The sequence below is a fragment of the Mycobacterium sp. Soil_C_30 genome (assembly GCF_057656995.1).
This window is the reverse complement of the sequence record NZ_JBDGJH010000013.1, coordinates 115,343-173,013: the sequence shown is the minus strand read 5'-3', so window position 1 is coordinate 173,013 and position 57,671 is coordinate 115,343. Positions and strand designations below refer to the sequence as shown.

52 protein-coding genes (1 of these 52 cut by a window edge) are annotated in these 57,671 nt (G+C 67.3%); 19 read left to right on the top strand and 33 right to left on the bottom strand.

The window, feature by feature from the left end; translation table 11 throughout:
* The 6 genes from AC3A6P_RS23100 to AC3A6P_RS23075 form a co-directional block, all read left to right on the top strand.
* Positions 1 to 130: the 3' end of an aminobutyraldehyde dehydrogenase gene (locus tag AC3A6P_RS23100; protein ID WP_487694162.1), read on the top strand. 1,307 nt of this gene lie to the left of the window's left edge; only the last 130 of its 1,437 coding nucleotides appear in the window; its start codon lies beyond the left edge, outside the window; its stop codon occupies positions 128 to 130.
* Complete coding sequence (locus AC3A6P_RS23095) at positions 117 to 443, top strand: hypothetical protein (protein WP_487694161.1); 327 nt, start codon at positions 117 to 119, stop codon at positions 441 to 443. The genes AC3A6P_RS23100 and AC3A6P_RS23095 overlap by 14 nt, the downstream gene beginning before the upstream one ends.
* Positions 443 to 2,158, top strand: a complete 1,716-nt coding sequence (locus AC3A6P_RS23090) for a phytoene desaturase family protein (RefSeq protein ID WP_487694159.1) — start codon at positions 443 to 445, stop codon at positions 2,156 to 2,158. The genes AC3A6P_RS23095 and AC3A6P_RS23090 overlap by 1 nt, the downstream gene beginning before the upstream one ends.
* Positions 2,155 to 3,888, top strand: coding sequence for a dihydroxy-acid dehydratase (locus tag AC3A6P_RS23085; protein WP_487694158.1), 1,734 nt, complete (start codon positions 2,155 to 2,157; stop codon positions 3,886 to 3,888). The genes AC3A6P_RS23090 and AC3A6P_RS23085 overlap by 4 nt, the downstream gene beginning before the upstream one ends.
* A 68-nt stretch (positions 3,889 to 3,956) precedes the next feature.
* A complete protein-coding gene (locus AC3A6P_RS23080; protein WP_487694157.1) occupies positions 3,957 to 5,165 on the top strand; it encodes a cytochrome P450 in 1,209 nt (402 codons plus the stop codon).
* A complete protein-coding gene (locus AC3A6P_RS23075) occupies positions 5,162 to 5,353 on the top strand; it encodes a ferredoxin (RefSeq protein WP_487694156.1) in 192 nt (63 codons plus the stop codon). Before AC3A6P_RS23080 ends, AC3A6P_RS23075 begins: the two co-directional genes overlap by 4 nt.
* Here AC3A6P_RS23075 and AC3A6P_RS23070 read toward each other — a convergent pair.
* Genes AC3A6P_RS23070 through AC3A6P_RS23060 form a run of 3 tightly spaced genes read right to left on the bottom strand, consistent with a single transcriptional unit; the run spans position 5,350 to position 7,991 of the window.
* Complete coding sequence (locus AC3A6P_RS23070; protein ID WP_487694155.1) at positions 5,350 to 6,015, bottom strand: hypothetical protein; 666 nt, start codon at positions 6,013 to 6,015, stop codon at positions 5,350 to 5,352. The two genes, AC3A6P_RS23075 and AC3A6P_RS23070, sit on opposite strands and share 4 nt — an antisense overlap.
* Positions 6,016 to 6,072: 57 nt before the next feature.
* The gene (locus AC3A6P_RS23065) at positions 6,073 to 6,696 is read right to left on the bottom strand and encodes a PaaI family thioesterase (RefSeq protein ID WP_487694154.1); all 624 of its coding nucleotides are present in this window, start codon (positions 6,694 to 6,696) and stop codon (positions 6,073 to 6,075) included.
* Positions 6,693 to 7,991, bottom strand: a complete 1,299-nt coding sequence (locus tag AC3A6P_RS23060; protein WP_487694153.1) for an adenylosuccinate synthase — start codon at positions 7,989 to 7,991, stop codon at positions 6,693 to 6,695. The genes AC3A6P_RS23065 and AC3A6P_RS23060 overlap by 4 nt, the downstream gene beginning before the upstream one ends.
* A 93-nt stretch (positions 7,992 to 8,084) precedes the next feature.
* On the opposite strand from AC3A6P_RS23060, the gene AC3A6P_RS23055 reads away from it, so the two are divergent.
* Both AC3A6P_RS23055 and AC3A6P_RS23050 read left to right on the top strand, forming a co-directional pair.
* Entirely contained in the window at positions 8,085 to 8,690 is a 606-nt protein-coding gene (locus AC3A6P_RS23055) for a peptidase M50 (RefSeq protein ID WP_487694151.1), read from the top strand.
* 15 nt (positions 8,691 to 8,705) lie between these two features.
* Complete coding sequence (locus AC3A6P_RS23050) at positions 8,706 to 9,485, top strand: site-2 protease family protein (RefSeq protein WP_487694150.1); 780 nt, start codon at positions 8,706 to 8,708, stop codon at positions 9,483 to 9,485.
* A gap of 163 nt (positions 9,486 to 9,648) precedes the next feature.
* On the opposite strand, the gene AC3A6P_RS23045 is transcribed toward AC3A6P_RS23050, so the two are convergent.
* On the bottom strand, positions 9,649 to 10,293 hold the full coding sequence (locus AC3A6P_RS23045; RefSeq protein ID WP_487694149.1) for a TetR/AcrR family transcriptional regulator: 645 nt from the start codon (positions 10,291 to 10,293) through the stop codon (positions 9,649 to 9,651).
* 99 nt (positions 10,294 to 10,392) lie between these two features.
* Here AC3A6P_RS23045 and AC3A6P_RS23040 point away from each other — a divergent pair, with 99 nt between their 5' ends.
* Positions 10,393 to 11,313 (top strand): cation diffusion facilitator family transporter, encoded by a 921-nt coding sequence (locus AC3A6P_RS23040; protein ID WP_487694148.1) that lies wholly within the window; start codon positions 10,393 to 10,395, stop codon positions 11,311 to 11,313.
* A gap of 6 nt (positions 11,314 to 11,319) precedes the next feature.
* On the opposite strand, the gene AC3A6P_RS23035 is transcribed toward AC3A6P_RS23040, so the two are convergent.
* Positions 11,320 to 11,736, bottom strand: a complete 417-nt coding sequence (locus AC3A6P_RS23035) for a DUF3151 domain-containing protein (RefSeq protein ID WP_487694147.1) — start codon at positions 11,734 to 11,736, stop codon at positions 11,320 to 11,322.
* 110 nt (positions 11,737 to 11,846) lie between these two features.
* On the opposite strand from AC3A6P_RS23035, the gene AC3A6P_RS23030 reads away from it, so the two are divergent.
* The gene (locus AC3A6P_RS23030) at positions 11,847 to 12,680 is read left to right on the top strand and encodes an Rv0361 family membrane protein (protein ID WP_487694146.1); all 834 of its coding nucleotides are present in this window, start codon (positions 11,847 to 11,849) and stop codon (positions 12,678 to 12,680) included.
* 59 nt (positions 12,681 to 12,739) lie between these two features.
* On the opposite strand, the gene fbaA is transcribed toward AC3A6P_RS23030, so the two are convergent.
* Entirely contained in the window at positions 12,740 to 13,774 is a 1,035-nt protein-coding gene (gene fbaA / locus AC3A6P_RS23025; RefSeq protein WP_487694145.1) for a class II fructose-bisphosphate aldolase, read from the bottom strand.
* A 131-nt stretch (positions 13,775 to 13,905) separates the two neighbouring features.
* Here fbaA and AC3A6P_RS23020 point away from each other — a divergent pair, with 131 nt between their 5' ends.
* Entirely contained in the window at positions 13,906 to 14,604 is a 699-nt protein-coding gene (locus AC3A6P_RS23020) for a VTT domain-containing protein (protein ID WP_487694144.1), read from the top strand.
* Here AC3A6P_RS23020 and AC3A6P_RS23015 read toward each other — a convergent pair.
* The 7 genes from AC3A6P_RS23015 to AC3A6P_RS22985 all read right to left on the bottom strand — a co-directional run bounded on the left by AC3A6P_RS23015 (position 14,601) and on the right by AC3A6P_RS22985 (position 23,305).
* Positions 14,601 to 15,515 carry an LLM class F420-dependent oxidoreductase gene (locus tag AC3A6P_RS23015; protein ID WP_487694143.1) on the bottom strand — a complete coding sequence of 305 codons (915 nt, stop codon included), beginning with the start codon at positions 15,513 to 15,515 and terminating at the stop codon, positions 14,601 to 14,603. The two genes, AC3A6P_RS23020 and AC3A6P_RS23015, sit on opposite strands and share 4 nt — an antisense overlap.
* 111 nt (positions 15,516 to 15,626) lie before the next feature.
* Positions 15,627 to 16,787, bottom strand: coding sequence for an XdhC family protein (locus tag AC3A6P_RS23010; RefSeq protein ID WP_487694141.1), 1,161 nt, complete (start codon positions 16,785 to 16,787; stop codon positions 15,627 to 15,629).
* Between the two features lie 50 nt (positions 16,788 to 16,837).
* A complete protein-coding gene (nhaA, locus tag AC3A6P_RS23005; RefSeq protein ID WP_487694192.1) occupies positions 16,838 to 18,655 on the bottom strand; it encodes a Na+/H+ antiporter NhaA in 1,818 nt (605 codons plus the stop codon).
* Between the two features lie 41 nt (positions 18,656 to 18,696).
* Complete coding sequence (locus AC3A6P_RS23000; protein ID WP_487694140.1) at positions 18,697 to 20,637, bottom strand: acetoacetate--CoA ligase; 1,941 nt, start codon at positions 20,635 to 20,637, stop codon at positions 18,697 to 18,699.
* The gene (locus tag AC3A6P_RS22995; RefSeq protein ID WP_487694139.1) at positions 20,630 to 21,760 is read right to left on the bottom strand and encodes a glycoside hydrolase family 76 protein; all 1,131 of its coding nucleotides are present in this window, start codon (positions 21,758 to 21,760) and stop codon (positions 20,630 to 20,632) included. The genes AC3A6P_RS23000 and AC3A6P_RS22995 overlap by 8 nt, the downstream gene beginning before the upstream one ends.
* 16 nt (positions 21,761 to 21,776) lie before the next feature.
* The gene (locus AC3A6P_RS22990; RefSeq protein ID WP_487694138.1) at positions 21,777 to 22,421 is read right to left on the bottom strand and encodes a TrmH family RNA methyltransferase; all 645 of its coding nucleotides are present in this window, start codon (positions 22,419 to 22,421) and stop codon (positions 21,777 to 21,779) included.
* On the bottom strand, positions 22,418 to 23,305 hold the full coding sequence (locus tag AC3A6P_RS22985) for a hypothetical protein (protein ID WP_487694191.1): 888 nt from the start codon (positions 23,303 to 23,305) through the stop codon (positions 22,418 to 22,420). The genes AC3A6P_RS22990 and AC3A6P_RS22985 overlap by 4 nt, the downstream gene beginning before the upstream one ends.
* Before the next feature lie 721 nt (positions 23,306 to 24,026).
* On the opposite strand from AC3A6P_RS22985, the gene AC3A6P_RS22980 reads away from it, so the two are divergent.
* From AC3A6P_RS22980 to AC3A6P_RS22970, 3 genes are read left to right on the top strand one after another with little or no spacing between them, the layout of a single operon-like run.
* Positions 24,027 to 24,737 (top strand): hypothetical protein, encoded by a 711-nt coding sequence (locus tag AC3A6P_RS22980; RefSeq protein ID WP_487694137.1) that lies wholly within the window; start codon positions 24,027 to 24,029, stop codon positions 24,735 to 24,737.
* Complete coding sequence (locus AC3A6P_RS22975; RefSeq protein ID WP_487694135.1) at positions 24,734 to 26,884, top strand: Rv1355c family protein; 2,151 nt, start codon at positions 24,734 to 24,736, stop codon at positions 26,882 to 26,884. The genes AC3A6P_RS22980 and AC3A6P_RS22975 overlap by 4 nt, the downstream gene beginning before the upstream one ends.
* 4 nt (positions 26,885 to 26,888) lie before the next feature.
* Positions 26,889 to 28,742, top strand: a complete 1,854-nt coding sequence (locus AC3A6P_RS22970; protein ID WP_487694134.1) for a bifunctional diguanylate cyclase/phosphodiesterase — start codon at positions 26,889 to 26,891, stop codon at positions 28,740 to 28,742.
* Here the strand turns inward: AC3A6P_RS22970 and AC3A6P_RS22965 are convergent, their stop codons facing one another.
* The 5 genes from AC3A6P_RS22965 to clpB all read right to left on the bottom strand — a co-directional run bounded on the left by AC3A6P_RS22965 (position 28,743) and on the right by clpB (position 34,523).
* Positions 28,743 to 29,612 (bottom strand): hypothetical protein, encoded by an 870-nt coding sequence (locus AC3A6P_RS22965; RefSeq protein WP_487694132.1) that lies wholly within the window; start codon positions 29,610 to 29,612, stop codon positions 28,743 to 28,745.
* Positions 29,613 to 29,642: 30 nt separating this feature from the next.
* Positions 29,643 to 30,182, bottom strand: a complete 540-nt coding sequence (pyrE, locus tag AC3A6P_RS22960) for an orotate phosphoribosyltransferase (RefSeq protein WP_487694189.1) — start codon at positions 30,180 to 30,182, stop codon at positions 29,643 to 29,645.
* A 32-nt stretch (positions 30,183 to 30,214) separates the two neighbouring features.
* Positions 30,215 to 31,009: an SDR family NAD(P)-dependent oxidoreductase gene (locus tag AC3A6P_RS22955; RefSeq protein ID WP_487694130.1), complete on the bottom strand. Its 795-nt coding sequence runs from the start codon at positions 31,007 to 31,009 to the stop codon at positions 30,215 to 30,217.
* Positions 31,010 to 31,022: 13 nt separating this feature from the next.
* Positions 31,023 to 31,838: a trehalose monomycolate transport factor TtfA gene (ttfA, locus tag AC3A6P_RS22950; RefSeq protein ID WP_487694129.1), complete on the bottom strand. Its 816-nt coding sequence runs from the start codon at positions 31,836 to 31,838 to the stop codon at positions 31,023 to 31,025.
* 138 nt (positions 31,839 to 31,976) lie between these two features.
* On the bottom strand, positions 31,977 to 34,523 hold the full coding sequence (gene clpB / locus AC3A6P_RS22945; RefSeq protein WP_487694128.1) for an ATP-dependent chaperone ClpB: 2,547 nt from the start codon (positions 34,521 to 34,523) through the stop codon (positions 31,977 to 31,979).
* Positions 34,524 to 34,706: 183 nt separating this feature from the next.
* Between clpB and AC3A6P_RS22940 the strand changes: the two genes are divergently transcribed.
* Positions 34,707 to 35,333, top strand: a complete 627-nt coding sequence (locus tag AC3A6P_RS22940) for a CYTH domain-containing protein (RefSeq protein ID WP_487694127.1) — start codon at positions 34,707 to 34,709, stop codon at positions 35,331 to 35,333.
* Positions 35,334 to 35,466: 133 nt separating this feature from the next.
* Positions 35,467 to 35,790: a hypothetical protein gene (locus AC3A6P_RS22935; protein WP_487694125.1), complete on the top strand. Its 324-nt coding sequence runs from the start codon at positions 35,467 to 35,469 to the stop codon at positions 35,788 to 35,790.
* A gap of 12 nt (positions 35,791 to 35,802) precedes the next feature.
* On the opposite strand, the gene AC3A6P_RS22930 is transcribed toward AC3A6P_RS22935, so the two are convergent.
* Together AC3A6P_RS22930 and AC3A6P_RS22925 are read right to left on the bottom strand one after the other, a co-directional pair.
* A complete protein-coding gene (locus AC3A6P_RS22930; protein ID WP_487694187.1) occupies positions 35,803 to 36,960 on the bottom strand; it encodes an MFS transporter in 1,158 nt (385 codons plus the stop codon).
* 83 nt (positions 36,961 to 37,043) lie between these two features.
* On the bottom strand, positions 37,044 to 39,890 hold the full coding sequence (locus AC3A6P_RS22925) for an FAD-binding and (Fe-S)-binding domain-containing protein (protein WP_487694124.1): 2,847 nt from the start codon (positions 39,888 to 39,890) through the stop codon (positions 37,044 to 37,046).
* Between the two features lie 53 nt (positions 39,891 to 39,943).
* Between AC3A6P_RS22925 and AC3A6P_RS22920 the strand changes: the two genes are divergently transcribed.
* Positions 39,944 to 40,681, top strand: a complete 738-nt coding sequence (locus AC3A6P_RS22920; RefSeq protein WP_487694123.1) for a GntR family transcriptional regulator — start codon at positions 39,944 to 39,946, stop codon at positions 40,679 to 40,681.
* A gap of 3 nt (positions 40,682 to 40,684) precedes the next feature.
* On the opposite strand, the gene AC3A6P_RS22915 is transcribed toward AC3A6P_RS22920, so the two are convergent.
* The gene (locus AC3A6P_RS22915) at positions 40,685 to 41,989 is read right to left on the bottom strand and encodes an oxidoreductase (RefSeq protein ID WP_487694122.1); all 1,305 of its coding nucleotides are present in this window, start codon (positions 41,987 to 41,989) and stop codon (positions 40,685 to 40,687) included.
* A gap of 299 nt (positions 41,990 to 42,288) precedes the next feature.
* Here AC3A6P_RS22915 and AC3A6P_RS22910 point away from each other — a divergent pair, with 299 nt between their 5' ends.
* Both AC3A6P_RS22910 and AC3A6P_RS22905 read left to right on the top strand, forming a co-directional pair.
* Positions 42,289 to 43,686, top strand: a complete 1,398-nt coding sequence (locus AC3A6P_RS22910; RefSeq protein WP_487694121.1) for a uracil-xanthine permease family protein — start codon at positions 42,289 to 42,291, stop codon at positions 43,684 to 43,686.
* Complete coding sequence (locus AC3A6P_RS22905) at positions 43,683 to 44,390, top strand: cysteine hydrolase family protein (protein WP_487694120.1); 708 nt, start codon at positions 43,683 to 43,685, stop codon at positions 44,388 to 44,390. The genes AC3A6P_RS22910 and AC3A6P_RS22905 overlap by 4 nt, the downstream gene beginning before the upstream one ends.
* Before the next feature lie 15 nt (positions 44,391 to 44,405).
* Here the strand turns inward: AC3A6P_RS22905 and AC3A6P_RS22900 are convergent, their stop codons facing one another.
* The 12 genes from AC3A6P_RS22900 to AC3A6P_RS22845 form a co-directional block, all read right to left on the bottom strand.
* Positions 44,406 to 45,362, bottom strand: coding sequence for a zinc-binding dehydrogenase (locus tag AC3A6P_RS22900; protein WP_487694119.1), 957 nt, complete (start codon positions 45,360 to 45,362; stop codon positions 44,406 to 44,408).
* Positions 45,363 to 45,390: 28 nt separating this feature from the next.
* Positions 45,391 to 45,942, bottom strand: coding sequence for a carboxymuconolactone decarboxylase family protein (locus AC3A6P_RS22895; RefSeq protein WP_487694118.1), 552 nt, complete (start codon positions 45,940 to 45,942; stop codon positions 45,391 to 45,393).
* Between the two features lie 5 nt (positions 45,943 to 45,947).
* Positions 45,948 to 46,685, bottom strand: coding sequence for an SRPBCC family protein (locus AC3A6P_RS22890; RefSeq protein ID WP_487694117.1), 738 nt, complete (start codon positions 46,683 to 46,685; stop codon positions 45,948 to 45,950).
* 31 nt (positions 46,686 to 46,716) lie between these two features.
* Positions 46,717 to 47,544 carry a cyclase family protein gene (locus tag AC3A6P_RS22885; protein ID WP_487694116.1) on the bottom strand — a complete coding sequence of 276 codons (828 nt, stop codon included), beginning with the start codon at positions 47,542 to 47,544 and terminating at the stop codon, positions 46,717 to 46,719.
* A gap of 36 nt (positions 47,545 to 47,580) precedes the next feature.
* A complete protein-coding gene (locus AC3A6P_RS22880; protein ID WP_487694114.1) occupies positions 47,581 to 49,944 on the bottom strand; it encodes a xanthine dehydrogenase family protein molybdopterin-binding subunit in 2,364 nt (787 codons plus the stop codon).
* The gene (locus AC3A6P_RS22875; protein ID WP_487694113.1) at positions 49,941 to 50,441 is read right to left on the bottom strand and encodes a (2Fe-2S)-binding protein; all 501 of its coding nucleotides are present in this window, start codon (positions 50,439 to 50,441) and stop codon (positions 49,941 to 49,943) included. Before AC3A6P_RS22875 ends, AC3A6P_RS22880 begins: the two co-directional genes overlap by 4 nt.
* Positions 50,438 to 52,873: a xanthine dehydrogenase family protein molybdopterin-binding subunit gene (locus tag AC3A6P_RS22870; RefSeq protein ID WP_487694111.1), complete on the bottom strand. Its 2,436-nt coding sequence runs from the start codon at positions 52,871 to 52,873 to the stop codon at positions 50,438 to 50,440. The genes AC3A6P_RS22875 and AC3A6P_RS22870 overlap by 4 nt, the downstream gene beginning before the upstream one ends.
* Positions 52,873 to 53,739 (bottom strand): FAD binding domain-containing protein, encoded by an 867-nt coding sequence (locus AC3A6P_RS22865; RefSeq protein ID WP_487694110.1) that lies wholly within the window; start codon positions 53,737 to 53,739, stop codon positions 52,873 to 52,875. Before AC3A6P_RS22865 ends, AC3A6P_RS22870 begins: the two co-directional genes overlap by 1 nt.
* Positions 53,736 to 54,602 carry a nitrilase-related carbon-nitrogen hydrolase gene (locus AC3A6P_RS22860; protein WP_487694109.1) on the bottom strand — a complete coding sequence of 289 codons (867 nt, stop codon included), beginning with the start codon at positions 54,600 to 54,602 and terminating at the stop codon, positions 53,736 to 53,738. The genes AC3A6P_RS22865 and AC3A6P_RS22860 overlap by 4 nt, the downstream gene beginning before the upstream one ends.
* 229 nt (positions 54,603 to 54,831) lie before the next feature.
* Positions 54,832 to 55,563 (bottom strand): cupin domain-containing protein, encoded by a 732-nt coding sequence (locus AC3A6P_RS22855; RefSeq protein WP_487694108.1) that lies wholly within the window; start codon positions 55,561 to 55,563, stop codon positions 54,832 to 54,834.
* Positions 55,564 to 55,665: 102 nt separating this feature from the next.
* Complete coding sequence (locus AC3A6P_RS22850; protein WP_487694107.1) at positions 55,666 to 56,553, bottom strand: PDR/VanB family oxidoreductase; 888 nt, start codon at positions 56,551 to 56,553, stop codon at positions 55,666 to 55,668.
* Between the two features lie 89 nt (positions 56,554 to 56,642).
* The gene (locus AC3A6P_RS22845) at positions 56,643 to 57,635 is read right to left on the bottom strand and encodes an aromatic ring-hydroxylating dioxygenase subunit alpha (RefSeq protein ID WP_487694106.1); all 993 of its coding nucleotides are present in this window, start codon (positions 57,633 to 57,635) and stop codon (positions 56,643 to 56,645) included.
* Between the last annotated feature and the right edge of the window lie 36 nt (positions 57,636 to 57,671).

The window sequence follows — 57,671 nt, the reverse complement described above, 5'->3', positions numbered from 1 at the left end:
CCTGCCCGTCACCCCCGAGATGCCGCACGGCGGATTCAAACAGTCCGGCAACGGCAAGGACATGTCGGTGTACGCGCTCGAGGAGTACACCGAGATCAAGCACGTGATGATCAACCGTGAGAGCGCCTGACATGACGGTCAGCGCCATCAACACGTTCCGGCTGCGCCCCGGGGTGCCGGTTTCGGATTTCGAGCAGTTCTCCGCCGAACTCGACCGACCCGTCTGTCTGAGCTTCGACGAGGTCCTCGGATTCGAGGTCTATCTCTCCGACGACGGCACCGTTGTGGAAATCATGACCGTGGCGTCCTGGCCCGAATGGGAGACGGTCCGCGACAACGCCCCCCAGTTGAAGCCCGTCGTCGCACGCTTCGACGAACTGGTGGAACCCGGCAGTGTCACCACCGTCTTCACCCGTCATTCCCCGCTGCCTCAGGAGATCTGATGACAACCGACTATGACGCCGTCATCATCGGCGCCGGCCACAACGGCCTCGTCACCGCCAACTACCTCGCCCGCGCCGGCAAGAAAGTGCTGGTGCTCGAGGCCCGCAACGTCGTCGGCGGCGCCTGCGTCACCGAGGAACTGATCCCTGGCTCGAAATGGTCGTCGTGCGCGTTCATCGCCGGCCTGCTGCGCCCGGAGATCATCACCGAACTCGAGCTGGCCAAGTACGGCCTGGATCTCTACCAGGGTGATGCGTTGTCGTTCAGCCTGTTCCGCGACGGTACGCACTTCACCATGTGGAAGGAGACCGACCGGACCCTGCGCGAACTCGAGAAGCTGAACAAGAAGGACGCGCAGGCGTTCCTCGATTTCGGGATCCGGTTGCAGCGCTTCGCCGGGCTGGTGACGCCCTACCTGCTCAAGCCTCCCCCGGAGCGCTCCGAGGTTCTCGCGGCGTTCGAGGCCGCAGGTGAGCAGACGCTGTTCGACGAGTTCACCCTGCTGTCGGTGCGCGATCTGCTGGACCGGTATTTCGACGACGAACGGCTCAAGAGCATGCTCACGTTCTTCGGCATGGTCTCGATCTTCGGCGGCCCGTCCACCCCGGGCACCGCCTACACCTACGGGCACCATTCCTGGGGCGAGTTCAACGGCAACTTCGGCCAATTCGGGATGGCTCGCGGCGGGATGGGGGCGATCAGTGAGGCGCTCGCGGCGGGCGCCCGAGCACACGGGGCCACCATCCGCACATCGGCTCCGGTGGACACGGTGATCGTCGAACGTGGAGTGGCCACCGGTGTCCGGCTCCGGGACGGCTCGGTGGTCACCGCCGCCCAGGTGTTCTCCAACGCCGACCCCAAGCGCTCACTGCTGGGGCTCCTCGATCCTGGTGTCCTTCCGCCGAAGTTGGTGCGCGACGCCGCGAACATCGACACCCGCGGCTCGATGGCCAGGATCCACCTGCTGATCGACGAACTGCCGCAGTACCTTCCGTTCGCCGATGCCTCGGAAGGCCCGCAGCACCACGGACACCAGCTGCTGGGTCCCAGCCGCGAGGCCTTCGAAGAGGCCTACGAAGCGCAACGCCGCGGCACCTTCCCCAGCACCTTCGTCATCGAAGCCGTCACCCAGTCCGTCACCGACGACTCGCTGGCACCCGCGGGCCTGCACACCATGACCCTCGGTATCCAGCAGCTGCCGTCCGAACTCACCGGCACCACCTGGGCCGCCGAGAAGGAGAAGTGGGCGGACCTGGTGCTCGAAGAGCTCTACACCTACGCGCCGAACCTCCGGGAACACATCCTGGACCGGGTGATCATCACCCCCGACGATCTGCACAACGAGTACCTGATCACCGACGGCAACATCTTCCACGGCAGCATGATGCTCGATCAGCTGTTCGGTGCCCGCCCCATCCCCGAGCTCGCGAATTACCGCACCCCCGTGAAGAATTACTACCTCTGCGGATCCGGCACCCACCCCGGCGGCGGCGTGATGGGAGCCAACGGCCACAACGCCGCCAAGGTCGCTCTCGCCGATGCCGACGGGGTGGCTCCTGCACCCAGGGCCCTGTCAACTGCGGCCAAGGCACCGTGGCAGCAGCGGATGGTCGGGACGCTGATGGGTACCCGGCCGGGCCGCTGGTTCGGGTACCAGGCCGCGCGGCAGCCCGCGCTGCGCAAGATCACCGCCTACGCGGCGCGTGTCCGGTGAGCGAGTTACGCAGCGCCAAATGGTTCGCCGGGCAGAACGTGCCGGGGTTCGTGCATCGGTCGGCCATGCGGGCATCCGGGTTCTCACGGATGGCTTTCGAGGGCAGACCCATCGTCGGGATCTGCAACTCGTGGTCCGAGGTCGTGAACTGCAACATGCACTTTCGCGGTCTCGCCGATTCGGTGCGGCGTGGTGTGCTGGCAGCGGGCGGATTTCCGCTGGAGTTCCCCACCATGTCATTGGGCGAGCAGCTGATGAAGCCGACGACCATGCTGTTCCGCAACCTGATGGCGATGGACGTGGAGGAATCCATCCGCGCGTATCCGTTCGACGCGGTGGTACTGCTGGGCGGCTGCGACAAGACCGTGCCCGCGCAACTGATGGGTGCGGCCAGTGCGGATGTGCCGGCCATCGTCCTCACCGGCGGGCCCGCCGCCCCAGCGGTGTTCGACGGCAAGCAGATCGGGGTGGGCACCGACCTGTGGCAGTACATCGACGACGTTCGTGCCGGCCGCATGTCGATGGCCGACTACGAGCGGTTGGAGGCGGCCGCCGGCCCGTCGCGCGGGCACTGTCCGGAGATGGGCACGGCCTCCACCATGGCCACGCTCGTCGAGGGGCTCGGGATGACGCTGCCCGGCACCGCCGCGGTGCCGGCCATGGATTCCCGGCGGCTCCAGGTGGCCGAAGAGGTGGGCGCACGGGCAGTGGGGTTGGCCACCGAGGGACTGCGGCCCTCGCAGGTGCTCACGGCCGAAGCCTTCGACAACGCCATCACTCTGATGCTGGCCGTCGGCGGGTCCACCAACGCGATCGTGCACCTGCTGGCCATCGCGGGCCGGGTGGGCATTCCGTTGACGCTGGACCGCTTCCACGAACTGTCGGCCCGCACGCCGCTGGTGGTCAATGTCCGCCCCGCCGGTGAGCACCTCGTCGAGCAGGTCTTTCACGCCGGCGGCATCCCGGCGGTCATGAAATCCGTCGAAGCGCTGCTGCACACCGACGCCCTGACCGTCACCGGCAAGACCGTCGCCGACAACCTGCCAGCCACCTTGTCCACCGCCGCAGAGGTCATCGCGACGCTGGACGCACCGTTTCAGCCGCCGCAGGGGCTCGCGGTGGTGCGCGGCAACCTGGCGCCCAACGGCGCGGTGATCAAATGCAGTGCGGCCACCCCGTCGCTGCTGGTGCATCAGGGCCCGGCAGTGGTGTTCGACAACATGCGAGACATGATGGCCCGCTTCGACGATCCCGACCTGGACGTCACCGCGGATTCCGTTCTGGTGCTGCGTAATGCGGGGCCACGCGGTGCGCCCGGGATGCCGGAGTGGGGACAACTACCCATTCCCGGCAAGCTGCTTCGCCAGGGCGTCACCGACATGGTGCGAATCTCCGATGCCCGGATGAGCGGAACCGCCTACGGTACCTGTGTTCTGCACGTCAGCCCGGAGTCGGCGGCCGGTGGCCCGCTGGGCTTGGTGCGCGACGGTGACATCATTTCCCTGAACGCACCCGCCGGGACTCTCGAGGTACTCGTCTCGGATGACGAACTCGCGGGCCGGCAGGCCGCTGTGCCGCCGTCCTCCCACACCCGCGGATACGCCTCGATGTACGTCGACCGGGTGCTGCAGGCCGACCGGGGGTGCGATTTCGACTTCCTGGTCGGGCGCTCCCAACATCCGGAGAACGAGCCCGACGCCATCTTCGACGGCTGGGTCGGGGGCTGGTGAACTCGGTGATCGACGATTTCCTCGCTGAGCGAAATCTCGATCAGCCGCACCGCGCGTAACGTCGTGGCATGACGCCGCAAGCCACGTCACTACCGCCGCTGCACATGCGCCGCACCGATTTCAACCCCATTCCCGAGCTGGGTGAGATCCGCGAGAACGAGGGTGTGCGCACCGTCGTCAACGCTTTCGGTATGCCGGTGTACCTGGTGACCCGCCACGAGGACGTCAAAGCCGTGCTGGCCGATCCCGAGCGCTTCTCCAACGAGCGGCCAACCGGGTTCGTCGTGCCCGGCGCTCCTGCCGTCGACGCAGAGGAACAGAGGGCAGCGCAATCCGGCAACCTGCTGGGCCTCGACCCACCGCGGCACACCCGGCTGCGCCGCATGCTGACCGGGGAATTCACCGCCCGCCGGATGAAACGCCTGGAACCACGCATCGTCGAACTGGTCGAAAGGCAGCTCGATGCCATGGAGAAGGCCGGGCCGCCAAGCGATCTCGTGGCCGACTTCGCGTTGCCCATCCCGTCGCTGGTGATCTGCGAACTGCTCGGGGTGCCCTATGACGACCGCGAGGACTTCCAGCACCGCTCGGCCCGCCAGCTCGATCTGTCGATCCCGTTCGAGGAGCGGATCGAGTTGCAACGCACGGGCCGCGCCTACATGCACACACTGGTCACCGGCGCCCGTCGCGCCCCCGGAGACGACATGCTGGGCATGCTGGTGCGCGAGCACGGCGACGAGCTCACCGATGACGAACTGGTGGGCATCTGCAGTCTGCTTCTCCTCGCCGGACACGAGACCACCTCCAACATGCTCAGCCTGGGCACACTGGCGCTGCTGCGGCATCCGGACCAGCTGGCCGCTGTGCGTGACGATCCCGCCGCGGTGGGCCCGGCCGTCGAAGAACTGCTGCGCTGGTTGTCGATCGTGCACTCCGGCATTCCACGCATCACCACCACTGAGGTCGAGCTCGCCGGTGTGCAGATCCCCAAACACCAGCTGGTGTTCGTATCGCTGCCCTCGGGCAATCGCGACCCAGGCTTCATCGACAGACCCGAAACCCTCGACATCAGCCGAGGAGCCATGGGCCACTTGGCTTTCGGCCACGGCGTGCACCATTGCCTGGGTGCACCGCTGGCCCGGATGGAGATGCGTTTCGCCTTCCCGGCGCTGCTGCGACGGTTTCCCACACTGCGGCTGGCCGAGCCGTTCGACGAGGTGGCCTTCCGGTCATTCCACTTCATCTACGGCTTGCAGTCACTGGAGGTGGCGTGGTGAGAGTCCTGGCTGACCGTGAGGTGTGCATCGGCGCCGGAGTGTGCGTGATGAGCACCGAGGCGGTGTTCGATCAAGACGACGACGGCCTGGTGGTGGTGCTGACCGCCGACGTCCCCGCCGGCGAAGAGGACAACGCGCGCAAGGCCGTGCAGCTGTGCCCGTCGGGAGCACTGGCCATCGCGGACTAGGCGCCCGGCTCCTCGCGATGCAGATCGATCAGTCCGGCCCGCTTCAGCGCCATCACGCTGACGATCAGCACCCAGACGGGGAACGTCAGCGTCATCCACATCGACAGCTCGCTGGCCACCAACAACGTCAGCGCCAACACGTAGGTGAGCGCCACCAGCCACCGTGACACCAATCCGGTCTTGAGCCAGATGGTGGCCAGCGAGATCATGAACACGCCGGCCATCCGCAGCGCATACGTCTTGGACAAGGTCATCAGCAGCGTCTGCCCGAACGTACCCACCTCGTCCAGGTTCGCAGTCCGGCTGGCCACCAGGGCCACACCCACCGCCGACGCCACGAAGATCATCGCCAGGAACAGCAGACCGCTGCCCAGGAACACCGAGGCGAAGAACTTGTCCTCGAACTTGCCCAGCCCGTCGCGCACCACCCCGATGAACCACAGGAAGCAGATACCGGCGAACGGCATCAGCAGCGCCGCCAGCCGCAGCCTGTCTTCGGATCCTTCCACCCATTGCGAGCCGGGTCGGGCGCCCTCGGGCAGCGCGGTGTGTATCAGCGTGATGGCCGCACCGAACAACACCGCGAACAGTACGCCGGCCAGGCCGGCGGCCTTCGGGGTCGACAGCCGCCGCAGAGTGCGCTCAGAACGTGGGGTGCTCACCGGCTCATGGTGCCGCTGAAACCGCGCCCCGTGCGGGATTGGCGCGAAATTCCCGCGTCAGGGTTGACCGGCCAGCAACCGGATCATCAGGCCGTTGGCTTCGGCGAGCAGATTGCCCTCGGGGTCGCGTAGTTCGGCGTTGGTGAACGCCTTGCGGCCCTCGGCCTGGCGAATCCAGCCCGTGGCCGTCAAGGTGGTGTCGATCGGGGTGACCTTGCGGTACTCGACATGCAGGAACGCGGTGCGGCTGATCGGCCGGCCCGCAGCGTGGATCACCATGCCGAACACCGAATCGAACAGCAGCGGCAGCACACCGCCGTGCACGGCATAGTTGCCGCCCACGTGGTAGCGGCTGAACTCGACCGCCAGTTCCACACCGTCGGGCTCGAAGCGGGTGACCCGGTACGGCGGCATCAGCAGGCTGCCCGCGCCGGGCAGTTCGACCACGCGGTTGGCCGGGCCCACCCCTTCGCCGGCCTCGAACGGTTCCAGCAGCTCGACCAGGGCTTCCACCCGGTCAGCGGCGTCGTCCCAGGTGTCCGGACCGGGGTCGGCGGACACGGCCAGGTCCTGCAACCGTCGCATCGACGTCAGGAACCTGCCGAACCCGGGGCCCGGCTTGGCAGGTTCGAAGACCGGGAACCCGCCGTGATGCTCGTACTCAGGATCTTGATCCGTCACGGACGCGGAGCCAGGATGTCGCGCCGCACGATGGTCTGATCGCGGCCGGGTCCCACGCCGATGCACGAAACGTGCGCTCCGGCAAGCTCTTCGAGCCGCAGCACGTAGTCACGCGCCTTCGCCGGCAGGTCGTCGAACGACCGCGCGCCGGAGATGTCTTCCCACCAGCCGGGCAGTTCCTCGTAGATCGGCTCGGCCTTGGCGATGTCGCTCTGTGTCATCGGCATCTCGTCGGTGCGCTTGCCGTTGACGGTGTACCCGACGCAGATCGGCACGGTCTCGAGGCTGGAGAGCACGTCGAGCTTGGTCAGGAAGTAGTCGGTGATGCCGTTGACGCGGGTGGCGTAGCGCGCGATCACGGCGTCGAACCAGCCGCAGCGACGCGCGCGTCCGGTGGTCACACCCACTTCGCCGCCGGTCTTGGACAGGTAGGCGCCGTACTCGTCGAACAGCTCCGTCGGGAACGGGCCCGAGCCGACCCGGGTGGTGTAGGCCTTCAGGATGCCCAGCACCGTGGTGATACGGGTGGGTCCGATGCCGGAGCCGACGGCGGCGCCGCCCGAGGTCGGGTTGGAGGAGGTGACGAACGGATAGGTGCCGTGGTCGACGTCGAGCAGCGTGCCCTGCGAACCTTCCAGCAACACCGTCTCGCCCTGCTCCAGCGCCTGGTTCAGCAGCAGGCGCGAATCAGCGATGCGGTGCTTGAAGCCTTCGGCCTGCTCCAACAGTTGTTGCACCACCTCGTCGGCGTTCAGTGCCTTGCGGTTGTAGATCTTGACCAGGATCTGGTTCTTCAGCTCCAGCGAGGCCTCGATCTTCTGCGCCAGCAGCGCCGGATCGAGCACGTCGGCCACCCGGATACCGATGCGGGCGATCTTGTCCTGGTAACAGGGGCCGATACCGCGGCCGGTGGTGCCGATCTTCTTGCTGCCCATGTAGCGCTCGGTCACCTTGTCGATGGCCACGTGGTACGGCATCAGCAGGTGTGCGTCGGCGGAGATCAGCAGCCGCGAGGTGTCGACGTTGCGCTCCTCGAGGCCGGACAGCTCCGTGAGCAGCACACCGGGGTCGACGACCACGCCGTTGCCGATCACGTTGGTGACCCCCGGCGTGAGGATCCCCGAGGGGATCAGATGGAGTGCGAAGTTCTCGCCGGTGGGCAACACCACGGTGTGCCCGGCGTTGTTCCCACCTTGATAGCGCACAACCCACTGCACGCGACCACCGAGAAGATCGGTGGCTTTACCTTTGCCCTCGTCGCCCCACTGGGCGCCGATCAGGACGATTGCCGGCATGAAAAGATCTCCCGCTTGGCTCGCAGCTTATTGTGTTCCAGCCGGTGAGCTACCTTATCCGAACTTCGGCCCGCCCATCTCCGAGGAGCGACTTTGCCCGCCTCACCGACCGTCGTGCTGCGCTTCGGAAGCCGGACAGTGCCCCGGGCAGTGGCAGCTCTCCCCCGGGTGGACGTGACCGAGCCGACCGACGTGGACACTGCTGTCGACGGCGTATCGCGGGTGGTGGTGCTGGGTTCGAACGCTGATCTGGCAACCGTTCTGACCCGGTTGCTGCGCCGGGAACAGCTGGGAGTCGAAGTGGCTCACCTGACTGGACGGCGCGGCGCACGACGAGCGACAACGGCTGCAGCACAACGCGTTCCGCTGATCCGGGATGAGACCGGACAGGTGATCGTGGGCCGCGCGGTTTGGCAGCCGGCCAACGCGGACGGGCTCCTCGAAGGTGAGGGCATCGTCGATGACACCGTGCTGTTCGACGGCGCGGTCGCCGGCGTCGAGGTGGAGCCGACGGCCGTCATGCCCGGGCTGCGGGCACGAGTGCTGGGTACCGGCTGGCGATCGGGGCCATGGGTCAGCGGACGCGCCGCCCAGTTGGGCACGCCGGGGGTGATCGTGGTGCGCGACGGCGTGCCCGCCTCCCGTCCCGCTCGCCGGTCGACGTTCTACCGGCACATCGAGGGCTGGTTGCGCGTCTAGGTAACGTCAATTCACGTGAGCATTCGCCCCGTGGGCCAGTCGGTGCGCCCCAGCCCGGTCTTCCTGGCGATCGTCGCCGCCACCGTCGTGGGCGGTGTGCTGGCGTGGCTGGCCGCGGAATCGGTGACCCTACTGGCCTACGCCGGGGTGTTCCTGTTCGTCATCGCAGGATGGGTGGTGTCGCTGTGCCTGCACGAGTTCGGGCACGCCTTCACCGCGTGGCGATACGGCGATCACGACGTGGCGGTACGCGGCTACCTGACGCTGAATCCGTTGAAGTACTCCAGTCCCCTGCTGTCACTGGGGCTGCCGCTGCTGTTCATCGCGCTGGGCGGGATCGGCCTGCCCGGAGGCGCGGTGTACGTCCGGACGTCGAACATGTCACCGCGTCAGCGCACCATGGTGAGCCTGGCGGGGCCGCTGGCCAACGTGGTGCTGGCGGTGGTGCTGCTGACGCTGACGCGGCTGTTCTACGACTCGGCGCACGGAGTGTTCTGGTCGGGCGTGGCATTCCTGGGCTTCCTGCAGGTCACGGCCGTGCTGCTGAATCTGCTGCCGATCCCGGGTCTGGACGGCTACGGGGCGCTGGAGCCGCATCTGAGCTACGACACCCAGCGGGCCCTGGACCGCTTCAAGCCGTGGGGCTTCCTGATCCTGCTGCTGTTGCTGATCGCACCGGAACTCAACCAGTGGTTCTTCGGCGGGGTGTACTGGCTCTACGAATTGTCCGGGGTGCCGGGCCACCTGTCGTCGATCGGCGGTCAGCTCACCCGGTTCTGGTCAGCCTGGCTCTGAAGTGCGGGTCCGACGGCACGCCGGGGCGGAATCAGACCCCTCGGCGGGCTCACACGACCCCCTCTACCGTGCCGCCCGTTCTTGCAGATACCACCCTGGCGCGCCGTCAGACCAAACAAACATACAGGCGTGTATGTAAGTGCGCCAGTCAACCGGGCTTTTGTCAGCGGGCACTCTGGGCCAGCGCCCAGTCGGCGACATCGGGATCGACGATGCGACGCAGGTTGGCGCTGGCACGCTCCCAGCGTCGCCGCGCTCGGCTGGGATCACTGTCCACGAAACTCGAGATGAGGATTCCGCGCAACGCGTCCATCGCCGTGTAGACGAAATCGGCCATCGATCGATGTATCCCCTCGGGGGCGAACTCCGCGATGACCGACAGCAACGTGGTGGTGGCTACGGATTCGAACTTTGCCACCTCACGGCCCAACTCGGTGTCGGTGCGACCGGCCACCCACAGTTCGACGATGGGAATGAAGATGGGAGCGCTGTGGATATCCCAGAGCAACTCCAGAATCGCGTCGATCACGTCGTCGGCCGAGGCGAAATCCAGTGAGAAGCGCGCCACCTCGGTGGAGATCCGCTTGGCCGTCAGGTGCTGCAACGCGGCCAGCATCAGATCATCTTTGGAGCCGAAATGGTGGACCTGCGCACCGCGGGTCACGCCGGCCAGCTCAGCGACGCGCGGCGTGGTGGTGCCGCTGTAGCCATAGCGCAGCAGGCATTCGATGGTGGCGTCGAGCAGGCGGGTCCGGGTTTCGGCGCTGCGCTCTTCCTGGCTGCGCCGCCGTGCCGGCTGCCTGATCACGGCTCCACAATACATTTGTCTGTGTATGTAAGTAGGGCTCCATAATCCGGGCTGCACCCATGGTTGCAACACATGCATGGATGCGCATATATTGCTGGCATGGGTGCCGGACACGACCACAGTCATGGCGGTGACACACGAGTCAGTCGCATGCTGATCGCCGCCGCGATCTTGAGCGTGTTCTTCATCGTCGAGTTGGTCACCGCGCTGCTGATCAACTCGATCGCCCTGCTGGCCGACGCCGGACACATGCTGACCGACCTGGTGGCGATGTTCATGGGCCTGACCGCGGTGCTGCTGGCGCGGCGCGGGTCCACCTCACCGGCCCGCACCTACGGCTGGCACCGCGCCGAGGTGTTCACCGCGGTCGCCAACGCCGTGCTCCTGCTGGGTGTCGCGGCCTTCATCCTCTACGAAGCGTTCGAGCGCCTGGACTCGGCGCCGGCAGTGCCCGGCGTCCCCCTGATCGTGGTCGCGCTGGCCGGACTGATCGCCAACGCGGTGGTGGTGTTCCTGCTGCGCGGCGATTCCGAGAAGAGCCTTGCCGTCAAAGGCGCCTACATGGAAGTGGTCGCCGATACGGTCGGCAGCATCGGCGTCCTGATCGCCGGCGTCGTCACCGTCACCACCGGCTGGCCGTACGCCGACGTCGTCGTCGCCGTCCTGGTGGCCCTGTGGGTGCTGCCGCGGGCTTTCTCGCTCGCCCGGTCCGCGCTGCGGATCCTCTCGGAGAGCTCCCCCCACCACATCGACGTCGACGAACTCCGCCGGGCGCTCGGCGCGGTGCCGGGTGTCACCGAAGTCCACGACCTGCACGTGTGGACGCTGGTCCCCGGCAGGGACATGGCCACCGCGCACCTGACCAGCACCGCCGACTCCGCGCGGGTACTCGGCGACGCCAAGGCCGTCCTCGCCGCCCGTGGGCTGGCCCATGCCACCGTCCAGGTGGAACCGCCCGGGTGCACCGACGACTGCCAGAGCCCGGCCGAGCCCGAATCCGAGCACGGCCACACCCACTAGAGGCGCTCAGCCGAGGCCGAGTTCCTTTCGGGCCTGCGGATCGCAGTCGTCGAGCAGATCCAGGCAGCGCGCGTACTCGGGTGTCTCACCGATGGCGTCGGCGGCGCGCGCCAGTGCCGCGACACACCGCAGGAAGCCCTGGTTCGGCTCGTGCGAGAACGGCACCGGGCCGAAACCCTTCCAACCGTTGCGGCGCAACTGGTCGAGTCCGCGGTGATAACCGGTACGCGCATAGGCGTAAGCCGTGATCGCCTTGTCCTCGTCGAGCGCCTGCTCGGCCAACGCCGCCCAGGCCACCGAGGCCGACGGATGCGCCGCCGCCACGATCGCCGGGTTCTCGCCGGCCGCCAGATCCCCCTCCGCCTCGATATCACCGGGCAGAAGCACCGGTTCCGGTCCCAGAAGATCACCCATCCGCGTCATGGCGACTATTGTGCCGTGCTGGGCGGGAGTGGGGATGCGGCGGCTGGCGCTGCCCGTGGGCACTAGTCTCGAACACGCACAGCCACGCCACACGGGAGGACCTCAGATCCATGTCAGACCCCTCAGGGCCGGACCAGGACGCCGAATCGAAGGTCCCCGCCGACGATCACCCGCACGACGCCGACACCGAGAGTTCGCAGGCTCATGACGAGCCGGCCACCGAGGTGTTCGCCGTTCCGGATCAGCATCCGGAGACCGACAAGACCGAACCGGCCATCACCCCGGGCGAGCGCCGCTTCACCGCGCCCTCGGGAATGGACGCCGGCTCCACGCAGATCATCGGCCGCGCCCCCGAACCGGCCACGGAGATCATGTCCGTCCCGGGTGGGGCTACCGATCCCGCGTTCGCGCCGCCGATGATGCCGCCGCCCGGGTCGCCCCCACGGCCGGCGGCCCCGCAGGCCATTCCGCCGCGCTCCGACCAGCCCAAGATTCCCGGCCGCAAGCGCAGCTGGGGGTGGGTGGTCGCGGTGATCCTGGTGATCGCCGCCCTGGCGGCAGTGGCCATCCTGGGCACCGTGCTGCTCACCCGTGGCGAGGATGCGTCCGCCACTCAGGAAGACAAGGTCCGCGAAACCATCCAGAGCTTCGACACCGCCATCCAGAACGGCGATCTGTCCACACTGCGCAACGTCACCTGCGGCGAAACCGCCGACAGCTACACCAGGTACGACGATCAGCAGTGGTCGGACACCCACGCCCGGGTGGCCGCAGCCAAGCAGTATCCCGTGGTGGCCAGCATCGACCAGGTGGTCGTCAACGGGGACCACGCCGAGGCCAACGTCACCAGCTTCATGGCCTATGACCCCTCCACGCGGTCGACGCGCAGCTTCGACCTGGAGTTCCGCGACGAGCAGTGGAAGATCTGCCAGTCCCCGCAGTAATTCCTGTGATTTCGGCGCGCTGGTAACCGCTCAGCGGTTACCAGCGCGCCGAAATCCCTCTAAGCCGTGACGCTCTTGCCTGCGCTGTGCAGGTCGTTGCAGGCCTCGACGACGCGCTCGGACATCGACGCCTCAGCCTTCTTGAGGTAGCTGCGCGGATCGTAGACCTTCTTGTTGCCGACCTCGCCGTCGATCTTCAGCACACCGTCGTAGTTGGAGAACATGTGACCGGCGAGCGGGCGGGTGAAGGCGTACTGGGTGTCGGTGTCGACGTTCATCTTCACCACGCCGTACCGCAGCGAGTCCTCGATCTCCGATTTCAGCGAGCCCGAGCCGCCGTGGAACACGAAGTCGAAAGGCTTGGATCCCTCGGCCAGCCCGAGCTTGGCGACGGCCACCTTCTGGCCCTGGTCGAGCACCTCGGGACGCAGTTTGACGTTGCCCGGCTTGTAGACGCCGTGCACGTTGCCGAATGTCGCGGCCAGCAGGTACTTGCCGTGCTCGCCGACACCGAGTGCGTCGATGGTCTTCTCGAAGTCCTCGGCGGTGGTGTAGAGCTTGTCGTTGATCTCGGCTTCGACGCCGTCCTCCTCGCCGCCGACCACGCCGATCTCGATTTCGAGGATGATCTTGGCCTCGGCCGACAGCTTCAGCAGTTCCTTGGCGATCTCGAGGTTCTCGTCGATCGGCACGGCCGAGCCGTCCCACATGTGCGACTGGAACAGCGGGTTGGCGCCCTTGGAGACCCGCTCGGCCGAGATGGCCAGCAGCGGACGGACGTAGGTGTCCAGCTTGTCCTTGGGGCAGTGGTCGGTGTGCAGCGCGACGGTGATCGGGTACTTGTCAGCGACGACATGGGCGAACTCGGCAAGTGCCACCGCGCCGGTCACCATGTCCTTGACACCGAGGCCGGAGCCGAATTCGGCGCCACCGGTGGAGAACTGGATGATGCCGTCGCTACCCGCGTCGGCGAAGCCCTTCAAAGCGGCATTGATGGTTTCCGAGGACGTGCAGTTGATGGCCGGGAACGCGTACGAGTTCTCCTTGGCGCGGCCCAGCATCTCGGCGTAGACCTCGGGCGTGGCGATCGGCATGTGCGGACTCCTCCTGGCGTGCTGGCATGGCTTCTCGGCGTGTTACGTGCGTCCTAAGCAGTATCTCAATAGGCGCCACCCCACAGCAGCGCGGACCGGGTCAACCAGGTCCCGCCGGTACTCTGGTCGCCGTGACCGTGCTGGCCTCGACCGAAACCGTGACCCATCTGGCCCTGTTACCAGGGTTTCTGGAGCCGGTGACCCTGCTCAACTCCTTCGGCAACTGGACGCTGGCGGGGCTGCTGTTGGTGGTCTTCATCGAGTCGGGTCTGCTGTTCCCGCTGCTGCCGGGTGACTCCCTGCTGTTCACCGCGGGCCTGGTGGCCGCCGGCGGTTCCGAGGAGGTCCCGGCGTTCGCCCCGCTGTGGGTGCTGATGCTGACCATCCCCGTGGCGGCCGTCCTGGGTGATCAGGTGGGGTACTGGATCGGCAAGAGCGGCGGAGAACGGCTGTTCAAGGAAGACGCCAAGCTGTTCAAGAGGAGCTACATCGACGAAGCCCACGACTTCTTCGACAGGCACGGCCCGGCGATGATCTTCCTGGCCCGGTTCGTGCCGATCGTGCGCACCTACGCGCCGCTGGTGGCGGGCGCGGCGAACATGAAGTACTCCACGTTCATCAAGTGGAACGTCCTCGGCGGCATCATCTGGGGCGCCGGCTTGACGCTGCTCGGCTACCTGCTGGGGCAGATCAGCATCATCCGGGACAACGTCGACTTCATCTTCATCGCGATCGTGCTGGTGTCGATCATCCCGATCGTGATGGAAGTCGTGAAGCGCTCCCGCGGCCGGTCCGCCGGAACCAAGGAACCGGCCCCGGAGCAGCCTTAGGCACTCGCCGGTTGCAGCACCTCGGCCAGCTGCCGCAACGACTCACGCGGGTCGGCCACCGGACTGTCGCCGAGCACCTGCACCACCACGTGGTCGGCTCCCGCATCCAAGTGCGCGGTGATCTTCGCGGCCGCATCCTCCACTGAACCCAATCCCACGACGGCGCGGGCCAGCCGTTCAGACCCACCTCGAACCAGATCGGATTCGTCGAACCCCTGACGCAGCCAGGAGTTCCGGTAGTTCGGCAGCCCGCTGTACACGTTGAGATGCTGGTGGGCGTACTGCAGTTGCTGCTCATCGCTGCCACCGACGACGACGGCCTGCTCGGAGACGATCCACTTGTCCGGACCCAGGATCGAGCGGGTGGTCGCGGTCTGCTCCGGGGTCACCAGGTAGGGATGAGCGCCGTCGGCGAGCTCACCGGACAACTCGATCATCTTCGGGCCCAGCGCGGCCAGCAGCCGGACAGGGCGGCCGGAGCCCGGCTCGATCTGCTCGGGCAGGGCAGCCATCCGCTCCAGATAACCGCGCATGGTGGCAAGCGGCTTGCTGTAGGAACCGCCCATACCGTGTTCGACCAGCGGCCCGTGGCTGACCCCCAGTCCGAGCACAAAACGGCCCGGGTACAGCCCGGTGATGGTGCGTGCCCCCGCTTCGGCGGCGGACGCCAGCCGGATGTGGATGTTGGCGATCCCGGTGCCGATCACCAGACGCTTGGTGGCGGCCAGGAAGGCCATCGACTGGGTGAGGCATTCCTTGCCCACCGTCTCGGGCAGGAACAGCGAGCCGTAGCCCAGGTCCTCGATCTCGCGGGCCACGTCCTGGGCGTCGCTCATCGCCCAGGTGTCGCTGGCCCACCAGACCCCGACCCGGGAGGGGAAATCGATCCGTGCGCGCTCGCTGCTGGTCATGCGTCTCCCTGATTCCTGACAGGTGTCAACGGTTCGTCCCGACCCTACTGGCGTTGTCCCAGAGGACAACACCCGGGCCACATCGCATCCCACCCGGCATCGGTTGTCGCGTCACCTGCGAGGCGAGGAATGAGTCAACTCGCTCGGCGAGACCTGCTCGTGGTGAATCCGCCCGGCGGTTTCGGTGAGCGGACGGCCGGCCCCACCCCACCGCTTGGCGACGATCTCGGCCGCGATGGAGACCGCCGTCTCCTCGGGGGTGCGGCCCCCGAGGTCGAGTCCGATGGGGCTGGACATCAGCGCCATCTCGGCGTCGGTGACGCCGGCTTCACGCAGCCTGTCGAGACGATCGAGGTGGGTGCGCCGCGAACCCATGGCGCCGATATAGGCCACCTCGGGCAGTCGAAGCGCCACCTCGAGCAGGGGAACGTCGAATTTAGGGTCGTGGGTGAGCACGCAGATCACCGTGCGCGCATCGATGGCGCCGGCGTCGGCCTGTGCGGCGAGGTACCGGTGCGGCCAGTCGACCACCACCTCGTCGGCGGTCGGGAAGCGCGCGACGGTGGCGAACACCGGCCGGGCGTCGCACACCGTCACCCGGTAGCCGAGGAACGAACCCTGCTGCGCGACGGCCGCGGCGAAGTCGATGGCACCGAAGACCAGCATCCGCGGCTGCGGCGCGTAGCTGGCGACGAAGACCTCCATCCCCTCGCCACGGCGTTGACCGTCGGGACCGAAAGTCAGGATTTCGCTACGGCCGGCGGCCAACAGGCCTCGCGCGTCGTCGGTCACCGCGGCGTCCGCACGGACCGAGCCCAAACTGCCCGACACCTCCCCGGGGCGCACGATCAGGCGTCGGCCGAGCCACAGCGGGTCGGTGTGGGCGATCACCGTGGCGACCGCCACCGGCTGGTGCGTGGCGATATCGTCTGCCACGGCATCGAATTCAGGGAAAGTGGTGTGCGAGATGGCTTCGACGAACACGTCGAGCACACCGCCACAGGTCAATCCGACCTCGAATGCGTCGTCATCGCTGACCCCGTAGCGCTGCAGTACGGGCTCACCGGAGGCGGCGATCTCGGTGGCCAGCTCGTAGAGCGCGCCTTCCACGCAGCCACCCGACACCGAGCCGCTCACGGTGCCGTCCGGCGCGACGACCATCGAGGCTCCGGCGGGCCGCGGCGCGGACCGGAAGGTGCGCACCACCGTCCCCACTCCGGCGGTGCCACCGGCGCGCCATACCGCCAACAGGTCGTTCAGTACTTCTCGCACCAAACCAATCTAAGCCCGCCGGCCCGTTCGCCACCCCGTGGAGGGCAAGCTCACGACCTCCCGGCTTCCAGCGCACGGATCAGACTGGCCGCATCCCACGGTCCCTTGTGGCGTTTGCCGTTGACGAAGAACGTCGGCACCGACTGCAGGTCCATCAGCTCGGCGTCCTGAACGTCGTCTTCGACCCGGTGCAGCACCTTGGAGGACTGCAGGTCCTCGTCGAACTGCCGGATGTCACAGCCCACGCTGTCGGCGTAGCGGTACAGGTGCTCCCACTCGAGGTAGTCCTGGAACTGGAACATGATCTTGCCCATGTCGAAGTACTTGCCCTGCAGACCCGCGGCTTCGGCGGCCAGCGCCGCGTCCATGGCGCGGGGGTGCACTTTCTCCAGCGGCAGGTGCCGCCACACGTAGCACAGTTGGTCACCGAAGTACTCGCGGACCTCGTCGATGGCGCCGGTGGCCCGGCTGCAGAACGGGCATTCGTAGTCGCCGTACTCGACCAGTGTCAGCGGTGCGTTCGGGTTGCCGCGGATGTGGTCGCGGGACGGGTCGATATCGCGGATCAGCTTGGCGCCCACCGGTTCCGGAGGGCTTATCCGGTCGGTGACCCGGAAGATGGCCCAGCCCAGGGCGAATGCGGCCAGCGACGCCACCAGGACGCCGACGCGGGCTTCGTCCTGTTTCACCGGATCCTCGATCGCCAGGTCGATGATGAACAGGGAGATGGTGAACCCGATACCCGAGAGCGCGGCACCGCCGGCGATGCGGCGCAACGTGAGTCCGGGCGCCAACTGACCGAGGCCCAGTCTGCGCACCAGAGCCGTGGCGCCGGTGATACCGATCAGCTTGCCCAGCACCAGACCGGCGATGATGCCCCAGGTCAGCGACGAAGCCAGCGCCGCCGACACCGTGGCACCGTCGAGCCGCACCCCGGCGTTGGCCAACGCGAACAGCGGAAGCACCAGGAAGGAGACGTAGGGCCCGAACCCGGTCTGCAGGCGTTCGTTGATCGAGATCGATTCGCGCAGACTGCGGCTGGCTTCCCGCGCGTACTCCGAGTTCGGCGACTGCCGGAAGGCGCGGATCACCTCGACGGCCGCCTCGACACGCTGTCGCTGCGGAGTGAACACCGGAATCAGCAGCGCCACACCGACACCCGCGAGAGTGGGGTGCACTCCCCCGTTGTACAGCGCCACCCACAGGGCGAAGGCCAGTACCGCATACACCGGACCCCGCCAGGCGGGCAGGTGCCGGACCAGTGCGATGGCACCCAGCAGCACCACCGCGGCCACCAGGGGCATCACCTCGACGTGCTCGGAGTAGAAGAACGCGATGACCAGCAGGGCGCCCACATCGTCGACGACGGCCAGCGTCAGCAGGAAGGTGCGAAGGCGGGCAGGGAATTTGGGCCCGATGATGGCCAGCGCACCCACCAGGAACGCGGTGTCGGTGGAGATGACGACACCCCAAGCGGCGGCATTCTCGCCGCTGGGGTTGAACAACAGGAACACCACGGCGGGCAGGATCAATCCGGCCAGCGCGGCGACCACCGGGACCACCGCCCTGGCCCGGTCGGTGAGCTCACCGATCTTGAACTGGCTGGTCACCTCGAGTCCGACGATGAAGAAGAAGAACGCCATCAATCCGTCGTTGACCAGATGCTTCATCGTCAGCTCGACGTGGGCGTCGCCGAAGCTCAGGCCGACGTGGGTGCCCCAGAAGGTGGTGTAGGTGTCGGCCCACGGCGAGTTGGCCCAGACGATGGCCGCGACGGTGAACACCAACAGCATTGCCGCCGCGGTGTTCTCACCGCTGCGCGGCGCGGTGGGATCCTGCCCGAACCGGCGGGGCAGCAACCTGCCCAACCCGGAGCTACCGGCCGTGCTGGATTGATCCGTCGTCTCGGTCACGTCTGGGCGTATTCAGCGAAGGCGGACAAGAAGTCGGGGTGATCGATGGCGGTGGGCGCGACGACCTTCTCCGGGTCGGCTCCCTGCAGGATGCGTTTGATGGGGATCTCCAAACGTTTACCGGTCATGGTGCGGGGGATTCCGGGCACCTCGATGATGTCATCGGGGACGTGGCGAGGTGAGGCGTGGGTGCGGATCGCCGAGGTGATGCGGGCACGGAGATCGTCGTCGAGATCGGTGCCGTCGGCCAGCGCGACGAACAGCGGCATCCAGTAGCCGCCGTCGCTCTTGTCGACCCCCACCACCAGGCAGTCACGAATCTCGGGCATGTGCTCCACCGCGTTGTAGATCTCGGCGCTGCCCATTCGGATTCCGTGGCGGTTGAGGGTGGCATCCGAGCGGCCGTGCACGATAACCGAGCCGCGTTCGGTGATGGTCAGCCAGTCGCCGTGGCACCAGATTCCGGGGAACTTGTCGAAGTACGCGTCACGGTAACGCTCCCCGTCCGGGTCGTTCCAGAAGAACACCGGCATCGACGGCATCGGTTTGGTGACCACCAACTCACCCGGGGAGCCGATCGTGGATGTCCCCTCCTCGGTCCAGGCCTCCACCGCAGCGCCCAGGGCCAGACAGGACAGCTCACCGGCGACCACGGGCACGGTGGGCGCCGAGCCGATGAACGCTGTCACGACATCGGTTCCCCCCGAACATGATTGAACCGGGATCGCGCGTCCCACCCCGTCCTGCACCCAGCGGAAACCGGACGCGGGCAAGGGCGATCCCGTGGAGCCCACGCTGCGGAGCGCGGACAAGTCGTACTCGTCGCCCGGGCGGAGATCCTCTTTGGCGCACGCGAGCAGGTAACCCGCGCCCGCCCCGAAGACGGTGACGTGGTGGTCGGCGACCACCTGCCAGAGACGGTCGGTGTGTGGATGCGTCGGGCTGCCGTCGTAGACCACGGTCGTCGCCCCCACCAGCAGCCCGCCCACCAGGAAGTTCCACATCATCCAACTGGTCGTCGAGTACCAGAGGAAGCGGTCCCCGGGATGCAGATCCACATGCAGCGAAAGGTATTTCACGTGTTCGAGCAGCACGCCGCCGTGGCCGTGGACGATACCTTTCGGGGTGCCGGTGGTGCCTGACGAGAAGAGCACCCACAACGGGTGGTCGAAAGCCACGTCGGTGATCTCCAACGGCACGTCCGCCGACACCGCCTCCGACCACGGCACCGCGCCTTCCGGGACCTCCAGTCCCAGTCGGGGTATCACGACGGTGGCGACCAGAGTGGGTAGTCGGCTCTGGATCTCGGCCAGATCGGAGCGCTTGTCATGCTGCCTGCCGCCGTACACCGTGCCGTCGGTCGCCACCAGAACCGTGGGTTCGAGTTGACCCAGCCGGGCGATCACCCCTCCGACAGCCAGGTCGGGGTTGCACACTGCCCACGTCGCGCCCACCGACGCGGCGGCCAGGAATGCCACGACGGTTTCGGCGACATTGGGCAGATATCCCACCACCCGGTCCCCGGGCCGCACCCCGGCGCGGCGCAGATAGTGTGCGAAAGCGGCTGTCTCGGTGCGCAATCGGTCCCACGACCACTCCGTTGCGCCGTCCTCCCCGACGGCCACCACGGCGGCCCGGGTGTCATCTGCGTGCCGGAACACCTGCGACACGTAGTTCAGCCTGGCGCCCGGGAACCACACCGCCCCCGGCATCCTCGCCTCCGCCAGCACGGTCGAGGCGTGCACGCCGGCCTTGATGCCGAAGAAGTCCCAGATCGCTGACCAGAACCACGTGACGTCGCTGACCGAGGCCTCCCACAACGACGGGTAATCCGGGAAGTCGCCGCGGCCCGAGTCCCGCAACCAGTCGGTGAACCGGGTGATGTTCGCGTCCGCCACCGTGTGGACGTCCGGATCCCAACCGCCGGGCTCAGCCATCGTCATCACCGCCGGTGGCCGACACGGCGTAGGCGGCCTCCATCAGCATCCAACCGGACAGCTGCACCGACAGATCCCGCTCGGGCACCTCGGAGGCATTCACCGCGCCCTCGACGAACTCGGCCTCTTTGCCTCCCGCGGTCGGAATGGTGGCGGCCCGGTCCCACCAGCTACCGAACAGCGGCAGGCCGTCGACCGTCTGGCGGTTGTCCCACGCCGACTCCGCCGAGCGCAGCACCAGTGCGCGGGCTTGGTCGGCCGCCTCCTGATCGGTCAGCGCGGTGGCCGCCAGCGCCAGGTAGCGCGCGGTCACCCCGTGGAACAGCCCACCGTCACCGCCGCCGGCGCCTTTGAGTACTCCGTCGGCGGTCATGTGGGTGTCGATCGCCGCGATCAACCGGCGCACCCGTTCCCCGTGGCGCGGGTCCTGCGTGCGCACCGCCAGTTCGGTCTCCAAACCGACCACCACCCCTTGGCAGTAGGTGTACTGCGCCCGCACCAGCGACCCGGCCTTGATGCCGTCGAACACCAGGTTGGTCTCGGGGTCGATCAGCGTCGCGTCGATCCAGTCGGCCATCTGCTGCGCGCGCCGCAGCCGGTCCCCGTGAGAAGTCAGGTAGCGCGCCAGGAAGATTCCGGCGGGGCCGTTGGCGGGTGCGTTGAAGAACTGGTCCTGTTTGCGCCAGGGGATGCCGCCGCCGTCCTCGGGCACCCAGGCCTTCAGGAACTGGTCGGCCAACTTCTCCAGCGCCTTGGGTTTGGCAACGCCGACCAGCCTGCCGGCGCGCTCCAGCGCCAGCGCCAGCCAGGCCATGTCGTCGTAGTAGTCGTTGGTCCAGGCCAGGTTGTTGCGCAGCCGGTGCGTGCGGATCTGGCGGCTGATCCGGGTGACACGGTCCGGCTGGGGGTCGCGCACCTGGGCGTCGACCAGGCAGTCCAGCAGGTGGGCCTGCCACCAGTAATGCCAGGTGAGAAAGCGGGTGTCCCGTGAGGTCGGGGGCCAGGCGACCACCCCGAGTTGGGTGCCCGGCAGGCCCCAGAGTTTCTTGAGATGACGGGTGGTGACCGCGGTTTCGGCTGAGGCTGCACGATTGGCCCAGACCTCATCGTTTTTTGCACCCATGAGCCTCGATCTTTCCTTACCAGGCGGCGTCGAGGTCACCCCAACGGCGGATCCAGGCGTGCATCGCGATGCCGGCGGCCACGGAGGCGTTGATGCTGCGGGTCGACCCGAACTGGGCGATGGACACCACCTGCTCGGCGCCCTGGCTGGCCGCGTCGGTGATACCGGGGCCTTCCTGGCCGAACACCAGCAGACAGCGCCGGGGCAGCTCGGCGGTCTCGAGCCGGGTGGCGCCCGGGACGTTGTCGACGGCGACAACGGTCAGATCGGCATCCGCGGCGAACGCCAGGAGTTCGGCGGTGGTGTCGTGATGCTGCAATCGCTGGTAGCGGTCGGTCACCATCGCGCCCCGTCTGTTCCACCGGCGACGGCCGACGATGTGGACGGTGTCGACGGCGAACGCGTTGGCGGTGCGCACCACCCCGCCGATGTTGGCGTCACTGCCGAAGTTCTCGATGGCGATGTGGAAGGGGTGACGCCGGGTGTCGATGTCGGCGACGATCGCTTCCCGGGTCCAGTACCGGTAGGCATCTACGACGTTGCGGGTGTCACCGTCGCGCAGCAGGTCGGGGTCGTACCGCGGGTCCTGGGGCCAAGGTCCTTCCCACGGGCCCACGCCGGTGGTGCCCGTTCCCCACTCGGTGGGCCCGGGTCCGGTCATTCGGTCCACACCGCGGCTCGTGTGCCCACCACCGAGACCGTCGCGTACAGCAGCGCGGCATTGATCTCGCCCTGGGTGCACAACGAGGCAGCCATGTGCACGGAGTTCAAGGAGGCGTCCGGAAGGACCAGCAGTGCGGCGCCGTAGGTGGAGCAGGCCGCGTTGACGCCGGGTGGTGGTCGCGTCGGTGCCACGATCACCATCATCGGTCCGCCCCGGCGTGCCGAGTCGTCGCGGTACTGCTGGGCGACGGCGTCGATCTGCAGACCCAGCAGCATGTAGCCGTCCCCCGAGAACGCCGCCGGATCACCCAGCGACTCGGGGGTGAGCGGTACTCCGTCGGCGCGCCATGCCTCGACGCTCGTCGTGCTCACGGTCAGCCCGGTGTCGGCGGCGTTGGTGGGCGGCAAGCCCACCGGGAATGCCGCGGCGTAGGCCGCGGCCGTTCCCGGTAGGCGCTCTGCGGGTGAATAGGCGTACACGCCACGCACCTGCGCCTGGTCGCGGATCGGGCCCAGGCAGACGGTGCCGGAAAGGTGGTCGGGTTCGCGCAGCGACAACGGTGTGGCGGCGTCGAGCACCGCGTCGCAGCTGCCCAGGCCGGCGGCTTCGATGGGGTGGACGAGCGCGCCGTACAACCCGAACCGGATGTCCTGGGGTGCCGCATGCGGGGCAGCGGTGTCGGTGGGAACGGCGTCGACGTCGATGAGAACGTGATCGGCCTCGAAACGCAGGTTCGCCACCGACATGTTCCAGCCCAGCACCGCCAGTGACTCGCCGATACGCGCCTCGCCCGCGCCGTAGGGCGCGGTACTGGCTGCACTGTCACCGCAGCCCGCCAGGAGGAGCACGACCACCACCGCGAGTGCGAGGCGGTGGCGCAGGACTCGTGGGAGGTGCACATCAGCTCCAGCTACAGGTGTTCGGTGGACGGGAACTCCGTTGCACTGTACGGTGCTCGCCCATCGACCGATGCCGCCGCCAAGCGCCGCGTTATTCGCTAGATGTCAGCGACGACGTCCCCGAACCGCAGCGTCCACACCCCCGCGGCGGTTCGGCAAGGCTTCCCTGAGCAAACACCGGGGCGCTCCTCGATCTTCTTGGGCGCAAACATCCGGCCGTGGCGCGCTATGACCGGCAACCGGTTCGGGAATAGAGTCCAGCGCACTTCCAATCGATGAATTCAAGGGGTCGGGCGTTGGACCGCTTGGCATCGATCCGGCAGTGAATGCAACCCCACCTGAACCCCGAAACGCAAGCCAGCATTGCATGCTTTCTGACGATCCCGCAAATTTTGAATTCAGGACGCGCCAGTTGCTGTACCCAACCGTTCTCAAACACCTACTGACGAGTTCGGATGGCAAACACACGGTAACGGACACGATCAGTCCGCAGTCGCACGCCCCCGACTTGCGGAAAGGCGTCTGAACTGGGCTAACAGTCGGAAAATCGCCCCATACCGGGCGATAATTAGGAGTGCTGATTAGCACGTCGGGGGGACGCGCAAACCGAATAAGGCCGTGGCAAACGCCCGGCTCCAAGCCCGACAGAAACGGAAGCACCGTGACCATTCCGCATCAGGACGCCGTTACCCAAACTCTGCACATGCCGGCCAGTGCGAGTTGGTACGACAGCGATACCGACTGCACGATAGTGATGTCGCAACCTCAGAGCGAGCAGAATTTGTGGGCAGAATACCTAACCGGCGCACAGCGCAGCTACCACAAATACGGCGCCGATGCCGCACTGGACTGGGACGAGATCGCAGATGGTACCGGCACCGCCCTGTTCTTTGCCGCGATCGACGGATCGGGCAAAGTTGTCGGCGGTGTCAGGGCCAAGGAACCCTACCGTAACGCTGATCAATCCCATGCCGTGCTGGAATGGGAGGGCCAGCCCGGACAGGGCACCGTGCGCAAGATGATCAACGACCGCATCCCGTTCGGACTCTCGGAGATGAAGACCGCGTGGGTGTCCGACGACCCGGATCGGAGCCGCGCCGTGACGACCACTTTGGCCCGTACCGCGATGCACACCATGGCAGTACTTGATATTCAGTTCATCATGGCCACCGCTGCCGCCCACGTCCTCGACCGCTGGCGCTCCTCCGGAGGGGTGGTGGTGTCCCGGATCCCGGCGACCCCGTACCCCGACGAACGGTACCGGACCAAGATCATGTTCTGGGACCGCCGCACCTACGCCAACCACGCCCAACCCAACCAGTTGGCCAAGGTGCTCACCGAGGCGGCGTACCTTGCCCCGGTGACCTATGGATTGCACGAGTTGCCAGCGACCTCCGCCGGTGCACGCCTGTGAGCCGACCCGCAGGCGTGGACGACACCCCTGGCGGAGCGCACAGGGCAACGCTTCTCGACGAGAGGGACCCCGAGCATCGAGGTGTGCTCGAGCAACTTCGTGCCGACCCCGCGGTCGAGGTCCTCGACACTCTCGCGCAGCAGCGCGACACGCTGGGCCGGTTGCGTCCCGCCGTGCCCGCTGAGCTCTTCGAGGAGCCGCACCGGTGGGCGTACTACCCGTGGCGGCGCACCGTCGTCGGAGTTCTGGGGCCGCGATCGTTCGCCGCGCTGCGGCTCGACCGGAACCGCAACATGATCACCGCCGCCGAGCAGGCCAGGCTGGGGCAGCTGACCATCGGCGTCGTGGGTCTGAGCGTCGGCCACGTCATTGCGCACACCCTCGCGCTACAGGGTGTGGTCGGCCGGCTCCGGCTCGCGGACTTCGACGAACTCGAGCTCTCGAACCTGAACCGGGTGCCTGCGACAGTGCTCGATCTCGGTCTCAACAAGGCCGTCATCGCCGCCCGCAGGATCGCCGAGCTGAACCCTTACCTGCAGGTGGAAGCGGATACCCACGGGCTGAGCACCGAGTCGGTGGACCGGTTCTTCGAGGGTCTGGACATCGTGATCGACGAGTGCGACTCCCTGGACATGAAAGTCGTCATTCGGGAGGCTGCGCGGGAACGGAAACTGCCCGTACTGATGTCGACCGGAGACCGGGGCCTGATCGACGTGGAGCGCTTCGATCTCGAGCCGGATCGCCCGATCCTGCACGGGCTCCTGCGCGGTATCGATTCGGCCCAGATGGCCGGCTTGTCGACACGTGACAAGATTCCCCACATGCTCCGGTTCATCGACGTGGCGCACTCGTCGGCACGCGGGGCCGCGTCGATGCTCGAGGTGAACTCCACGCTGACCACGTGGCCGCAGCTCGCGGGCGAAGTGATCCTGGGCGCCACCTCGGTTGTCGAGGGGGTGCGCCGCATCGGGCTCGGCGAGCCCCTGCAGTCCGGGCGGTCGCGCATCGACGTCAGCGCCGCCCTCGATGACCTGGATCAGCCACTGCCGCCGCGGGATCTGGTGGCCACCGAGGCCGTCGCCGAAGCCGGCGGCGCCTCTCCCGCTGAGATCGTCGCCGCTGCGGCCGTGCGGGCGCCCTCAGGCGGCAATACGCAGCCGTGGCGGATCAGCACCACCGCCGACACCGTGACAGTGCACCTGGTGCCCGAACGGACCTCGAGGATGGACGTCGGCTACCGCGCCAGTGCGGTGGCGCTGGGCGCGGCGGTGTTCAACGCCCGTGTCGCCGCGGCGGCAGTACACCGGCGTGCCGAGGTCACCGTGACGGAACTCCCGCCCGAGGCCGACGGCTCCCCGTTACGGGCCACCGTCCGGCTCACCGACGGCGAGACCGAGGACCTCGCGTCGCTCTATGAAGCCATGCTCGGGCGCGGCACGAACCGCCATCTCGGCACTCCGCAGACGCCGTCGCCCGAACTCACCCGCGTATTGCAAGCGGCGGCCGACGGTGAGGGCGCCGCGCTGCAGTTGATCGCCGACCGGCCGACCATCGACTCGCTCGCCACGATCCTCGCCGCCGCCGATCGGGTTCGCTATCTGACCGCTGAGCTGCATCGGGAGATGATCTCGGAGCTGCGCTGGCCCGGTGATCCCGATCCGGACACCGGCATTGACGTCAGCAGCCTCGGTATCGAACGCAATGACCTGGTGCTGCTGGATGTGCTGCGCCGTCCCGACGTCATGGCGTCCTTGGCGGACTGGGACGCCGGTCGATCACTCGGGGACGACACCTACGACCGGGTGGTCTCGAGTTCGGCGTTGGCGCTGGTGATCTTCGAGGGCGACACACTGACCGACTACGCCCGCGGCGGCGCCGCCACCGAAGCGGTGTGGATTGCCGCTCAGCAGCAAGGATTCGGAGTGCAACCGATCTCGCCGGTGTTCTTGTACGCACATGACGAGGACGATCTCACCGGGCTGTCGCCCCGCTTCGCCCCCGAATTGCGGGAACTGCAAGTTGCATTCAACGAACTGACCGATACTGCGGGTGCACGCCATGCGCTGATGTTGCGTCTGTCGGATACGACACGCGCACCCATCCGGAGCCGGCGCGAGGCCTACACTAGGAAAATGGTTGAGGCGTAACGGTATGTCGAGGCGCTTGGATCTCCTCGTGACATCAGTCGCCACGCGACTGATGGCGGCCGACGCTGAGACCCACGTCGAGCTGAGTACACAGGTGCTCGAGCACTTGGTCGAATACCTCGGTGTCGATGTGAGTTTCCTCCGGTACAACGACCACGAGATCCGTGCGACCAAGCTGATCGCGGAATGGCCGCCGCGCCCGTTCATTCCCGATCCCGATCCCATTGCGGTGGTCTACTTCGCCGACGCCGACCCTGTCTTCGCCTTCGCCGAGCACGCCAAGGAGCCGCTGGTCATCCGGCCCACCCCGGCCACCGACGACTATCAGAAGAAGATCGAGGAAAGCAGCGGCGTGGTCGCCACCTCCGGCGCCTTCGTCCCTCTGCTGTCCGGTGACGTCACCACTGGGGCAATGGGTTTCATCAAGTTCGGCGACCGCGAGTGGGGCTCGGAGGAACTCAACGCACTCAAGGCCATCGCGTCACTGTTCGCCCAGGTCCAGGCACGCATCCTCGCCGAAGAACAGCTCCGGTATCTGGCTGATCATGACGACCTGACCGGCGTCTACAACCGGCGCGCACTGATCTCCCACCTCGAGCACCGACTCAAGGCCGGCCAACCGGGGCCCGTCGCTGTCCTGTTCCTGGACCTGGACCGGCTCAAAGCCGTCAACGACTACCTCGGCCACAACGCCGGTGACTGGTTCATCCGCATCTTCGCCGAACGGTTGCGCGCCAAGGCCGGCTCGGACAGTCTGATCGCGCGCCTCGGCGGTGACGAGTTCGTGGTGGTACCGACGGTCCCCACCGATGTCGGCGACGGCGAGGCACTGGCCCAGCGCATGCAGGCTGCGCTTCGGGAACGCGTCGCCATTGACGGCGAAATGCTCACGCGCACAGTCAGTGTGGGCGTCGCACTGGGTGAACCGGGCCGCGACAGCGCCTCGGATCTGCTCCGCAAGGCCGACCAGGCGGTGCTGACCGCCAAGAACGCCGGCGGCAACAAGATCGCGGTGTTCTCCGAGGACATGTCACTCAAGACCGCCTTCCGCAACGACATCGAACTGCACCTGCAGGGCGTCATCGACAGCGACGCGCTGGTGCTGCACTATCTGCCCGAGATCGACATGCGCACCGGCGAGGTGCTGGCCGCCGAAGCCCTGGTGCGGTGGCAGCATCCGACCCGCGGACTGCTGTACCCGGATTCGTTCATCGCGGTCGCCGAGTCGATCAACCTCGCCGGTGAGCTGGGACGCTGGGTGATGCGCGCCGCGTGCGCCGAGTTCGGACAGTGGCGCTCCCGCGGCGTCGGGCTCGATGCCGTTCTGCGGCTCAATGTCTCACCGGTCCAGCTGGTAGCCGAGGGGTTCGCCGAGGCGGTGGCCGACATTCTGGACGAGTTCGGGCTCGCGGGCGAGTCGGTATGCCTGGAGATCACCGAAAGTGTTGTCGTACAAGACATCGAAACCACCCGGATCACTTTGGCCGCCCTCAAGGCGGTCGGCGTCCAGATCGCCATCGACGATTTCGGGACCGGCTACAGCGTGCTGTCGCACTTGAAGTCGCTGCCGGTGGACACCCTGAAGATCGACAAGAGTTTTGTGCACGACTTGGGCAGCAGCGCAGGCGATCTGGCGATCGTGCGCGCTGTCATCGCACTGGCCGAAGCTTTCGACCTGCAGTTGGTGGCCGAAGGAGTGGAAACCGAAGCCGCAGCCCGCACCCTGGTGCAGCATGGCTGCAACAGGGCACAGGGTTATCTGCTGTCACGGCCGCTGGTGGGTCCGGCCATGGAGGCCATGTTCGCCCAGAAGCGGATACCGGCTCCCATCCCGACGCCGGCCCCGGTGTCACCCTGATCAGGGCGACTCGCGAACCAGGAACTCCAGCCGGGCGAATCTGCTCGCGGTGCGGGAAACCAGTGCCACCTCGGCGGTTTCGCGCAGATTCAGGCCGGCGCCGTGCGCAGACGCGCTGACTCCGTCACGCAGAGGCAGCATCACCCCGTGCCGGGCCCGGACGGTGCGCTCGCCGTCGGGTGACTCCAGGACCGCCCCCACCACCACAGCGTCGTCGAACAACAACCGCGTGAACGTGTCCGCGGTCGCAGCCTGGTCACCCTGCGCGGTCGCCGACAGCCAGTGCTCCACGCTGTCTTCCGGGAGTTCCGGATCGAGGTCGATGGAGTCCAGCACCGTCGCCGCGATGGAACCGCCGGTCCCCGCGTAGGGCACCGAGAGAATGGGGTCGACCACGCGGGTGTACAGCAATCCGTAGGGCGACGACACACACGCCGTACCCCAATCCCGAAGTGCGGCACCGTAAAACGTCTCGAGCCGGGCCCGCCGCGCCGCTGGGCGCAGCGGCTCGCCCACAACGCGCGTCGGGATGCCGGAATGGGTCTCGGCCAACGGGCCGAAGTCCTCGGTCAGCGCTCGCAGATAGGCCACCGTCTGCTCGTCGGTGACCCCGAGTAGCCCGTCGAGGTGCTCGGCGTCACTCGTGGCGGTGTCGGGCCGATCGGACACCAGCACCTCCAGGCCGACCCTGCGGGCAGCGGCCGCGACCGCCTCACCGAGGCGCCCCCGGCCGACGCAGACGACGTCGACGACGTCATCCCACAGCGATTCGTCGATGTCGTCGATGTCATCGTGCTCGACGTCCGCCCCGGCGCGGCCGCGGGGCCTGCGGTAATCATGGTCGACATCGTCGACCCGGTACTTGGCCATCAAGTCAGCTGGACCGGCCGTCCGCGTCGCTCATCCCAGCCCCAGATCGCCGAGCCCGAGTGCACTGCGATACGGCACCCCTTCGGCCTCGATGATCTCTGCCGCGCCGGTGGCGCGGTCCACCACCGTGGCCACCCCGACCACCACGCCGCCGGCTTCCCGGACGGCCCGCACCGCGGACAGCGGCGATGCCCCGGTGGTGCTGGTGTCCTCGACCACCAGCACCTGCTGGCCGGCGACGTCGAAACCTTCGATGAGCTTCTGCATCCCGTGGGTTTTCGCGGACTTGCGCACCACGAAGGCATCGATGGGCCGCCCGGCGGCGTGCATGATCGCGGTGGCCACCGGGTCGGCTCCCAAGGTGAGGCCACCGACGCCGGCGTACTCCCAGTCGCTGGTCAGTTCGCGCATCAGGGAGCCGATCAACCGTGACGCCCGGTGATGCAGCGTGGCGCGGCGCAGGTCGACGTAGTAGTCCGACTCCTTGCCCGAGGACAAGACGACCCGGCCCCGCACCACCGCCAGGTCGCGTACCAGTCCGGCGAGTTCTGCCCGGTCGGCTTCGGTCATCGCAGGTGCTGTCACGGCTGTGCTGTCTCCTGTCACGTTCGTCCCCGGCCCTTGCCGAAGGTGGTGGCCAAGGCCCGGACCATGTTGCGCGGTGCCAGTCGGCCCACAGTGGTCAGTATCTTGTACTGCCAGCCCGGGACGATCACCACGGTGCCTCTGCCGACGGCCGCCAGGCTGTCTCGCACCACGTCCTCGACGGAGAGCCACAGCAGGGCCGGCGTACCGGCCATGCTGATCCCGGCCCGTTGATGGAACTCGGTGCGCACGAACCCGGGGCACACCGCGTGGATGGAGACGCCGGTGCCCGACAGTCCGCCCGCGAGCCCCTCGGTGAAGGACACCACCCACGCCTTGGATGCCGAGTAGGTGGAGCCGCGCCCGGACACCAGGCCGGCGACACTCGCGATGTTGATCACCGTGCCTTCACCGGCGGCGATCATGGCGGGTAAGGCGGCCCGGGTGAGCTGCAGAACCGCTGTCACGTTGACGTCCAGCTGCGCTTGCAGCAGCGTGGGGTCGGCGGTGAAGAACTCCCCCGATGTTCCGAACCCGGCGTTGTTCACCAGCACCCGGACCCCGGACGCCAGTCGCTGGGCCACGGCCTGGCGATCCTCGGCGACCGCCAGATCGGCGGGCAGCACCTCGACCCCGCGGCCGTGCCGCGCACGCAGGTCGGCGGCCAGTGCGTTGAGCCGGTCCACATCGCGGGCGACGAGAACCAGGTCGTATCCATCAGAGGCGAGCCGGCGCGCATACCCTTCACCCAGACCCGAGGTGGGCCCGGTGATCAGTGCGGTGGGCGGGCTGGGGTGTGTACCGGTAGCCACCCGACAACCCTAGCTAGCGCTGATAATGCGGTGCTTGACGCCCGGTGCGCGGCAGTGGACGCCGGGCAGGTTCGGCCGGCGGCGCCTCCCGGCGGGTGAGCTCCGGGCTGATGGTGGGCCCGTCGGAGCGGGCGGGCGGCAGTTCACCCGGCCGGGCCGGCGCCAGCGGGCGACCGGGGGCCGCGTTCCGCCGTGGGTTTCCGGCCAGGGCGGCCTGCTGCGGAATCGGCGGCAGGACCCGCAACAGGTCGTTGAACTGGCGCACCGTGCGAAGCCCCTCGTCCCACTGGGCGCGGGTGCTGCTGATCGGCATGGACACCAGGGTCCAGTTCTGCTCGTTCCACATGATCTCGGCGCAATCGGGCGCGGTGTGGGCGAATGTCACCATCCGGCGGTCACAGGCGCGTCGCGCAGCGTCGAGATTGGTGGAGTACACCATCCGCGGGCCGATGGCACCGAGCAGCCACATGTCGTCCTCGCGGGGCTCTTTGAGGCCCTTGAGTCGCAGATCCATCACCACGTTGGTGCCCACCTTGCGGTGCAACGCGATGACGGTGGCGACGTCCTCGAGGTCGAAGATGAAGACGGCTTCACCGCGGATCTGTCCCAGCACGACATTGCGTGCGGTGACGTCACCGACTGTGGACATCACACCGCGCTTCCAGCGCTTGAGGATGTCAGCGGACTCCGGCTCGAAGTCGAAGCCATGGGACCGGGCCCACGACTTCCGGCGACGACCGAGCCCGCGACGTCGATCTTGATCGACGTACAGCAAAACCGCCGCACCCACGAAACAGAGTGCGGACAGCGTGAACCAGAGCGGGACCATTGCCCCCAGCCTACTGGGTGGGGGCCGTGTTGCCCGAACTCGAACGAATAACAGCTCGGTCACCTTCGGGCGCGGACAGACACAAACTCGCATGCTCAGCGCCTTGTGAGTGCGAGTTTGTGTCTGCCGAGCCCGGACCTAGCCGAGGATCAGGCCGTCGCCGTCGGCCGTGACATTGACCGGCACCACGTCACCGTCGTGCACCTCACCGGCCAGCAGCATCTTCGCCAACTGGTCGCCGATGGCCTGCTGGACGAGCCGGCGCAGCGGCCGGGCGCCGTAGAGCGGGTCGAACCCACGCTCGGCCAGCCACTTCTTGGCCGGCAGCGACACCTGCAGCTCGAGCCGGCGCTGCGCCAGCCGCTTCTGCAGCTGCTGCAGCTGGATGTCGACGATCTGGACCAGTTCCTCGGGGTTGAGGGCGTCGAAGATCAGCACGTCGTCGAGACGGTTGATGAACTCCGGCTTGAATGCCGCCCGGACCGCCGCCATCACCTGCTCCTCGGTGCCACCCGAACCCAGGTTGGACGTCAGGATCAGGATGGTGTTGCGGAAGTCGACCGTGCGGCCCTGGCCGTCGGTCAGCCTGCCCTCGTCGAGCACCTGCAGCAGCACGTCGAACACGTCCGGGTGGGCCTTCTCCACTTCGTCGAACAGCACCACCGTGTACGGGCGTCGCCGCACCGCCTCGGTGAGCTGGCCACCCTGGTCGTAGCCGATGTAGCCGGGAGGCGCACCGACCAGGCGGGCCACCGAGTGCTTCTCGCCGTACTCGCTCATGTCGATGCGAACCATCGCCCGCTCGTCGTCGAACAGGAAGTCCGCCAACGCTTTTGCCAGCTCGGTCTTACCGACGCCGGTCGGACCGAGGAACAGGAACGAACCGGTGGGCCGGTTGGGATCGGCAACGCCGGCCCGGCTCCGCCGCACGGCGTCCGAGACGGCTTGCACGGCCTTGCGCTGCCCGACCACGCGCTTGCCCAGCTCCTCCTCCATGCGGAGCAGCTTGGCGGTCTCGCCTTCGAGCATGCGGCCGGCTGGGATCCCGGTCCATGCCTCGACCACCTCGGCGATGTCGTCGGGCCCCACTTCTTCTTTGAGCATGACGTTCTCGCGGGCCTCGGCGGCGGGCAGCACCGCGTCGAGCTTCTTCTCGACTTCGGGGATGCGGCCGTACCGCAGCTCGGCGGCCTTGGCCAGGTCACCGTCGCGTTCGGCCCGGTCGGCCTCACCGCGCAGCGTGTCCAGTTGCTCCTTGAGGTCGCGCACCACGTCGATGGCGCCCTTCTCGTTCTGCCACCGGGTGGTCAGCTCCGCCAGCTTCTCCTTGTGGTCGGCCAGCTCGGCGCGCAGCTTCTCCAGACGGTCCTTCGAGGCCGCGTCTTCCTCCTTGGCCAGCGCCATCTCCTCGATCTCGAGGCGACGGACCAGCCGCTCCACTTCGTCGATTTCGACTGGGCGCGAATCGATTTCCATGCGCAGCCGCGACGCCGACTCGTCCACCAGGTCGATGGCCTTGTCCGGCAGGAACCGGCTGGTGATGTAGCGGTCACTGAGCGTGGCCGCGGCCACCAGCGCGGAGTCGGTGATGCGCACGCCGTGGTGCACCTCGTAGCGGTCCTTGAGGCCACGCAGGATGCCCACGGTGTCCTCCACCGAAGGCTCACCCACCAGCACCTGCTGGAACCGGCGCTCCAGGGCGGCGTCCTTCTCGATGTACTTGCGGTACTCGTCGAGTGTGGTGGCACCGACCAGTCGCAGCTCGCCGCGGGCGAGCATGGGCTTGATCATGTTGCCGGCATCCATCGCCGACTCGCCGGTGGCACCGGCTCCGACGATGGTGTGCAGTTCGTCGATGAACGTGATGACCTGACCGGCCGAGTTCTTGATGTCGTCGAGGACGGCCTTGAGCCGTTCCTCGAACTCACCGCGGTACTTCGCCCCGGCGACCATGGAACCCAGATCGAGGGAGACCACGGTCTTGTCGCGCAGGCTCTCCGGGACGTCGCCGGCGATGATGCGCTGGGCCAGGCCTTCGACGATGGCGGTCTTGCCGACGCCGGGCTCACCGATGAGCACGGGGTTGTTCTTGGTGCGGCGACTCAGCACCTGCACCACTCGACGAATCTCGTTGTCGCGGCCGATGACCGGGTCCAGCTTGCCCTCGCGCGCGGCGGCGGTCAGGTCGGTGGAGTACTTCTCCAGCGCCTGGTACGTGCCTTCGGGGTCGGGGCTGGTGACGCGGGCACTGCCGCGGACCTTGACGAACGCGTCGCGCAGAGCCTGCGGCGACGCACCGGCACCAGTCAGCAGTTTGGCCGTGTCACTGTCTCCGGTGGCCAGGCCGACGAGCAGGTGCTCGGTGGAGACGTATTCGTCGTCCATCTCGGTGGCCAGCTGCTGGGCGGCGGTGATGGCCGCCAGCGATTCACGGGACAGCTGCGGCGTCGAATTGGCGCCGCTGACGCTGGGGAGCCGGTCGACCAGACGTTGGCCTTCCGCACGGACAGTCGCGGGATCAACTCCGACCGCTTCCAGCAGCGGGGCGGCGATGCCGTCGTTCTGCGTCAGCAACGCCATCAACAGATGGGCGGGACGGATCTCCGGGTTACCGGCGGCGGTGGCCGCCTGCAACGCCGACGTCAGCGCCGCCTGGGTTTTCGTGGTCGGGTTGAACGAGTCCACGACACCTCCCTTTCCATGTACAACAGGGCCGCACGGAGGGCCCTTGAAATGCTTGTCGCCTTGCACAACGCAGTCAAGGTTGAGTCTGTTCCGCTCAACTCTAGGAATTTTTCGGATTCTTCGCCACCAGGACACGGACCGCATGCCCACTGTGACGGCCGTCAGTCGGGATAACGTCGCCAGATGTCCGACTCCACCCCTGGTGACTTCGAGTTCGAGCGCAAGTTCTTCCTCCGCGAGATGCCGCCGGTGGCGGCGTCCGACCCCAGCCCCCTGCTGATCGCGCAGGCCTATCTGTTCGCCGCGGACGGCTACGCGGTGCGCGTGCGACTGCAAGGCCCGGCCCCCGCCGAGGTCAATGTCTCGCCCGCCGAGCTCGTCGCCGCGCTGGGCGAGCAAGACACCATCGGCACCATGACGGCCAAGGGTCCCGCCGCAGGCGGCACCCGCTACGAAGCCGAGCGTGATCTCGACCCACTGGTGGCGGGCCAGATCGTCTCGCGTGCCGAGCATGTCATCGTCAAGATCAGGTCATCGGTCTGGCTGGGCGAAGACGGCTGGGTCATCGACCGGTTCCTGGGGGGCAACGCGCCGCTACTGCTGGCCGAGGTCGAACGTGACGGGCCGGTGCTCGATCTGGCCATCCCCTCGTTCTGCACCACCGAGGTGTCCGAGGACGACCGGTTCCGCAACGACCATCTGGCGCACCACCCGTACAGCTCCTGGGCCGAGGACTACCTGAGCGAGCTGGACCTGCTCGGGCCGAGATTCGTCGACAACCTGGGACGCAATCAGTTCGAGGGCAGCTGACCAACCCGAAGCGCACCACCCCCACCCACCCGCGAGCGAGCGTGTCTGTACGGAACACGCCAGCCTCAGACGTACAAATCCGCGCGCTCGGCGTCCACTGGTTGCCACCATCGTTCGAACGTATGATCGAACAGTGGGAAAGCTGCCGTCGATCGGTTACAACGGTCAGCCGCTACGGGAGCCGTTTCGACGGGTGCAGCCGCCGATCACGGTGCTCGTGGACCTGACGGTGCTGTTCCCGCGCCAGCCTCACCGTGACGGCCGCTATCACCCGCACGGTCTGCAGATGCACAAGGTCGTCGAGGGCCAGCTGAGCTGCTGGGGGCTGTGCGAACAGGGCGACTGGTGGGGCCTGGTGACCTACGAGGTGGTCTACGGCTCGCGCCGCAAGCCCGTGACGCACTGGGTTCCGGCGTGGACGCTCAAGCCCCGCGGCAACGGCACGAGTCCCCGCTGAGGCGCGGCCTCCTCATCCGGAAGTCCGGGACGACCTGGAGGCCGGCACCGCGACGGCCACCTGCAGCGCGGCGGCGACGACGAGCAGGACCAACGCGGGTGTCCAGGATGACGTCCACTCGTGCAGCAGGCCCGCCGTGAAGGGTCCGGTGGCCGCCAGCAGGTAACCGCCGGCGTTGGCCATCGCGGACAGGCCGGCGGCTTCCCTGGCGTCGGCGGCGTGGTAGGCCATGAGCAGAAACGCCACCGACAAGGCGCCCGCGCTGCCTGGCGCGGCGATGATCAGCCACGGCAGGGCGCTGCCGTCGGTGACCAGCAGGCCCACCGCGCCGATCAGCATCGGCAGGCTCGTCACCACGGTCACCAGGACGTAGCGGCCTGTCCGGTGCAGCCACCAGCTGACCACCAATCCGAACGGCGCGCCCAGCAATTGGTACACCAGCAGGTGCAGTGCGGCGCCCTCGACACCCACCCCGCGGCTGAGTTCGATGCTCGGCATCCAGTTGATGATCAGATAGAAGGTCAGCGACTGCAGGCCCATGAACCCGGTCACCGCCCACGCCACCGGTCGCTTGAGCTGACTGGCCCGCTCGGGTCGCGGCCCCAGGAACTCCTCGGGCCGTTCATCACGGCGCAGGAACCACACCACCGCCAGCGCGGCCGGCGGGACGGCCCACAACAGCAGCGTGCGCCGCCAGTCCCCGGTCCAGTCGGTGAAGACGATCGCCAGCCCCGACCCCAGCGCCGCGAACCCGCTCATCACCAGCGCGTTGGCGCCGGAGGCGATGGCGGCGCTGCTCGCGTAGTCGCGGCGCACCAGCACGGGAACCAGCACGTTGCCGATCGCGACGGCGCCGGCCAGGATCACCGTGCCCAGCCACAGCCCGGGAACGCCCGCGGTGGAGCGCACGACGATGCCGAGCACCAGGATCAGCGCCACCCAGCGCGCCACGACCGCGGGGCTGCCGTACCGCAGCGCCAGCGCCCCGAACGGTGCGACACCCGCGAACAGCAGCAGCGGCAACGAGCCCAGCATGCCGAGGCTGGCGTAGCTCAGGCCGGTGGTGGCGTTGATGTCGGGCAGCAGCGGCCCCACCGCGGTGAGCGCCGGCCGCAGACAGGAGGCGAGCCCGAAGACCGATACCGCGACGAGCACTCGCCCGCCGAGCATTCCCCGCACTGTGCCTCCTCATACCGCGGTGCGACGAAGACCCGCAGTACGCGACGCCAACTACTTCAATGGTCCTGAAAACGTTAGCAGTGGGGTGAATTCGCCCGGGTAGGCAGCCGTGCGGCGAGCAGCTGCGCCAGGTGTGTACCGCTGCGGTCGGTGAGGTCGTCGAGTTGTGTGCGGCAGGAGAAGCCGTCGGCCAGCACCACCGCGTCGGGGGCGGCGGACCGCACCGCGGGCAACAGTTGCTGTTCGGCGACCGCCACCGACACCTCGTAGTGGCCTTTTTCCACCCCGAAATTGCCGGCCAGGCCGCAGCAACCGCCGAGCCGCGTCACCCCCGCACCCGCGGCCCCCAGCAGCCGCGCGTCCGGGCTCCAGCTCATGACCGAGTGGTGGTGGCAATGGGGCTGGGCGATCACCCTGGTGCCCTCCAGAGAGGGAGGCTCCCACCCGCGGGCGGTCAGCAATTCCGCCAGCGTCCGGGTGGCCGCGCTCACCGATTCGGCGCGCGCACCACCGATCAGTTCCACCGCTTCCGAACGCAGCACAGCGGTGCAGGACGGTTCGATCCCCACCACCGGCACACCACGGTCGACGCTGGGAGCCAGCGCCTGCAGCGTGCGGTCCAGTTTGCGTCGGGCGGTGTCGAGCTGACCCGTGGAGATCCATGTCAGACCGCAGCACTGCTGCCGGTCGGTCAGTCGGGGCGTGTATCCGGCGTCCTGCAGGACCCGAACGGTGGCGATACCGGTGTCCGGCGAGAAGTAGTTGGTGAAGGTGTCGACGAACAGCAGCACCTCATCCCCCGTGTGCCTGAATTGCTGTCGCCGGAACCACGACCGGAAGCTCTGCGGCGCGAAGGCGGGGATGGTTCGACGGTGATCGACACCGGCCACCGCGAGCGCGGCCTGCCCCACACCGGGAATGCGCACACCGGCATTCGCCAGCCGCGGCGCGACGCTCGCCAGTTTCGCCCACCTGGGTAGCCAGCCCAGTGAGTAGTGCGAGGCCGGCCTGATGCGGCGCCGGTAACTCTGATGGAGCACCTCGGCCTTGTAGGCCGCCATGTCCACGCCCGTCGGGCAGTCCGACGCGCACCCCTTGCAGGACAGGCAAAGGTCAAGGGCCTCATGCACTTCCGGCGACCGCCAGCCACCGCGCACCTCGGTCCCGTTGATCATCTCCTGCAGGACGCGGGATCTGCCGCGGGTGGAGTCCTTCTCTTCACGGGTGGCCTGGTACGACGGGCACATCACCTCACCGATGCCGGTGTTGTCGGCCCGGCACTTCCCCACCCCGGTGCAGCGGTGCACCGCCTGTGTGAAGTCTCCGCCGTCGTGCCGGTAGGCCAGCGCGAGGTCGCGGCGCAGTACCGGTGCGGCGGGGATGCGCAGATCGGCATCCAGCGGCACCGGGTCCACCACGACGCCCGGGTTCAGCAGGTTGTCGGGGTCGAAGGCGTGTTTGACGGCGGCCAGCAGCGCCAGCGCGTCGGGTGAATACATCAGCGGCAACAGCTCGCCGCGGGCCCGGCCGTCGCCGTGTTCCCCTGACAAGGATCCGCCGTAACCGGCCACCAACTCTGCCGCGGCAAACATGAAGTCCCGGAACACCTTCGACCCGCCGGGGCGGTCCAACGGCAGGTCGATCCGGACATGCATGCAGCCCTCACCGAAGTGGCCGTAGGGCATGCCGGTGACACCGAATTCGGCCATCAAGGCATCGAAGTCGCGCAGATAGTCCCCGAGACGGGCCGGGGGAACCGCAGCGTCCTCCCAGCCTGCGTGGGCGGGGCGACCCCGCGGGCTGCGCGCCGCCAGACCGGCGCCGTCGGTGCGGATACGCCACAGCGTCGCCGCCCGCGCCTGATCCTCGACCACCAGCGCATCGATGGCTCCACAGGTTCTTCCGGCCTCTTCGGCACGGAGCCGGGCCTCCTCGGCGGTGTCGCCGACGACTTCGACGAACACCCATGCCCCGCCGGCAGGCAGGGGCGGCACCGCGCCCTGCCCCTTGCGTTCGCGGACCACGTCGACGATGCGGGAGTCGATGCCTTCGCAGGCGGTCGGCCGGTGTACCAGAATGGCCGGCGTGGCATCCCCGGCCGCCGCGATGTCGGGGTAGCCGAGCACCACCAGCATGCGGTGTGGGGGTTCGCGAACCAGGTCCACCGTCGCCTCGGTGCACACCGCCAGCGTGCCCTCACTGCCCACCAACAGCCTGGTTACGTCAAATCCGTTCTCCGGCAACAGGTGTTCCAGGGAGTAACCCGATACCTGTCGGCCGAACGTGCCGAATTCCGTGCGGATCGTGGCGAGCCCGGAGCGTGTCACCGCCGACAACGCATCCAGGATGGGCGAAGTGGGCTGAACCGCCCCGCGCGACGTCAACCGCAGGTCGTCGCCGTTCGCGGTGAGGATCCGCATCGCCGAGACGTTGTCCGAGGTGCGGCCGTAGCCCAAAGCTCTTGATCCGCAGGCGTTGTTGCCGATCATGCCGCCGATGGTGCAACGCGACAACGAGGACGGGTCCGGCCCGAACCGCAGTCCGAAGGGGGCGGCGGCCTTCTGCAATGTCGCTTGCACCAATCCGGGTTGGACGACGGCGGTGCGCGTTTCGGGATCGATGGACAGCACCTGGTTCATGTATCGGCTGAAGTCGAGGACGACGCCGGCGCCGACGGCGTTGCCTGCGATCGATGTCCCCCCGCCACGGGCGGTGACGGGGACGCTCTCCCGACGGCAGACGTCGAGGACCGCCGCGACCTCGTCATGGCCGGCCGGGAACACCACCGCCGTCGGGGTGACCCGGTACAGCGACGCGTCCGACGTGTAGGCCGCCCTGCTGGTGCCGTCCACCCGTACGTCAGCGATACCGGCAGCGCGCAGGGCCTCACCCAGGACTTCTGGCTTGATCATCCCTAGCATGCTACGACACTTGTAGCATGCTAGGCGCCGCGGCACCTTGCTACAGTGCGGAAATGGCCGAGGCCGAGCTCCAACTGTCACCCCTTCCCCAAGCGCAGGGCCGGCGTGCCGAGCAGGTGATGGAAGCGGTGCGGGCAGCGCTGGATGCCGGGGTGATGCGACCCGGCGTCAAGTACTCGGTGTACCAACTCGCCGACGCCCTCGGGGTATCCCGCACGCCGGTCCGCGACGCCCTGTTGCGCCTGGAAGAAGTGGGGTTGATTCGCTTCGAGGCCCGTCAAGGCTTCCGCATCCTGCTGCCCGATCCGCGGGAGATCGCCGATATCTTCGCCATCCGGTTGGCACTGGAACTTCCCGCAGTGCACCGCGCCGCCACGGTGTGCGACACCGCGCTGGCGGCGCGTCTGCAGTACCGCATGGAGGTGCTCCACGGCGCCGCGGCCGCCGGCGACGAACACACCTTCACCCGCCATGACCAGTTACTGCACGACCACATCATGGAAGCGGCCGGCAACACCCGCGCCCGGACGATTGTCAGGTCGCTGCGCGAGTCGACCCGACTGTTGGGCGCCACCACGGATCGGGCGCGCACGCTGTTCGACATCGACGCCGAACACCGGCCGATCATCGATGCCATCGTGGCGAATCAACCGAAGGTGGCCACCGAGGCCATGCGCACACACCTGACCTCCACCGGCCGCATCCTGGTTCCGCAGGCCATCCGGGACCAGGATTCGCACCTCGACGGCGAGGCGCTGTGGGCGCAGGCCGTCAACCGGCACGGCGACTGAACATCAGCGTCCGGTCGACTCACCCTTGCCCGCGGCCGACGGTTTGCGTCCGGACCCCTTGCCCTTGAACCCACCGAAGAACCGATACCGGGCGTGCTCCCACAGGTTGGACCGCGGAGTGCGCCAGCATTTCAACGCGTGATGCTCGTCGTGCATCAGACAGATGTTGCAGGACACGCACGCGGCACCGAGCTGGCCTCCGTCGGACAGCCGGCTGGCCAGGTCGGGTTCGCGAATGAAGGGCCGGGCCATCGACACGAAATCCGCCCGCCCCGAGGCGATCACGTCATCGATCATCGCCGCCGTGCGCATCCCTCCGACCAGGATGATGTTGGTGTCGACACCTTTGCGGACCGCATCGGCAAAGGGCAGAAAGTAGCCCTCGGGTTCTGCTGATCGGTGCAGGCGGTGAAAAAGCAGATCCTGCAACGCCCTTCGCCGGGTGACGGCGATGTAACCGCGGATGGACGCCGACACGTAGTCACTCATCAAGTTCGACGACACCTCCACACCGTCGAGGCCTGCCGCGACGAAGCTCGCGACACCGGGGACCGAGTCGCGGATCTCCAGACCGCCCCGCTGGTCGACAAGATCGGCGAGCCCGACTTTCATCGTGAAACCTCGATCCGCGGGGATCTGCGCGCGCATCGCGCGGATGATCTCCAACGGAAATCGGTCGCGGCGCAGCTGATCACCGCCCCAGTCATCTTCTCGGCGGTTGGTCAGCGGCGAGCGGAACTGGCTGATGAGGTAGCCGTTGGCGCCGTGCAGGTGCACACCGTCGAAACCGGCCTCCATGGCCCGGCGGGCGGCGCTCGCGAAAGCGGTTATGGCTTCTTGTATCTCGTCTTCGGTCGCCGCCCGGACCGGGCGGCCGGTCATCACGTTGTCCACGCGCGACGGCGCCAGCGGCTCGGTCTCGAACATCATGGACTGGCTTCCGGCGTGTGCGATCTGAGCGAAGATGCGACCGCCGCGCCGGTGCACGGTGTCGGTGACCCGCCGGAAATCCGGGATCGCATCGTCGGAGTCGAGCCCGGCCTGTAGTGCGCCGTACCGGCCGCGGACGTGACTGAAGATGTGACCGGTGAAGGCCAGCCCCACCCCGCCCGCAGCCAGCGCTTCGTGCAATCCGACGTAATCGCTGCCGATACGCCCGGCGGCGTCGGCCATGGATTCGCCGGTTCCGGCCCGGATCAAGCGGTTACGCATGTCGATGGGCCCCAGGAAGGCGGGCCGGAATGCCGATCCTGCGGCGCGGGGGCGCGACTCGCACGGTCCACGCGACAGCTCTTCGGGTTGCCCCATCACGGTCTCCGTTCGACGAGGGCACGGCACCGCTCCAGGCAGTGATGCGTGAGCACGCGGCTATTCAACAGCATTAAAACACGAGATAGGGCAGTTCGCATATGAATCGGTCGCCGGGCCTGCGGTGATTGCTGCGCGCGCGACGGCGGAATCCGCAGATCGTCGCCGTTGTTGGGTGTGATCAGCATAAACCCGGCGGCGGCCACCCACGCCGCAAGACCGGCCGGGCATCACGGTCCCCGTGAACTGTTAACAAACCAAGTCTTGACGTAGCTCAACAACGCAGTAATCATTTTTGTATGGCTGAAATCACTTCGGACGAGCGGCCGGTACTCGACGTCGGCATCCAGGATCGTGTCCCGCTTCCGAAGATGGGGCTCTTCGGTCTCCAGCACCTGCTGGCACTGACCGGAATCTGGATCTTCCCGGTGCTTCTCGGCTCGGCGCTGGAACTGAGTTCCCTCGACGTCAGCCATATCGTGCAGGCCTGTTTCCTGCTCACCGGCATCGTCACCATCCTGCAATCCAGCCGGATAGTTCGCCTGCCCATCGTGCAGGGGCCCACTGCGGCCTTCTTCGCCGCACTGCTGGTGTCCGGCGCCACCTATGGCCTGGGCACGGCCTTCGGTTCGATGCTGGTGGCCGGTGTCATCTTCATGCTTCTCACCATTCCGGTCGGTCGTCTCGGGTTGTTCGGCCACATAAGGAAATTCGCGGCCGACCCCATTGTCTTCGGGACGTTGTTCATCATCATCGGTGCTCAGCTGGCGAGCATCGGCCTGCCGGGCTGGTTCGGGGTCCAGGGCACCTCCGGTTACGGCTGGGCGAGTTTCTGGGTCGGCGCTGTGGTGGTGCTGGTGATCCTGGCGTGCATGGTGTTCGGCGGCAACACCCTGTTCAAGCGCGGCGCCATCGTGTGGGGCATCATCGCCGGCTCGGTGCTGGCACTGGCGACGGGCCTGTGGTCGCCGCCGGACCTCAGCCAGGCCGCGATCGTCGGAGTGCCGTCGCTGTTCCCGTTCGGGTTCGGCGTCGCGTGGCCGGTGGTCGTCCTGATGCTCCTGGCGTTCCTGCAGGCCGGCGCGGAAGCGATGGGTATGTACACGCTGGTCGCGGGTTGGGGTGGTGAGAAGCTGAGCCTCAACCGCATCAATCGCGGCCTGTTCACCGAGTTCCTCGGCACCTCGATCGGGTCGATGTTCGGCGGTATCGGCACCACTTCGTATCCGGAAAACGTTGGCATCATTCGCGTCACGCGCATCGGCAGCCGGTTCGTCACCATGGCGGCCGGTGTCTTCGCCCTGGCGCTGGCCTTCCTGCCGCAGCTCAGCCTCTTCATCGCCGGGCTGTCCGGTGCGGTCCTGTCCGCCGCCAGCACGGTGCTGTTCGGCATCATCGCCTTCAGCGGTGTCCAGATGCTGCGGAAGGTGGACTGGGATGACCTGAACATCACCGTGGCGGCCACCTCCTTCATCATCGCCCTCGGCGGTCAGTGGATCCCCGAGGACATCGTGGCGTCGATGTCACCGGCGGTGCAGAGTGTGCTCACCACACCGATGATGCTCGGCATCCTGATGCTCATCGGCCTCAACATCATCGTGAACTTCGGTATCCGCCCGTTTCTGGAACGGCGACGGGAAGCGACTCCGGAGCCGGCGGTGCACCTGTTCGATGCCAAGGGAGAGGACCAGAGGTGACGACGCACCATCACTACGTCAACGGCGAGCGCCGCGATCTCGATGCCCGAGGTGTGTTCGCGGAGTATCTGGACCCGGCCCATACCGCCGTCATCTCCATCGACATGCATGCCGGTCATCTCTCCGAGCGCGAGGACTGCCCGTGCCCAGCGCCGCGGGGCCGGGAGATCATCAAAGGTATCAACGCATTCCACGCCGACGCCCGCGCGCTCGGGATACCGGTCATCCACGTGCGGTCGGAACTGCGTCCGTCCGGGCGAGATGATGTCCTGGGGTCCAGTTCCAGTGCCTGGCGGCTCACCTTCCCTCAGTTCGCCGGCCCCATCCCCGGCGCGGACCAGCATGCCCTGGCCGGTTCGCAGTGGACGGAGTTCGTCACCGAGGTACTGCCGGGTGACGAGATCGTGACCGGGAAGAAGCGCCTCTCGGCGTTCTATCCGACCGATCTCGATTTCCTGTTGCGGCAGATGGGGATCCGGGCGGTGGTCATCAACGGCATCATGGCCGACTGCTGTGTCCTCAACAGTGCCTTCGAGGCGTCGAACATCGGCTACCGGGTGGTGATTCCTGCCGACCTGGTGCGGGGCACCAACGAATCTCTCGAGCAGGCCGCCACGGCGATGGTGTCATTGCATTTCGGGCTGGTCACCGACGCCGACGTGATCACCTCGGCCTGGGCGGGAGCTCTGCACCCCACCGCCTGACCGCAGACAGGACTGTCAGGGAACCAACAGCAGCTTGCCGACGGTGGCACGGGATTCGAGGGCGTCCAGCGCGGCCGCGACCTCGGACAGCGGGAATTCCGCACCCAGCTCCGGGCGCAGCACACCGCGGGCCGCCAGGTCCAGCAGCAGTGCCGCGCGCTCGGCCGCAACGTGCGCGTCACCGGCATAGTCGCGCCCTGCGGCGCGGGTGAGGAACAGCGAGGCCCGGCCCAGGTCTTTGGCGCTGATATCGGCGTCCTGGCCCGAGGCAGAGCCGTAGAGCACCATCGCTCCGCGTGGCCGCAGAGTGGCCAGAAGTGGTTCGGCGACACCGGCTCCCACTGCGTCGTACACCACGGCCACCCCTTGGGGCGCCACACCGCGGATCTCGTCGATCAGGTCCTCGCGGTAGGTGAAGACGTGAGAGGCACCCGCCCGGCGGGCCGCCTCGGACTTCTCCTGACTGGACACCACACCGATCACCTGCACACCGGCGGAGGTGAGCAGCTGGGTCAGCAGCACGCCGACGCCGCCGGCGGCGGCAGTCACCACCGCGACGTCTCCGACGGTCAGGTGCCAGGCGTCGTGGGCCAGGTAGTAGGCCGTGCCGCCCTGGAACAGCAGGGCGGCGGCCACCTCGTCGGAGACCGTATCCGGCACCCGGGCGAAGGACGCGGCGGGACCGACGACCACCTCGGCGAAGCTGCCCGGCACCTTGGACCACGCCACGCGTTGGCCGACCACGAGTCCGGACACATCGTCGCCCACCGCTTCGACGACACCGACACCTTCCGAACCCGGCACGCGGTGCTCGGGTACCGGGACCCGCCCGCGGCGTTGCATGACCTCCCAGAAGTTGACGCCGGCACGGGATACGCGCACGCGCACCTGCCCGGCCCCGGGCTGGGGTACGTCCGCCGCTTCCTGTACGGTCGGCGAAAGATTGTCGTCGAGAACGATTTTCAACGTCATGACATACCTCTGTCTGGTGTGGTGGTGCTCAGGCGTCGGCGGGCACGCCGATGTCGAACACCGCCATCAGCTGGGCCAGCGTCCGGTAGTAGCCCACCAGCGTGGTGAGCTCGACGATCGCCTGGACTCCGAGCGCCTCGCCGTATCGGGCGTAGTCCTGGTCGGAGACGGCGGCGCTGTCCAGCAGCGCCACACTCAGATCGGCCGCCGCCTGTTCGGCGGGATCCGCCGCAGCCAACTGCCCTGTCGACAGTTGTTCGAGCTCGCCGTCGGTGAGCCCGACCGCGCGCGCGACCCGCTCGTGGGCCCACCATTCGAAATCCGAGCCCAACTTGGAAGCGACCAGCAGGATGGCGATTTCGCGGACCCGGGCGGTGAGGCTGGTCCGGTAGCGGATGGCGGCTCCGAGTTCCTGGAGCGCGCCACCCATCCCGGGGACGTTCACCATGATGCCGAACGGCCCGTTCAGGGATCCGTCCTGGGCGACCACCGGGAAGTGCTGGGTCCCCTTGAGACGGTCACCGCCGGTGATTGCCTCGTACACCGCCCGCTGCTCGTCGGTGAGCTGGTCCGGTGTCAAAGCGCTCAGTCGCTGGGCCAACGCGGACCCTCGGGGTACGGGAAGTAACGGAAGGTGGGTTGCTGCTGCTTGCCGACCCGGCGGCCGAACACCACCCAGCTGAGCAGGAAGCCGAGCAGGCCGCCGATGAGCGCCTGGCCGTAGCGTTCCTTGATCATCGGCAGCACGAAGGACACCACGTCCAGACCGGCATCGCCCGCGGGAGCTGAAGCCGGAGCTGCTGCGGGACCGCCGACCGAGGCCGAGGGCGTGACCGGCTGTGCCGCAACACCGTTGCTCGAAGCGCCGCCGGGCGCGGTCAGCAGTGCCGACAGGTTGGTGACGAACTGCCCGATGAGCCGGTTGCTCACATCGGCGATGGCGCCGCGGCCGAACTGCGCCATCCGGCCGCTGATGTCCAGATCGGTGTCGATCAGGACACGGGTGCGGTTGGCTGTGACAGGCTCCAGCCTGGCGTGGATCTGCGCGTTGGCCGCGGCCTGCCCCTTGGGATCCTTCCCGGATGCCGAGATGACCGCGCTGTGGGTGGCGTCGTCCTTGTGGGTGAAGCGGGCCCGCCCACGGAAGTGCGCCCCGATGGGGCCGACCTTGATCTTCACATTGCCGAGGTAGTCGTCCCCCTCGACGCCATCGAGGGCGGCACCCGGCATGCACGGCATGATCCGAGGGATGTCGGTCAGCAGCTCCCAGGTGTGTTCCAGATCGGTGTCGATCTCGAACTCGTTCTTCAGTTGCATTGGCATTGGATGCCGCCCTTCGAGTTTCGGCCGACGATCAGCGGCCGGCGAGTCCTTCGATGACCTCGTCGGCACCGCAGTCGAAGAATGCCATGATGCGGCACGGGCAGGCCTCGCCGCCCTCGATCTTCCACGGGAAGGCGCCGATGATCGCGCGCTGGTTGAGAACGGTCTTCAGGTCACCGCCGACGTTCTCGGCATGGATGCAGCCGTCCTGGAAAGCCAGGTGGTGCATCGGGAAGATGTCGGAGGTGATCTCGCGGCCCGACATGTGGTGGGTATAGGTGTACTCGCCCAGGAATTCCTTGTAGGTCATCCCGACGTGCTCTTCGAACTTCTTGAGCAGATCAGGGCGCATGTTGCGGATCGTGGTGTTCATGGGGTGATCACCGGAGCCGGCATCGATTCCCCACCAACGGATTTCCATGTCGGCCATCCAACGGGCCAGCCGGATGCTGCCGCCCGGGTGCATGGTGAAGTAGCGCACCAGGTCCTGCCGCGGCATGCCTTGGTAGTAGTCGATGAAGCCGGTGTGGATGATCAGGATGTCACCCTTTTTGATCTCGACCTTCGAGGTGATGTGCTCGGGTTCGATGAGATCCCAGTCGCTGACCACGTCGGAGACGTCCACGATTGCGCCGGGGTGAATCAGCTTGTCCAGCGGCAGCGACGCCATGTCCAGGCCGCCGTCGGTGCCGTGCATGGGGCCGTCGAGGTGGGTGCCGGAGTGCAGCGAGCTCTCGATCCGTTGCGAGACAATCTGATTCGTCTGCAAGTTCTGGGTGTAGTACATCTTGCCACCCGGGTACCCGACCCAGCCGGGAGTGTGGATACCCCAGGGGTGGGTGAGATCGACAATCCGCATATAAGCCTCCTGAAATCAACTACGTTGAATCAAATTCTATGTCACTGAAATGGATTTGACCAGACGACGGACGAGATCCGGCCGAATCGGCACCGCGGTGATGCTGTTCGGCAGTCGCAGGGCGTCGTCGACGGCGGAGGCGACGGCGGCGGCCACGGCTGTGGTACCACCTTCGCCGGCCCCCTTGACGCCCAAGGGATTGATCGGGCTGGGCGCATCCTCGGTGACCAGCGTCTCCACGTCCGGGACCTCCAACACCGTCGGAATCAGATAGTCCATGAACGTCGTACTGGTCGGGGTGCCGTCCTCGGAATAGAGGAACTCTTCGTACACCGCGCCGCCGATACCCTGCGCGACGCCTCCGGCGATCTGCCCTTCCACCAACATCGGATTCAACGCGCGGCCAACGTCGTAACCGACGATGAAGCGTTCGATGGACAGGTTGCCGGTACCCCGGTCGATCGAGACCAGCGCGGCGTGCAGCCCGTACGGATAGGTCATGTGATCCGACCGGAACCAGCCGTCGGCGGACAGCCCGGGGTCTTCCTTCATCTCGCCGGCCCGCACCGGTTCCAGCAGCAGCGCGATCTCGCCCAGGGTCAGCACCTTCTGCTGGTCCTCGATGACGGTGACGGCACCGTCGGTCATCTTCGTCTCTTCGACGCTGACCTTGAACTGGTGTGCGGCCACCCGACGGGCCTTGTCCGCCAGTGCCTCTGCGGCGTGGGCGGCCGCCGATCCGGCCATCACAGCCAGCCGGGTGGCGAATGCGCCACGGCCGTACTCGAATTGGTCGGTGCGGCCCCGGACCACCCGGATCGAGTCGTGCGGCACCTGCAGGGTTTCGGCGACGATCTGGGCCAGCACGGTGTCCACACCCTGGCCCACCGACGACGCGCCGCAGCTGATGGTGATCAGGCCGCTGCCGTCGACGGAGACCCGGGCACCCTCGTAGGGACCGATACCGCTCTTCTCGACGAAGTAGCCGAAACCGAATCCCACCAGTTCACCCTGGGCACGCCTGGCCTGGACCTCGGCGCGGATGCCCGGGAAGTCGAATTTCGCCGACACCTTGTCCAGCAGCAATTCGTAGTCACCCGAATCGTGCACCAGGTGGGTGCCCATCGCCTGGATCGGCCGTTCGTAGGGCATCTCGGCGACCGGGATGAAGTTGGTACGCCGCAGCTCCGCCGGGTCGAGCGACAGTTCGCGCGCGATCTTGTCCATCAGGCGTTCGCGGGCGAACGTGCCCTCGTAACGCCCCGGCGACCGGTAGGTTCCGGCCGGGGTCTTGTTGGTCAGGCGGACGTGCGCCGTGGCCCGGAAATGCGGAATCACATACGGCCCCGGCAACATCGATGCCGTGAGCGATGCGACGGTGGCACCGTGGGTACGGACGTAGGCACCCTGGTCCAGGATGAAATCCGCGTCGAGCGCTTCGACCCAGCCGTCGGCCACCCGGACCAGCGCCCGCAGCCGGTGATGCTGGCCGCGAGAGTGATTGGTGGCCACCAGGTGTTCCTGCCGGTCCTCGATCCACTTGATCGGCCGGCGCAGCCGCATGGCCGCCACGGTCACCAGAACGTCTTCCGGGTAGAGCTCGCCGCGGGGACCGAAGCCACCACCAACGTGGGTCTCACGCACCAGCACCTGGTGCGGTGGCAGCCCTGATATCGCGGCAATGGCCTCACGGTTCCAGAACGGCACCTTGGCCGCACCGTCGACCACGAGCACCTGTTCGGACTCGTTGAACGCCGCCACCAGCCCGCGACACTCCATGGGCACCCCGGAATGCCGTCCGATCCGCGCGTCCATCTCGAACACACGGTGGGTGCCCGCGGCCACCAGCGCATCGGCCCCGGCGAACGCGGCGTCGACGTCGCCGTACTCTTCGACGAAAGTGGTTGCTTCCGAGTCTTGTTCGGGCATCTCCTGCCCCGTCCCGGCGGCCCAGGTGGCCTGCTCACCGTCGATCCAGACCCGCGGCTCCAGATCGGCGTCGATGCGCGCCTCCAGCGGCTCGATGTCGATCTGGACCAGCTCTGCGGCATCCTCGGCGAAGTAGGCCGACGTCGCGAACACCACCGCAACCGGCTCCCCGACATAGCGCACGAATCGCCTTGCCAGGGCCGGCTGTCGGTACGGCAGCAGTTCCGGTCGCGGGGTCAGCCGGAAGGCGATGGCCGGCAGTGTCTCGATGTCGGCGTAGGACCACGCCGCCACCACGCCGTCGACATGCAGGGCCGCCGTGACGTCGACAGACACCAGTCGCCCGTGGGCGATCGGCGAGCGGACCACCCGCATGTGCAGTTCACCGGCGTAATGGTTGTCAGCGGCGAAGCGCCCCGCGCCGCGAAGCAGCACAGGGTCTTCGATGCGCCTGGCGCGGGCGCCGATCATGCCGGGGTCTCGTCGGCGACGGGTTCCTCTCCGCGCATCACGCGCTGAGCGCTGAGCGTGGCTTTGATGATGTTCTGATATCCGGTGCAACGGCACAGGTTCGACGAGAGCATCTCGCGTATCTCGTGTTCGTCGGCGTCCGGATTCTCCTCCAGGAACCCGGCGATCAGGGTGAGGAAACCAGGGGTGCAGAAACCGCACTGCAGACCGTGGTTGTCCCAGAACGCCTGCTGGACGGGGTGCAGTGTGGTGTCGTCGGGTGCCAGGCCTTCGACGGTACGGATGGATGCACCTTCGGCCTGTACCGCGAACATCAAGCAGGCCCGGATGGGTTGTCCGTCCATCAGCACGGTGCACGCGCCGCATACCCCGTGCTCGCAGCCCAGGTGGGTACCGGTCAAACCGCAGTCGTCGCGCAGGGCGTCAGCGAGCGTGCGACGGGGTTCGACGTCCAGGTCGTAACGATCGCCGTTGACGTACAGGCGAAGTGAACTCATGGGGTGATCTCCTGCGGGTCGGCGGGGTGGCGGGCAGGCTGGATGTCGCGGCGCTGGCGGATCGCGGTCCGGATCCGGTGCGGGGTGGCGGGAAGATGAAAGACACCGACACCGAGCGGGCTCAGTGCGTCGCTGATCGCGTTGGCGATGGCGGCGGGCGCACCGATGGTGCCCCCTTCGCCCACGCCCTTGGCTCCGGTCAGCGACGCCGGCGACATCGTGTAGATGTGGGCGATCTCGATGTCCGGCACTTCGGCGATGGTGGGCGGCAGGAAATCCATCAGCGATGTCGTCACGAGAACGCCTCTGTCGTCGTAGATCAGCTCTTCGAACAGTGCGTTGGCGATGCCCTGGACCACCCCGCCGTGAATCTGTCCGTCGACGATGGCGGGGTTGATCAACTTGCCCGCGTCCTCGGCGACCAGGAACCGGGTGATCTCAACCTGACCGGTGAGCGCGTCCACCTCGACCTCGGCGACGTGGCAGGCGTTGGCGAACGTACCCGACGGGTCGTAGGTGCCGATGGTCTCCAGCGCCGGCTCACCCTTGTCCGGGATGAGGTGGCTGGAATGGTAGGTGTCCCGCGCGATCACGGCGAGGTCGACGGCCTGAGCCGAGCCGTTGAGCCTGGCTTTGCCGTCCTCGAGCACGATGTCGTCGGGCAGCCCACCGAGCCGGTCGGCCGCCAGGCCGCGGATACGCTCGGCCAGCTCCTTGGCGGCGATCAGTGAGGCCCCGCCGGCGATCACCATGGCGCGGCTGGCATAACTCCCCCAGCCGTACGGGGTGGCATCGGTGTCGCTGGCGATCACCCGGACCTGGTCCGGACGCATCCCGAGCTCGTCGCACACCACTTGCGCCAGAGTGGTTTTCAGGCCCTGACCGTGCGGGGAGGCCCCGATGCGCAGCGTCAGTCCCCCGGACGGGTCCATGGTCAGGATGACGCGCTCGAACCCGGGGGTGATCACCGGCGCGGCCTTGGTGGGGTCGAGCCCGAACGGACGTGACCGGGCCGCAAACGCGGGCGTGCCGTAGCCCGTGCGTTCGGCAAAGCAGGAGAAGCCGATACCCAGGTAGCGCCCTTCCTGCAAGGCCTTGGCCTGGCGTACCGCGAAGTCGTCGAGGTCGGCCAGTTTCGCTGCCGCGGCCAAGGTTTCGCGATGTGACGCCAGGTCCAGCACCAGTCCGGTGGGAGCGCGGTGGGGGAACTCCGAGATCAGGTTCTTGTCGCGGATCTCCACCTTGTCCAGGCCCAGTTGGGCGGCGGCACGGTCCATCAGACGTTCCATCGCCAGCACCTGCATGGGCCGTGACACACCGCGGTACGGGGCGATCGGGCACTTGTTGGTGGCGACGGCCCGCGAGCGCACGTCGTACTCACCCACCTTGTACGGGCCCGGCAACTCGGCGAGTGCCATCAGCGGCTCCACCGCCCAGGTCACCGGGTAACAGCAGTAGGCACCGACGTCACAGATCAGATCGCCACGCAGAGCCAGCAATTCGCCGTCGGCGGTGAAGGCGCCCTCGATGTCGTAGACCTGCTCGCGGCTGTGCCACGAGGCCATGAAGTTCTCTTCCCTGGTCTCGATCCAGGCCAGGTCGCGGCGCAGGTGCCGCGACGCCCACACCAGGGCGACGTCCTCACGCGCCAACGTCATCTTGGCGCCGAAGCCACCACCCACATCCGGGGCGATGACCCGCAGGTCGTCCTCGGCCATACCGATACAGTCAGCGATCCCGGTGCGCGTGACGTGCGGCATCTGCAGGGTCGCGTGCAGGGTGGTGCGTCCGGTGCTGCGATCGTAGGCGGCGTGGGCGGCTCTGGCTTCCAGCGGCATTGCACTCTGACGGCCGGAGCTCACCCGCACCGAGACGACGGCGTCCGCTTCGGCGAACGCGTCGTCGGCCCCCGGGGTGGTGATCCGGCCGTCCACCATGGTGTTGGGGGCGTTGGGATGATCCTCGGGAACGGAGTCATGCACCAGCGGTGCGCCCTCGGACAGCGCGTCCACCGCCGAGAGCACCGCGGGCAGCGGTTCGATCTCGACGTCGACGAGTTCGGCGGCGTCCTCGGCGGCGGCCTCGGTGTCGGCCACCACGAAGGCGATCGGATCACCGACGAACCGCACCACGTCGGTGGCCAGGATCGGGGTGCCGACCTCCACGAAATCGGGCCGGTGCAGTGCCGCCCGGATGGGCGCGACGTCCGCGAGATCCTCTGCGGTGAAGACGGTTACACCGGGCGCCGCCGTCACCGAGACGATACGTCCGGAGGCCACCGTGCTGCGGATGAACCGCACATGGGCGCAGCGCTCGTTGCGGGAGGCGACGTCGGCGACGTAGCGCCCCCAGCCGCGCACTATCGCGGGATCCTCGAGCCGGGGCAGCGCCCGGCCGGTCCAGGTGGTGGGTTGAGTGGGTGCCGCGGCCATCAGGCGCCGACCAAGGTGGCCCTGCTCAGCGCGCGGGGCAGCAGCGCACGGACCAGATCGCGGCGGTAGTCCGCATCGCCGTGCGTGTCGCTGGGCGGATCGACTTCGCCGGCGGTGGCTTCGGCGGCCGCCACCAGCAGTTCGTCGGTGAGCGGCTGGCCGACCAGTGTCTGCTCGGCGGCGGCGCTGCGGAAGGGCACTTCACTGACTCCGCCGATGCTGACCCGGGCCTCCCGAATCACGTCGTCGACCACGCGAATCGCGGCGGTGGTGGTGACGATCCCGAAATCCCCTGCCCGGCGCGCGAATTCCGCAATGCCCGCGTTCCAGGTGTCATCGAGGACGGGCAGGGACACCTTGACCAGGATCTCGTCGGGCTCCAGAGCAGTGGTGAAGATGGACTGGAAGAAATCGGCGGCGGCGATGGTCCGCTCACCACGCGCCTTGCTGACCGCGGTCATCTCGGCATCGAGCAGCGAGGCCACCAGACACCACTCGGACGCGGCGTCGCAGTGCGCGATCGAACCACCGAAGGTGCCGCGGGTACGGATCGGCAGGTGCCCCACATAGGCGGCCGCTTTGCGCAACAGCAGTCCCAGCGGCCCTTCCAGTGAGTTGTGCTGGACCTCGATGTGGCGGGTCCTGGTCGCGATGGCCACCCGGTCACCGACGATCTCGATGCCGGACAGTCCGGGAACCCGGTTGATGTCCACCAGATTGGCCGGGCTGGCCAATCGGAAGTTCATCATCGGCACCAGGCTCTGGCCGCCGGCGAGGATCTTGGAGTCGTCGGGTTCGGCGGCCAGGATGTCCAGCGCTTCGTCGAGACTGGCCGGCACGTGGTACTCGAACGGCCGCGGCTTCACCAGGTTCTCCCTTCGTATGTCACGGCATACACGTCGGTACGTCGGTCCTCGCGTGGCCGGATGCGCTCGCCACGCACCCGTGCGGCGCGAATTGCCTCGAGGTCCAGCGTGGCCGTCGCCGAGTCGGCGGCGGTGCGGGACAACGGTCCGGCGAGCAGCTCGCCGAATGCGTCACAGGCCACCGAACCGCCCAAGGTGGCAGGTCCGCCGCGCGCCGCCCCGGCGACCTGGCTCACCGCCACGACGGCCACCTGATCCAGATTGGCTTGTGCCAGAACAGAATCCACGTGACGGGTCCCTCCGGCCACGGGGACTGTCCGATCGAACCCCCCGACCCAGGCAGCCGGGGCGAGAACGATCTCGGCACCACGCAAGGACATCGTACGGAGGACTTCGACGAACCGCAGGTCGTAGCAGATACACACGCCGATTCGGCCAAAAGCGGTGTCCGCGACCGGAAGACCGAGATCCCCCGGGGTGTACACCCCTTTCTCCAGGTCGAACAGGTGGAGCTTGCGATAGTGCAGCACCGGGCCGTCACCGTCGACGATCACAACGGTGTTGAAGATGTTGTCACCGTCTCGTTCGCAGAAGCCGTACGCGACCAGGCGCTCGAACTCGCCGGCCAGCTCGACGAAGGCGGCCGACGTGGGTCCGTCGAGCGGCTCGGCGATCTCCCGGGCCAACTCGCGGTCGACGACGTAGCCACTGATGGCGAGTTCGGGGAGCACCACCAGATCGGCGCCGGCGCTCAAGGCGCCCCGCGTGCGCGCCAGGGCGGTGCCGCGATTCTCCTCGACCCGGCCGACGCTGACGTCGATCTGCTCCAGGGCCACCGTGACAACGGCGTTCTCGGCCGTCACCGGTTCACACCGGACGAGGAAGTTAAGGCTGACCGAATTTCGCCGGATGGAAACCGGATCCGGATCGCCTGTCCGACCCGTCCGCCACTGCGCTCTGGCACCCGTCGAGCCGATCCGCGATCAGCCCGATTATTGCTGGTCCTGCCGTATGCGGCACGATTCAGACTGTCCGTCACCTACCGAGCGTAGCATTCAATAGCGTCGAAGTCATTAAGTGTGTTTGAAACACTTATGAGTCGTCGAGGTTAACCCACACTGCGATTGCGTGCTCATCCCCGGTGTTGGCGATCCGGTGCGGCCGATCCGAGGAGTAGGCGATCACGTCGCCGGGTTCGAGCACATGACTCTCCCCCTCCAACTCGATGGTCAACCTCCCGGAGATCAGCACACCGAACTCACGGCCGTCGTGATGGGTGGCCGACGGACCACTGGCCCCGCCGGGTTCGTACTCATTGACGGCGAGCTCCACGCCCGCAGCCGAATCATTGTGTGCCACACGGCGTGTGGTGCCTTCACCCATGCGCACCACCGTCTGCTCGGCAAGACGTGTCACCGGCGATCCGTCGGCGGAGTCCCGGTGCGCGAACAAGTCGTACATGTGCACACCCAGGGCCGAGGCGACGGCCACCAATGTGCCCACCGACGCCGTCGACACCCCCCGCTCGAGCATGCTGAGCATCGACACGCTGACCCCGGTCCGCTCGGCGACATCACGCAGGGTCAGCTGCTGACGGGAGCGGATGGCCCGGATGCGCGCGCCGACCACCAGCATCGTCTGTTCAGCGTTGCTGACACCGCGCTGCGTTCCGGCATCAGCAGAGGGCAGGGAGTCTGCGCCGTCGGCGGCCGCGCGGGACTTCTGCGCTTTACGGGGTTTGCGCGACGTCGGCTTGCTACCGGCGGAAGGGCCCGTGGGCGCTTTCCGGGTACCAGTCGGCACAGCGGACGAAGAAGGCGTCATGAAAACTCCGTTGAGGCGGGGTGAAGACGTGCGGTTTCAGCGTACGTGAACCAGTCCATTTACACGCCACTCGGCGCGTGTAATTCCGATGTTCCCTTCCGCTCACGGTGCGGGAATGTCGAGGACCAACCTGCCTTTGGCGCAGCGCGACACACAGAGCAGCATCTGCCGGTCGGCGCGCTCGGCATCGGTCAGCAGGTCATCGCGGTGCTCCACCTCGCCGTCGAGCACGGTCGTCTGACAACTGCCGCACGTTCCTTCTTCACAGGAGTACAGGACGTCGCCGCCGGCATCGAGGACGGCCTGCAGGATCGACTGGTCCCCCCGCACCGCGACCACCGGCCCGTCCGGCCCCAATTGGACCTCGCCTCCGGTGGCCGGGGCGCTCGCCCTTGTATCGGGTCCAGCTATCGCGGACACGAATCGCTCGAACCGCAGCGGTGCCGCACCGGCAGCCTGGACTGCCGTTTCCATGGCCTCGATCAGCAGAGTGGGCCCGCAGGTGTAGATGGCCACACCGGGGTGCGCGGCCACTGCGGCACTCACGATTGCCGGCACGTCGAGCCGGCCCAGTTCGTCATCCGGCCAGAACTGCACCCGGTCGTCGTACATCTCCAGCTCATCGCGGAACGGCATGGTCGCCAGGCTGCGTCCGCAGTACACCAGGCGCCAGTCCAGTCCCAGTGCGTCGACCGCCTCCACCATGGGCAACAGGGGCGTGATGCCGATACCGCCGGCCACGAACAGATAGGACTCCGCCCGCTCCAGCGGGAATCTGTTGCGCGGCGCGCTGATCTTGACCACGGTGTCGGGCCGCAGCGCCTCGTGCACCTCGCGTGAACCGCCGCGGCCGTTCGGCTCGACGCGGACCGCGATCTCGTAGTCGCCGGAGGTCACCGGCCCGCACAGTGAATACTGCCTGCACTGCCCCGACGGCAACACCACGTCGATGTGGGCCCCGGGCGTCCACGACGGCAGCGTGTCATCCACGCCGGTCAGCGTCAGTCCGATCACACCATCTGCACGTCTGATCCGGCGGGCGACGCGCGCCAGCCGCAATCCCGTTGTCACAGTGAGCCTCAGGCGCCGTAGGGCCCGAACACCTCGACCTTGGCCAACGACGCCAGTCGTTGCCGGTAGAGGAGGCTGGCGGCGTCCGGCACCTTGATGTGCAGCTCTTCGCGCAGTGAGTCGGGCAGCTCCTCGGGGCGCTGGCTCTCCACCACCGAGCGGTCCTGTTCCATGATCGTGTTGGTGAAATCGCCGAACTTGCTGTCGGGTTCGTCCTGGGAATGGTTGCGGACGATGAACACGAACAACTCGGTGGTGTTCGTGGTCCGCGGCAACGTGAACTGCGTGATGATGGTCTCCCGGCCGGTGCCGATCTCGATCTTCTTCAGATGGATCGTGAACGGGACCACCAGGGTGTATTCATAGCGGACCTTCTGGGTACCGCCGGCACCGTAGAGGTCGCTCGGTTCTTCCTGCTCCAGCCAGTAGTGCAGGCCGTTGTCGAGCTTTTCGACTGTGTAGGGCGCGATCTCGGCATTGTCCTCGGTACCGAGCAGGCCGTTGTGGACGTAGGGGAAGTGGGAGAAATCCATGAAGTTCTCGACGGCGCGCGCAGCCGACGTCTTCCAGGTCTCGCGGTAGGAGATGAAGGATTTCCACCCCGGCAGGTCGTAGATGTCGCCGGGGAACAACGGAATCTCGTCGCGGGGCTCGTCGATGGCCACCCACACCAGCCCGTACTTCTCGCGTACCTGGTAGGCCCGGGCGCGAGCTGCGTTCGGAATGGGCGCATCGGCGGGCCGCGAGGGGATCCGCACGCACGCACCGCTGCGGTCGTATTGCCAACCGTGGTAAGGACATACGAGGTTGCCGTTACGTACCCAGCCCAGCGAGAGTGCGGCGCCTCGGTGAATGCAGAGGTCGCGGAAGGCGGCCACACCGTTCTCGTCGCGGAATGCCACGACGAAATCATCGAGGAGGGTAAAACGTTTTGGCTGCTCGTCGATTTCGTCGACAGTGGCAATGGGGTGCCAGTAACCCGCGAGTGCAGGTGCAGACATGTGAAGCTCCGTTCATCAGAAGGTTGTGGTCAGGAA

Coding starts and splice junctions, on each gene's coding strand:
- AC3A6P_RS23090 (WP_487694159.1), top strand. CDS start 443: ATGACAACCGACTATGACGCCGTCATCATCGGCGCCGGCCACAACGGC.
- AC3A6P_RS23080 (WP_487694157.1), top strand. CDS start 3,957: ATGACGCCGCAAGCCACGTCACTACCGCCGCTGCACATGCGCCGCACC.
- AC3A6P_RS23060 (WP_487694153.1), bottom strand. CDS start 7,991: ATGCCGGCAATCGTCCTGATCGGCGCCCAGTGGGGCGACGAGGGCAAA.
- AC3A6P_RS23040 (WP_487694148.1), top strand. CDS start 10,393: ATGGGTGCCGGACACGACCACAGTCATGGCGGTGACACACGAGTCAGT.
- AC3A6P_RS23035 (WP_487694147.1), bottom strand. CDS start 11,736: ATGACGCGGATGGGTGATCTTCTGGGACCGGAACCGGTGCTTCTGCCC.
- AC3A6P_RS23030 (WP_487694146.1), top strand. CDS start 11,847: ATGTCAGACCCCTCAGGGCCGGACCAGGACGCCGAATCGAAGGTCCCC.
- fbaA (WP_487694145.1), bottom strand. CDS start 13,774: ATGCCGATCGCCACGCCCGAGGTCTACGCCGAGATGCTGGGCCGCGCC.
- AC3A6P_RS23015 (WP_487694143.1), bottom strand. CDS start 15,515: ATGACCAGCAGCGAGCGCGCACGGATCGATTTCCCCTCCCGGGTCGGG.
- AC3A6P_RS23000 (WP_487694140.1), bottom strand. CDS start 20,637: ATGGCTGAGCCCGGCGGTTGGGATCCGGACGTCCACACGGTGGCGGAC.
- AC3A6P_RS22995 (WP_487694139.1), bottom strand. CDS start 21,760: ATGGGTGCAAAAAACGATGAGGTCTGGGCCAATCGTGCAGCCTCAGCC.
- AC3A6P_RS22990 (WP_487694138.1), bottom strand. CDS start 22,421: ATGACCGGACCCGGGCCCACCGAGTGGGGAACGGGCACCACCGGCGTG.
- AC3A6P_RS22980 (WP_487694137.1), top strand. CDS start 24,027: ATGCCGGCCAGTGCGAGTTGGTACGACAGCGATACCGACTGCACGATA.
- AC3A6P_RS22970 (WP_487694134.1), top strand. CDS start 26,889: ATGTCGAGGCGCTTGGATCTCCTCGTGACATCAGTCGCCACGCGACTG.
- AC3A6P_RS22965 (WP_487694132.1), bottom strand. CDS start 29,612: ATGGCCAAGTACCGGGTCGACGATGTCGACCATGATTACCGCAGGCCC.
- pyrE (WP_487694189.1), bottom strand. CDS start 30,182: ATGACCGAAGCCGACCGGGCAGAACTCGCCGGACTGGTACGCGACCTG.
- ttfA (WP_487694129.1), bottom strand. CDS start 31,838: ATGGTCCCGCTCTGGTTCACGCTGTCCGCACTCTGTTTCGTGGGTGCG.
- AC3A6P_RS22940 (WP_487694127.1), top strand. CDS start 34,707: ATGTCCGACTCCACCCCTGGTGACTTCGAGTTCGAGCGCAAGTTCTTC.
- AC3A6P_RS22930 (WP_487694187.1), bottom strand. CDS start 36,960: ATGCTCGGCGGGCGAGTGCTCGTCGCGGTATCGGTCTTCGGGCTCGCC.
- AC3A6P_RS22925 (WP_487694124.1), bottom strand. CDS start 39,890: ATGCTAGGGATGATCAAGCCAGAAGTCCTGGGTGAGGCCCTGCGCGCT.
- AC3A6P_RS22920 (WP_487694123.1), top strand. CDS start 39,944: ATGGCCGAGGCCGAGCTCCAACTGTCACCCCTTCCCCAAGCGCAGGGC.
- AC3A6P_RS22915 (WP_487694122.1), bottom strand. CDS start 41,989: ATGGGGCAACCCGAAGAGCTGTCGCGTGGACCGTGCGAGTCGCGCCCC.
- AC3A6P_RS22910 (WP_487694121.1), top strand. CDS start 42,289: ATGGCTGAAATCACTTCGGACGAGCGGCCGGTACTCGACGTCGGCATC.
- AC3A6P_RS22900 (WP_487694119.1), bottom strand. CDS start 45,362: ATGACGTTGAAAATCGTTCTCGACGACAATCTTTCGCCGACCGTACAG.
- AC3A6P_RS22890 (WP_487694117.1), bottom strand. CDS start 46,685: ATGCCAATGCAACTGAAGAACGAGTTCGAGATCGACACCGATCTGGAA.
- AC3A6P_RS22885 (WP_487694116.1), bottom strand. CDS start 47,544: ATGCGGATTGTCGATCTCACCCACCCCTGGGGTATCCACACTCCCGGC.
- AC3A6P_RS22880 (WP_487694114.1), bottom strand. CDS start 49,944: ATGATCGGCGCCCGCGCCAGGCGCATCGAAGACCCTGTGCTGCTTCGC.
- AC3A6P_RS22875 (WP_487694113.1), bottom strand. CDS start 50,441: ATGAGTTCACTTCGCCTGTACGTCAACGGCGATCGTTACGACCTGGAC.
- AC3A6P_RS22870 (WP_487694111.1), bottom strand. CDS start 52,873: ATGGCCGCGGCACCCACTCAACCCACCACCTGGACCGGCCGGGCGCTG.
- AC3A6P_RS22855 (WP_487694108.1), bottom strand. CDS start 55,563: ATGACGCCTTCTTCGTCCGCTGTGCCGACTGGTACCCGGAAAGCGCCC.
- AC3A6P_RS22845 (WP_487694106.1), bottom strand. CDS start 57,635: ATGTCTGCACCTGCACTCGCGGGTTACTGGCACCCCATTGCCACTGTC.